Source organism: Wolbachia endosymbiont (group B) of Ablattaria laevigata (genome assembly GCF_964277395.1).
In the GTDB taxonomy this organism is placed as follows: Bacteria; Pseudomonadota; Alphaproteobacteria; order Rickettsiales; family Anaplasmataceae; genus Wolbachia.
Genome location: NZ_OZ195519.1, coordinates 288,358 through 346,028, shown reverse-complemented (window position 1 = coordinate 346,028; position 57,671 = coordinate 288,358). Strand labels below are relative to the sequence as shown.

45 protein-coding genes (2 of these 45 only partly in view) are annotated in these 57,671 nt (G+C 33.9%); 22 read left to right on the top strand and 23 right to left on the bottom strand.

The genetic code is table 11. The features are described 5' to 3' along the window. The 5 genes from ACICP1_RS01715 to ACICP1_RS01695 form a co-directional block, all read left to right on the top strand. Nucleotides 1-584, top strand: partial view of a hypothetical protein gene (locus tag ACICP1_RS01715; RefSeq protein WP_395460969.1) — the final stretch only. It extends 727 nt beyond the left edge of the window; only the last 584 of its 1,311 coding nucleotides appear in the window; its start codon lies off the left edge, out of view; the stop codon is at nt 582-584. A gap of 141 nt (nt 585-725) precedes the next feature. After that, nucleotides 726-923: a hypothetical protein gene (locus ACICP1_RS01710; protein ID WP_149168885.1), complete on the top strand. Its 198-nt coding sequence runs from the start codon at nt 726-728 to the stop codon at nt 921-923. A gap of 405 nt (nt 924-1,328) precedes the next feature. Continuing rightward, nucleotides 1,329-2,123 (top strand): 4-hydroxy-tetrahydrodipicolinate reductase, encoded by a 795-nt coding sequence (dapB, locus tag ACICP1_RS01705; RefSeq protein ID WP_395460968.1) that lies wholly within the window; start codon nt 1,329-1,331, stop codon nt 2,121-2,123. Then, entirely contained in the window at nt 2,120-2,878 is a 759-nt protein-coding gene (gene pstB / locus ACICP1_RS01700; protein WP_010401422.1) for a phosphate ABC transporter ATP-binding protein PstB, read from the top strand. The genes dapB and pstB overlap by 4 nt, the downstream gene beginning before the upstream one ends. Before the next feature lie 68 nt (nt 2,879-2,946). Then, a complete protein-coding gene (locus ACICP1_RS01695) occupies nt 2,947-3,801 on the top strand; it encodes an ankyrin repeat domain-containing protein (protein WP_395460967.1) in 855 nt (284 codons plus the stop codon). 298 nt (nt 3,802-4,099) lie between these two features. Here the strand turns inward: ACICP1_RS01695 and dxr are convergent, their stop codons facing one another. Both dxr and ACICP1_RS01685 read right to left on the bottom strand, forming a co-directional pair. Then, the gene (dxr, locus tag ACICP1_RS01690) at nt 4,100-5,275 is read right to left on the bottom strand and encodes a 1-deoxy-D-xylulose-5-phosphate reductoisomerase (protein WP_395460966.1); all 1,176 of its coding nucleotides are present in this window, start codon (nt 5,273-5,275) and stop codon (nt 4,100-4,102) included. 27 nt (nt 5,276-5,302) lie between these two features. Continuing rightward, the gene (locus tag ACICP1_RS01685; RefSeq protein WP_395460965.1) at nt 5,303-5,797 is read right to left on the bottom strand and encodes a hypothetical protein; all 495 of its coding nucleotides are present in this window, start codon (nt 5,795-5,797) and stop codon (nt 5,303-5,305) included. A gap of 319 nt (nt 5,798-6,116) precedes the next feature. On the opposite strand from ACICP1_RS01685, the gene ACICP1_RS01680 reads away from it, so the two are divergent. The 3 genes from ACICP1_RS01680 (at nt 6,117) to ACICP1_RS01670 (ending at nt 9,384) form a co-directional block, all read left to right on the top strand. Continuing rightward, nucleotides 6,117-7,679, top strand: coding sequence for a WH2 domain-containing protein (locus ACICP1_RS01680; protein ID WP_395460964.1), 1,563 nt, complete (start codon nt 6,117-6,119; stop codon nt 7,677-7,679). A 74-nt stretch (nt 7,680-7,753) separates the two neighbouring features. Further along, nucleotides 7,754-9,013, top strand: coding sequence for a proline--tRNA ligase (gene proS, locus ACICP1_RS01675; RefSeq protein ID WP_395460963.1), 1,260 nt, complete (start codon nt 7,754-7,756; stop codon nt 9,011-9,013). After that, entirely contained in the window at nt 9,010-9,384 is a 375-nt protein-coding gene (locus ACICP1_RS01670) for a holo-[acyl-carrier-protein] synthase (RefSeq protein ID WP_213863686.1), read from the top strand. Before proS ends, ACICP1_RS01670 begins: the two co-directional genes overlap by 4 nt. Nucleotides 9,385-9,436: 52 nt before the next feature. Here the strand turns inward: ACICP1_RS01670 and ACICP1_RS01665 are convergent, their stop codons facing one another. The 5 genes from ACICP1_RS01665 to ACICP1_RS01645 all read right to left on the bottom strand — a co-directional run bounded on the left by ACICP1_RS01665 (nt 9,437) and on the right by ACICP1_RS01645 (nt 12,363). Then, nucleotides 9,437-10,171: a hypothetical protein gene (locus ACICP1_RS01665; RefSeq protein WP_213863685.1), complete on the bottom strand. Its 735-nt coding sequence runs from the start codon at nt 10,169-10,171 to the stop codon at nt 9,437-9,439. Between the two features lie 58 nt (nt 10,172-10,229). Beyond that, entirely contained in the window at nt 10,230-10,619 is a 390-nt protein-coding gene (locus ACICP1_RS01660) for a phage tail tube protein (protein ID WP_007302803.1), read from the bottom strand. Further along, entirely contained in the window at nt 10,594-10,995 is a 402-nt protein-coding gene (locus ACICP1_RS01655; RefSeq protein WP_039833195.1) for a DUF3168 domain-containing protein, read from the bottom strand. The genes ACICP1_RS01660 and ACICP1_RS01655 overlap by 26 nt, the downstream gene beginning before the upstream one ends. A 456-nt stretch (nt 10,996-11,451) precedes the next feature. Then, nucleotides 11,452-11,982, bottom strand: coding sequence for a head-tail connector protein (locus ACICP1_RS01650; RefSeq protein ID WP_007302801.1), 531 nt, complete (start codon nt 11,980-11,982; stop codon nt 11,452-11,454). A gap of 102 nt (nt 11,983-12,084) precedes the next feature. Beyond that, nucleotides 12,085-12,363 carry a hypothetical protein gene (locus tag ACICP1_RS01645; RefSeq protein ID WP_017532302.1) on the bottom strand — a complete coding sequence of 93 codons (279 nt, stop codon included), beginning with the start codon at nt 12,361-12,363 and terminating at the stop codon, nt 12,085-12,087. A gap of 71 nt (nt 12,364-12,434) precedes the next feature. Here ACICP1_RS01645 and ACICP1_RS01640 point away from each other — a divergent pair, with 71 nt between their 5' ends. Both ACICP1_RS01640 and dut read left to right on the top strand, forming a co-directional pair. Next, nucleotides 12,435-12,659, top strand: coding sequence for a hypothetical protein (locus ACICP1_RS01640; protein WP_395460962.1), 225 nt, complete (start codon nt 12,435-12,437; stop codon nt 12,657-12,659). A gap of 345 nt (nt 12,660-13,004) precedes the next feature. Next, a complete protein-coding gene (gene dut / locus ACICP1_RS01635) occupies nt 13,005-13,466 on the top strand; it encodes a dUTP diphosphatase (RefSeq protein WP_265041617.1) in 462 nt (153 codons plus the stop codon). 226 nt (nt 13,467-13,692) lie between these two features. Here the strand turns inward: dut and nusB are convergent, their stop codons facing one another. From nusB to yidC, 3 genes are read right to left on the bottom strand one after another with little or no spacing between them, the layout of a single operon-like run. Beyond that, nucleotides 13,693-14,175, bottom strand: a complete 483-nt coding sequence (gene nusB, locus ACICP1_RS01630) for a transcription antitermination factor NusB (protein WP_006014794.1) — start codon at nt 14,173-14,175, stop codon at nt 13,693-13,695. Then, on the bottom strand, nt 14,175-14,603 hold the full coding sequence (locus ACICP1_RS01625; RefSeq protein ID WP_264682720.1) for a 6,7-dimethyl-8-ribityllumazine synthase: 429 nt from the start codon (nt 14,601-14,603) through the stop codon (nt 14,175-14,177). The genes nusB and ACICP1_RS01625 overlap by 1 nt, the downstream gene beginning before the upstream one ends. Further along, nucleotides 14,581-16,290 (bottom strand): membrane protein insertase YidC, encoded by a 1,710-nt coding sequence (yidC, locus tag ACICP1_RS01620; RefSeq protein WP_395460961.1) that lies wholly within the window; start codon nt 16,288-16,290, stop codon nt 14,581-14,583. Before yidC ends, ACICP1_RS01625 begins: the two co-directional genes overlap by 23 nt. Before the next feature lie 113 nt (nt 16,291-16,403). Between yidC and ACICP1_RS01615 the strand changes: the two genes are divergently transcribed. Further along, a complete protein-coding gene (locus ACICP1_RS01615; protein ID WP_010401102.1) occupies nt 16,404-16,928 on the top strand; it encodes a TIGR02281 family clan AA aspartic protease in 525 nt (174 codons plus the stop codon). Nucleotides 16,929-16,933: 5 nt separating this feature from the next. On the opposite strand, the gene secF is transcribed toward ACICP1_RS01615, so the two are convergent. Next, nucleotides 16,934-17,809 (bottom strand): protein translocase subunit SecF, encoded by an 876-nt coding sequence (gene secF, locus ACICP1_RS01610; RefSeq protein WP_395460960.1) that lies wholly within the window; start codon nt 17,807-17,809, stop codon nt 16,934-16,936. 157 nt (nt 17,810-17,966) lie between these two features. After that, a complete protein-coding gene (gene dnaA / locus ACICP1_RS01605) occupies nt 17,967-19,349 on the bottom strand; it encodes a chromosomal replication initiator protein DnaA (RefSeq protein WP_012481713.1) in 1,383 nt (460 codons plus the stop codon). Nucleotides 19,350-19,675: 326 nt separating this feature from the next. On the opposite strand from dnaA, the gene ACICP1_RS01600 reads away from it, so the two are divergent. Continuing rightward, nucleotides 19,676-20,413 (top strand): glutamine synthetase, encoded by a 738-nt coding sequence (locus tag ACICP1_RS01600; protein ID WP_395460959.1) that lies wholly within the window; start codon nt 19,676-19,678, stop codon nt 20,411-20,413. A gap of 3 nt (nt 20,414-20,416) precedes the next feature. On the opposite strand, the gene ACICP1_RS01595 is transcribed toward ACICP1_RS01600, so the two are convergent. Further along, a complete protein-coding gene (locus tag ACICP1_RS01595; RefSeq protein WP_395460958.1) occupies nt 20,417-21,067 on the bottom strand; it encodes a hypothetical protein in 651 nt (216 codons plus the stop codon). 161 nt (nt 21,068-21,228) lie between these two features. Here ACICP1_RS01595 and ACICP1_RS01590 point away from each other — a divergent pair, with 161 nt between their 5' ends. From ACICP1_RS01590 to ubiA, 5 genes are all read left to right on the top strand, one after another. After that, a complete protein-coding gene (locus ACICP1_RS01590; protein ID WP_395460957.1) occupies nt 21,229-24,303 on the top strand; it encodes an efflux RND transporter permease subunit in 3,075 nt (1,024 codons plus the stop codon). Between the two features lie 87 nt (nt 24,304-24,390). Further along, nucleotides 24,391-25,944 carry a transcription termination factor NusA gene (nusA, locus tag ACICP1_RS01585; RefSeq protein ID WP_395460956.1) on the top strand — a complete coding sequence of 518 codons (1,554 nt, stop codon included), beginning with the start codon at nt 24,391-24,393 and terminating at the stop codon, nt 25,942-25,944. Nucleotides 25,945-25,951: 7 nt separating this feature from the next. Continuing rightward, nucleotides 25,952-28,273, top strand: a complete 2,322-nt coding sequence (gene infB, locus ACICP1_RS01580; RefSeq protein WP_395460955.1) for a translation initiation factor IF-2 — start codon at nt 25,952-25,954, stop codon at nt 28,271-28,273. A 9-nt stretch (nt 28,274-28,282) separates the two neighbouring features. After that, complete coding sequence (locus ACICP1_RS01575) at nt 28,283-28,633, top strand: ribosome-binding factor A (protein WP_264374680.1); 351 nt, start codon at nt 28,283-28,285, stop codon at nt 28,631-28,633. Between the two features lie 3 nt (nt 28,634-28,636). After that, a complete protein-coding gene (gene ubiA / locus ACICP1_RS01570; protein WP_395460954.1) occupies nt 28,637-29,524 on the top strand; it encodes a 4-hydroxybenzoate octaprenyltransferase in 888 nt (295 codons plus the stop codon). A 498-nt stretch (nt 29,525-30,022) separates the two neighbouring features. Here the strand turns inward: ubiA and ACICP1_RS01565 are convergent, their stop codons facing one another. The 5 genes from ACICP1_RS01565 to mgtE form a co-directional block, all read right to left on the bottom strand. Then, nucleotides 30,023-31,516, bottom strand: coding sequence for an ankyrin repeat domain-containing protein (locus ACICP1_RS01565; protein WP_264719450.1), 1,494 nt, complete (start codon nt 31,514-31,516; stop codon nt 30,023-30,025). Nucleotides 31,517-32,051: 535 nt separating this feature from the next. Then, nucleotides 32,052-32,459, bottom strand: coding sequence for a reverse transcriptase N-terminal domain-containing protein (locus ACICP1_RS01560; RefSeq protein ID WP_395460953.1), 408 nt, complete (start codon nt 32,457-32,459; stop codon nt 32,052-32,054). 651 nt (nt 32,460-33,110) lie between these two features. After that, nucleotides 33,111-34,838: a hypothetical protein gene (locus ACICP1_RS01555; protein WP_395460952.1), complete on the bottom strand. Its 1,728-nt coding sequence runs from the start codon at nt 34,836-34,838 to the stop codon at nt 33,111-33,113. A gap of 405 nt (nt 34,839-35,243) precedes the next feature. Continuing rightward, on the bottom strand, nt 35,244-38,468 hold the full coding sequence (locus ACICP1_RS01550; protein ID WP_395460951.1) for an ankyrin repeat domain-containing protein: 3,225 nt from the start codon (nt 38,466-38,468) through the stop codon (nt 35,244-35,246). Between the two features lie 489 nt (nt 38,469-38,957). Beyond that, entirely contained in the window at nt 38,958-40,328 is a 1,371-nt protein-coding gene (gene mgtE / locus ACICP1_RS01545) for a magnesium transporter (RefSeq protein ID WP_395460950.1), read from the bottom strand. 155 nt (nt 40,329-40,483) lie between these two features. Here mgtE and prfB point away from each other — a divergent pair. Continuing rightward, a protein-coding gene (gene prfB / locus ACICP1_RS01540) for a peptide chain release factor 2 (protein WP_395460949.1) occupies nt 40,484-41,585 on the top strand; the annotation gives its coding sequence in 2 pieces (ribosomal slippage) (nt 40,484-40,549 and nt 40,551-41,585; 1,101 coding nt in all). A 174-nt stretch (nt 41,586-41,759) separates the two neighbouring features. Here prfB and ACICP1_RS01535 read toward each other — a convergent pair. Then, nucleotides 41,760-43,046 carry a Na+/H+ antiporter NhaC family protein gene (locus ACICP1_RS01535; protein WP_211908158.1) on the bottom strand — a complete coding sequence of 429 codons (1,287 nt, stop codon included), beginning with the start codon at nt 43,044-43,046 and terminating at the stop codon, nt 41,760-41,762. A 173-nt stretch (nt 43,047-43,219) separates the two neighbouring features. On the opposite strand from ACICP1_RS01535, the gene ACICP1_RS01530 reads away from it, so the two are divergent. Further along, entirely contained in the window at nt 43,220-45,583 is a 2,364-nt protein-coding gene (locus ACICP1_RS01530; RefSeq protein WP_395460948.1) for an ankyrin repeat domain-containing protein, read from the top strand. A 108-nt stretch (nt 45,584-45,691) separates the two neighbouring features. Beyond that, nucleotides 45,692-46,615, top strand: a complete 924-nt coding sequence (locus ACICP1_RS01525) for an RluA family pseudouridine synthase (RefSeq protein WP_064085499.1) — start codon at nt 45,692-45,694, stop codon at nt 46,613-46,615. Between the two features lie 7 nt (nt 46,616-46,622). On the opposite strand, the gene ACICP1_RS01520 is transcribed toward ACICP1_RS01525, so the two are convergent. Together ACICP1_RS01520 and aspS are read right to left on the bottom strand one after the other, a co-directional pair. Further along, on the bottom strand, nt 46,623-47,885 hold the full coding sequence (locus ACICP1_RS01520; RefSeq protein ID WP_395460947.1) for an MFS transporter: 1,263 nt from the start codon (nt 47,883-47,885) through the stop codon (nt 46,623-46,625). 35 nt (nt 47,886-47,920) lie between these two features. After that, nucleotides 47,921-49,723, bottom strand: coding sequence for an aspartate--tRNA ligase (gene aspS, locus ACICP1_RS01515; protein WP_395460946.1), 1,803 nt, complete (start codon nt 49,721-49,723; stop codon nt 47,921-47,923). Nucleotides 49,724-49,856: 133 nt separating this feature from the next. Here aspS and ACICP1_RS01510 point away from each other — a divergent pair, with 133 nt between their 5' ends. Next, nucleotides 49,857-51,233, top strand: a complete 1,377-nt coding sequence (locus ACICP1_RS01510) for an ankyrin repeat domain-containing protein (protein WP_395460945.1) — start codon at nt 49,857-49,859, stop codon at nt 51,231-51,233. Nucleotides 51,234-51,294: 61 nt separating this feature from the next. Here the strand turns inward: ACICP1_RS01510 and mutS are convergent, their stop codons facing one another. After that, entirely contained in the window at nt 51,295-53,805 is a 2,511-nt protein-coding gene (mutS, locus tag ACICP1_RS01505) for a DNA mismatch repair protein MutS (protein ID WP_395460944.1), read from the bottom strand. A gap of 251 nt (nt 53,806-54,056) precedes the next feature. On the opposite strand from mutS, the gene ACICP1_RS01500 reads away from it, so the two are divergent. Then, nucleotides 54,057-56,450 (top strand): ankyrin repeat domain-containing protein, encoded by a 2,394-nt coding sequence (locus tag ACICP1_RS01500; protein ID WP_395461301.1) that lies wholly within the window; start codon nt 54,057-54,059, stop codon nt 56,448-56,450. Nucleotides 56,451-56,500: 50 nt separating this feature from the next. Here the strand turns inward: ACICP1_RS01500 and ACICP1_RS01495 are convergent, their stop codons facing one another. Continuing rightward, nucleotides 56,501-57,671 carry the 3' portion of a heme lyase CcmF/NrfE family subunit gene (locus ACICP1_RS01495; RefSeq protein WP_395460943.1) on the bottom strand. 911 nt of this gene lie beyond the right edge of the window, so 1,171 of the gene's 2,082 nt are visible here — the last part of the coding sequence; the start codon falls outside the window, past its right edge — the gene reads right to left on this strand; the stop codon is at nt 56,501-56,503.

Genomic DNA, 57,671 nt, shown 5'->3' with positions numbered 1-57,671 from the left:
ATGATTCTGAAACAACAACCACTGATCAGCAAAGGGCATTGAGCCAAGAAGTTGTTGCTAATGAGCCTAAAGGAGTAGGTTATATTGAACTTGATGAAGATAATTACTTATTTTTAAATTTGGAAGAGAGTATAAAAGTTCAGGATTATCAAGGTAGTCAAAACGAGGTAGAACCCCTTTTTAATCTTCTTATATATCTAAGATGTGATAAAGAAGAATATCGCATTACTGGTGTTGGTGATTCTATCTATTATTGTTATGGTATATCTGTAAAATCAATAATAAAGAAGAATAGAGATGGTAATTATATCGATGACGATAAAATATTAGTTCAAGACAATATTGAGCATGTGAAAGAAATGTTAGGATTGAAAGATGATGTAACAGAGATTAAAGTAGATAGTATATCTAATGAACCATTTGGAGTGAAAATACCTACTACTACGTCACAACAAATGGTTAACAATAAGGAAGTGACTACTGAATCAGAGGAGTTTTATGATGAAGAAGTTACACAACCAAGTCCAACAATTGGAGTACCATCAACAAAGAGACATTATGTCACTAATCCAAGTGTAGATTGAAACGGTTATTGTTAAAACAAACCCTTCACAAAAGAGCACCTCCTTTGGTGCTCTTTTTTTCTTTATACGTTCTCTATAGAAAAAGTTGACAGATTATGCTTTGTATATAATAATATAAATTATTAATTTAAGGAGTAAAATATGTTTAAAAAAATAAAAAACTTTTTTAAGTGGATTGCTGATCACATAGGAATTTCATGGATTGCAAGAAAAATTTCATCAGGCTGTAAGCGGCTGTTTGGTGGTAAAAAAAGTGAAACAAGTGTTGCGAAACAAAGCATATCACAGCAAGGACAATCTTCAGGTAAAACTACTATTGAAGAAAAAAACAAGAGTTAATAAATGCTTTTACTGCATCTCTTTCTAAGTTTAGAGAAGATTTATCTGATCTTACTCTGAGGAAGTGACTACTGAATCAGAGGAGTTTTATGATGCAGAAGTTACATAACCAAGTTCAACAACTCGAGCACTAGCAACAGAAAGACATTGTGTCTCTAATCCGAGCAAAGTAGGAAGCGGTTATTATTAAACCAAATCCTTCACAAAAGAGCACCAAAGTTGGTGCTCTTTTTTTCTTTATAAGTTTTCTCCATAGGAGAAAATTGACTAATTACAATTTTTCGTATCAATTTTCAATAGATTCATCGATGTATAGCTATAGTTTTATCAGTGTAAGGCTAAATATGCTAAGCTTATAAAGATGACAAAGCTTCAAAAAAAGCCTAACATAGTGGAAAAAGCTTTATGAAAATCAAAGTTGGAGTAATAGGCTGCTTAGGCAGAATGGGTAAGAAAATACTCAATGAATTAATTACGAATACCAAAGTGGAAATAGCAGGTGCTGTTGCTCGCTTGGGCAGTGAGTATATAGGCTTAGATATTGGGCCTATTGTAGGCAATAATTGCAATTTAGGAATCAAAATTACAAGTTCTATTAGTGAGGTATTTGAATCGTCCGATGTTGTAATAGATTTTACAACTAAAGAATGTATGCTAGAATGCCTTAAGGCGGCCGTGAAATTTAAAAAACCGCTAGTTAGTGGCACAACTGGAATAGAAGGTCTAAATTTAAAAGAATATGCTGCTAAAGTTCCAATATTATGGTCAGCAAATATGAGTGTTGGAGTTAATGTGTTGCTGAAATTGGTAAAAGAAGCTGCCAAGCTTTTAGGTAATGAGTATGACGTTGAAATTTGGGAAATGCATCACAATTTAAAAAAGGATTCACCATCTGGAACAGCTATAGAGTTTGGTAAAGCAGTTGCTAACGCTGCAAAAGTGGATTTTGAGCTCAATCAATATTCACATAATAATTCAAATATAAGAGGGAAAGGAGGAATAGGCTTTGCAGTATCTCGTGGAGGTGGAGTAATAGGAGATCACAGTGTCATGTTTGTCAATTCCGATGAACGAGTAGAATTAAATCACAAGGCAATTGACCGCACAACGTTTGCTAGAGGGGCGGTTCAAGCAGCAATATGGTTGTGCGATAATAAACAGGAAATACCAGGACTTTATTCAATGCAGGATTTAGTATGAGCGATAAATACGCTTTCGTTAAAAATTTAAATCTTTGGTATGGCTCTAAACAAGTTTTATTCGATATAAATTTGAATATTTGCAAAAAGAAAGTCACAACTTTTATCGGACCTTCTGGGTGCGGTAAATCGACATTTTTGCGTTGTTTCAATCGTATGAATGATTACGTACCTGGATGTAGAGCGACTGGTGAACTGGTAATCGATGGGCTGGGTAATATATATTCACGTGATATGGATGTTGTATTGCTCAGAGCAAAAGTTGGTATGGTATTTCAAAAACCCAATCCTTTTCCAAAGTCAATATATGATAATGTTGCTTATGGGCCTAAATTGCATGGCATGGTGAAAAATAAGCAAAAATTAGATGAAATAGTAGAAAGTAGTTTAACTAAGGTTGGTTTATGGGAAGAGTTGAAAGATAGATTGCAAGATAGTGCACTAAATTTATCTGGTGGCCAGCAACAAAGATTATGCATTGCTCGTGCAATTGCAGTAAAGCCAACTATTTTATTAATGGATGAACCATGCTCTGCTCTTGATCCAATGGCAACCAATGCAATCGAAAATCTTATACAAGAATTGAAATTGAGGTTCACCATAATTATGGTAACTCATTCGATGAAGCAAGCTAAAAAATTATCTGACAGCATAGTTTTCTTTTGCAATGGCAAGATTGTTGAATTCGGAAGTACTCAAGAAATCTTTGAAAATGCTCAGTCTCCTTTAACGAAGGAGTATATTCTGGATCATTAGCTTAATAGTTGATATTTTAATTTTTTCTATGTATAATTTTATCAAGTTTGTTGTGATAGGGGGTTAAAATGTTTAGTACAAGTGAAGCAACAAAAAAGTTGTTTAAAGCTATTGAATTTCAAAATGCTAGTGGTGAAAGAATAACACCTGAGGAAGCTTGGAATCATTTTCAACAAGCATTGAAAGAAGGAGCGAATGTTAACGCTTTTGAGGATGGGATGACACCTTTGATGTGCATTATTTCAGCTTTTGTTACTAGTAATAACGAGGAACATCAATATTTAGAGCTTATGGCTAAGTTGCTTGTAGAACATAAAAAAATCGATTTAAATATAAAAAGCAAGCAAGCTGTTATTGAGAGAAAACCAAAGAAACATGATGGTTATCCAGTGTACGAATTTGAGGGGAGAGAAGTAGTAGATCAGGGTAGAGGGGGTTGTGTATACCTTAACAATTCACAACCTGTTAATGAAGGATTTATACCTCAAAATTATGCTCGTGCAGAGGAGGAAATTAAGACCGGCAAGAAGGAAAAAAATACAGCTCTACACATTGCTTGCAAGTTGGGAAATGTAGACATGATAAAAATATTACTTACACATCCAAATATCAAACCTAATATTCAAAACTATGAAAACAAAAGTCCAAGAGATTGTATTGCAGGACATGTCAAGAAAGCAATAGAACCAGAATTCCTAAAGATAGAAGCAGTCGCTCAAAAAAGGAAACAAACTAATTATGCTTGTGCTTTTTTGTTATCTGGAGTACTTGCTGCTGGTATATGTTTCGCAGTTGATAACCCAACTCCGCTTGTTGCAACTTCGTTGCTTTTTCTTGCAATAGGATGCGGTTATCTGTATAGAGCAAATACAGTTCTTAACGATGTAAATTTCTCTCAGGTTGATTTCGAACATGCTAAGTGATTTATCTGTTCAGGTAAGGTGTCATTCCAGCACTTGATGCTGGAATCCAGCTAATTTGGTAAATACCTTACAATGTTTGATGACTAAAAGACTGGATCCCAGACTGGGATGACACCCATTTCTTTCTAGTCTTGTCATTCGAGTAGCTGAAACTAGCTGCTTTTCTGTATTCCAGTGTCAGCTACTGGAATGACATTATGGAATACAGCTTTTTGATCGAAAATGTTGTCTTATCTGCAATGAATTTTGCTGGATAGCTACACCCATTTAGTTGTCTTTTCTCGTCTACCTTATTTTATCACTCTGCTGAACAGATACCTTTACTTTTTATGATTTCATTGGCAAGAATACGGCTTTCAAAATCGATACTTGTTATGTCGGATAGTGAGTTAATATCAGAGTACTTGTCAAAGTTTTCTATTGTTGATTTTACTACCTCTACTACTTCTAAAAAGCCGATTCGTGACTTCAAAAATTCGTTAACAGCTATCTCATTTGCAGCGTTCAAAACAATACTATTTGTATGTGGAGAAGAGGAATTGAACACTTCCATGCTTAGCTTTAGTGCAGGAAAACGTTTATGACCTGGTTCTTGAAAGGTCAATTTTCCTTGCTTTGTTAAATCTAATTTATGATTTAAAGTTGATCTTTCTGGCCAAGACAAAGCATATGCAATGGGAATTTCCATATCAGTTTCTGCAAGCACAGCAAAGCTGAATCCATCGTGATAAACGACAATTCCATGTACTATCGATTCAGGGTGCACTACTGCTTCAATTCTATTTGGACTAATATTAAACAAATGATGTGCTTCTATTATTTCTAGTGCTTTATTCATCATTGTTGCACTATCAACTGAGATTTTCTTTCCCATTTTCCAAGTAGGGTGACTTAGTGCCTGATTTACTGTGATATTTCTTAATTGTTCAAGGCTATAATTTAAAAATGGTCCACCAGAGGCAGTGAGTATAATCTTTTCTACACATTTATCATCATTTTGCAAAACTTGAAAAATTGCGTTGTGTTCAGAGTCGATGGGAATTATTTGTACGCTCCTTTCTTTAGCTTTTTCAAGCAGTAACTTGCCACCACAAACAATGCTTTCTTTATTTGCTAGGGCAATAACTTTAGTACCACTTTCTATAACCTTTATAACTGGCTCAAGGCCTGCGATGCCAACTATTGCAATAACTGAGAGATCAACAGGTAGAGAAGCAACATTTGCTAGACCTGGAGCACCAACTTCTACTTTGACGTTTGTACCAAGTAGATCTTCTTTTAAATCTTTGTAGAACCTTTCATCAGAAATGGCAGCATATTTTGCATTAAGTAGATTTGCCTGTTGTGCTAGCAGAGCAAAGTTAGAATTGGCACTTAGTGCTTCCACCTGATATTCTTCCTTTCTCTTTAAGAGCAAATCTACAGTCTTTTTTCCAATGCTTCCTGTTGATCCTAAAACTGAAACTTTTTTCACTAATTACAATAAAATCTTCTTAGTTATTTAGTAACCAAGCTCATGATCATCACCAACAGATGGTGAAGGACCAGGTGAAAAAGATTGGCCATGATGATCACCTGCATCATGCATATCATGCAAACCATCGGCACTTTGAGCTATTTCATTGTTAGAGTGGGGATAATCATCCGGATGATGCCCCTCATCACCGTAGTCCATACCCATTCCTTCTGATGGCATATCTTCTCCACCACCACCTGAAAAATATTCAGCAAGACTTTCAAAAAATTTTATGCCAAACATATTACCTGATTTCCCAAATAACGTTACTAGACTGCTACCACTGACCAAACCTTCAAACACATTATTATAAGCAGCAATTGCTCCTTCATGAAAGTTGAACATCCACTTCATTCCATCCACAATTGTTGCAACAGAGTCACTATGACCAAGACCGAAACCACTTTTCTCACTAGCGGCTTCCTGGTGTTGCTGCTGTGCCTGCCATTCTGCAATATTTGGACCTTGTGCTTCACTCATAAACTTTTATTCTAAGCCTTAAGCTATTATTTTACCAAAAACACTGTAAAATATCAATTGTTTAAGAGAGGTTATCATAAAAATAGCTAACACTAAGCTATTTTTATGATTCTGATTACTCTATACCAAAACATCGATGATGTGCTGTGGTAACAAAGTGATGACTTGAGGTTTAAGATAGCTTCTATTTCTTCTTAGAAGACTGCTCCTCTCTCTTTCCTTTTTATTTTATTATCTTAATACTAACTTACTCATAAATTATTGACAAGTACTAATAATTTAATCATCATTAATATAATATTAATGATGAGGAAGAAAAATGCTTACTAATAATAATAACACACCATCATCAGCTCCTCCACCACCCCCACCTCCACCACCTGCAGATTGGAGAAAAAATTGGAAGCCAGCGAAAAATAACGATAAAAATGAAAACACTCTTGGTAGTACTCCATCAAAAACCAGCAATAGCACTCAATTAAAAAAAGTTCAATCTAAGAGTCCTGTTCAACAATCACCTTTCAATTTTGAAGAGAGTTTAGTATTTAAGAAAATACAAGAAAAAAATAATGTGGATAGCGAAACTGCAGATGAAGGAAGCAAGAATAGTATTCATGTTAAGAATCCAGAAACCAGAAATAGCGCTCAGTCAAAAGAAGAAGATAATGCGAGTGACAAAACTAAAAATGACAGAAGCAATACTAAACAGGTTGTGCCGAAAAAACCTATGACTGGACAACATAATGGTGTACAGTCTGATAGTGAAAATCAAAAGTCATCTGTAGCAGAACAAAAAAAGGCAACTGCCTTAAAATATTCAATTGCTATTTTGTTATTGTGTACATCCGGTCCTGTAGCTGGAGTATGCACGTATTTCATCATTTCAGCGGTATTAAGTAGTGCTGCAGTGCCAGTGTCTTCTGCAGTTATTGCTTTTGTTTCTGCATCGGTTATGTTGAGCTTAGCTGCATATCTTATCAATTCACACCTTTCTGCAATAAACAGCGAGAAAGGAGTTGATCCTGGTAGAAAACAATCACAAGATTTACAGAAAGCAAAAGGACTTGAACACAGCAATACTCATACATCATCACTTTCAGTAACGCTTGGAACATCCAGTGCACCGCCACCACCACCTCCTCCATTGCCACAAAATGCTGCACCACTACCACCTCCTCCTACAGCTTCCAAGTGTACGGAGAAACCTAAGAATTGTGCACCAAAAAAGGCTAATGAATCTGAGCATGATCGTTCTGCTCTGCTTAAACAAATAAGAGAAGGTACGAAGTTAAAACCTATTAATGATGGTGCACCGGAGAAGGCTATTGATTCTAAACAAAACAAGTCATTACCTGCGGGTGACAAACAAGAAACAAAAGAAGAGTATTTTGCAAGAATTGAGAAGTTGCGAGAAGAGAATAAGCAACGTACAATGAGGAATGCTCAATGTCATGATTCTGAGATAGCTAATATCCTGAAGAGGAGACCAGCAATAGAATTTTCTAGTAGTGAAAGTGAAGTTTCTGACCACAGTGACAGTGATGATTGGAGCAATGATAAATCGAAAAAACCGAAAGAGAAAAAGCTGACAAAATCCAGGAAAAAACCTACGCCTTCAAACTCCCAACCAGAAGATGAAAGAGGAAGCAAGAGTCCTGACAGTGGTCATGAATCTGATGATAATGTAAAACCTAAATCCACAACTCCACCACGTTCTACACTAAAGGCAGAGAAGCCACCGATATCGCCTAAGCCTGTTAATTCAAAAACGAAATATGAAGCTTCTCCTGCAGCACAAGCAAATAATGTTGACTCAGTGAATAGTGAGGTGCAAAAACCATTTCAAGTTCAAAGTGTCGTAGATCGAGGTAAGAGAAAGTAGTACACTCTTCTTAAAATAAGTTTACCTACAGGCCTGATTGTATTAAGATTACTTAGTACAATCAGATTTATCAAATGCGTTTATCTCAATATTACCTGCCAACTTTAAAAGAAACCCCGGCTGGTGCTGAAATTATTTCTCATCAATATTTGTTACGTGCGGGCTTAATCAAGCAGACAGCATCTGGAATTTATTCTTGGCTGCCGCTTGGTCTTTTGGTACTTAAAAATATTGAAAATATTATCAGAGATGAAATTGGTGCAATTGAAGTGTTGATGCCTTGTGTGCAGCCAGCAAGTCTTTGGCGAGAGTCAGGACGTTACGATGATTACGGCAAAGAAATGCTACGTATTAAAGATAGGCATGAAAGCGATATGCTTTTTGGTCCAACACATGAGGAGGTGGTAACTGATTTGATTAGAAATACGGTAAAAAGTTACAAAGATTTACCACTTTGTTTATATCAAATTCAGTGGAAGTTTCGTGACGAAGTAAGACCTCGTTATGGCGTTATGAGAGGCAGGGAATTTCTGATGAAGGATGCATACAGTTTTGATGTAGATTACGAAGGTGCACTGAATTCATATAATTTGATGTATAAAACTTACATAAAAATCTTCAAACGAATGGGACTTACTCCAATTGGAGTGAGGGCAGATACAGGACCAATTGGAGGAAATTTAAGTCATGAATTTCATATATTGGCAAACACCGGTGAGAGCACTCTATATTATGACAATAAATTTTTTGAATTACTAGAAAGCGAAGATATTGAAAGCCTGAAGAGCATATATGCAGTTGCAGACGATATGCATGATCCTGAAAGTTGTCCTATACCGCAAGAACAGTTAAATGTTAGCAAGGGTATTGAAATAGGGCATATTTTTTATTTTGGTGATAAATATTCGAAACCTATGAAGGCAAGTGTTACTTCTCAAGATGGAAAAAATGTTAACATGCATATGGGTTCGTATGGTATTGGAGTTTCAAGGCTTGTTGGCGCAATAATAGAAGCTTTCCATGATGATAAAGGAATTATCTGGCCAGAGGCAGTAGCTCCTTTTAAAGTTGGTTTGATCAATTTACAAACAAAAGTAACGGAGGCTGCAGATAAAATATACAAAGCTTTGAAAAGCGATGAAGTGCTTTATGATGATACGGACGAAAGTGTAGGAGTGAAATTTGCCAGAATGGATCTGATAGGCTTGCCGTGTCAAATAATTATTGGAAAGAAAGCAGTAACTTCAAATATAGTTGAAGTAAAAAATAGGGAAACTGGAGAGGTAGAGGAAATACAAGTTGAAGAAGCAATAAATCGTTTTAGTGCAAAATGATATACGGTATTGGCACTGACATAGTATATATACCCAGAATATTGAGAATATCACAAAAATACGGGGAAAAATTTCTCAATAAAGTCTATACTAAGAAGGAGATAGAGATAAGCAAAAAATATAATAGCCAAGAAGTAAGAGCAAAATATTTTGCTAAACGCTTTGCTGCAAAGGAAGCTTTTGTTAAAGCGCTAGGCACTGGATTCAGCCAAGGAATTATAATGAAAGATATAGAAATATACAGTAATATCAGGGGAAAACCACATCTTGCTATCACAAAGGATTTCATCTCGAAAGACTACAAGATACACCTTTCTCTAAGTGATGATCAAGATTATGCTACTGCGTTTGTTGTAATTTCCGTTGAGTAGATATTGTTTAGTACATACGATTTCAAAAATTTTTTTGAAATTATACTTTGACCTACACAGATCGACCTTTCTGTGAATCCTGGTTTCTGCTTTCTTCAACTTGTTTTGCAAAAGACGTCTCTTGTGTATTCATATGTTGAAGTGGTTTAGCAATTTCGCGCACAACAGCAGCAACTGCAGTTAAAAACGCCTTGAATAATCCACCTAAAACTCCACCAACTGCTTCTCTACCGTACATAAGAGCTTGCTTTTCATTGTCATCAGCAGTTTCCCCTGCCCTCCTTCGTGGATCCATTCTATGAGCAATAACTGAAAACAACACCCCCCTAATTGAAGACTTCACTCGTGCTTTTGCCTTCTGAACATCCCCATCACTTGCTACTTCATGTTTTTCCCTACTATTCATTAGCTCCTTTTGTTGTTGAAAACTTAAGATCTCTTCCATCAGTTGTTTCTTTCTCTTTTCCAGAACTCTTTTCTTGGACTCTGATTTATCGCGAGTGTGTTTTGTGGTTTCAAGTTCTACATCAATATCCTCAGATGCTGCTTGGCTATATAAGGTTTCTATGAGCCTATCTATACTTCGCTTTACTTGCATAGTCCTTTCGTAACTATCTAAATTATCAACTCCTTCATCAATTTGACTTAAAATATCCTCGAAAGGTTTTAAATACTCTTTAAATTGCTCTTCGAGCTGATTTTCATTCTTCAAATTCCTTTCTCTTCTGTCATCGCTATTCTCTTCAACATTATCATCGCCTTCTTCGAAAAGATCCTCATCGTTCATAATTTTTTTTAATTTATTCCCACTTATTATTATTGTATATGAAAAAATTAAATTAACACTAATGAAAAGTGTTCACAACTTCAGCACTGGCTAAAACTACAGTGAAGCTGTCAAAAGTGGCAGGATCATAATATCTCTCATACAATTCAACCGAACACCTGAGTTTTATCTTCTCCTTAGCATTAAAACTAATCTCATAATCATTATTAGAGTTTAACATTGCAGAATTACGCAATAATTCATCAGCCAATACTGAATTTAAAATGCCATTAATTTTTATTGTAATCTTTCTACTTCCAGCACAATCAAGCACTTTTCTCCAGCCAAAAGAGGAAATATCTTTCATCTCCTCTTTGTTATTACGCAAAGTAAACCTTAAGTTTCGTATATTATTCAGCACAACAAAATTATTGTCATGACCTTTAATTTTCAGCTGTAATTTGCTCATCGCTACCTCCTTGTATTAAAATATCAAAATTAATTGTTGAATGTAAAACTTCATCATGCTGATTTATAGCACAATTACTTTCCAAAATGGTCTCACTACTAATGCTCTTTACCACCAAGCCAACATGCTTTATAGCAGCAAGCATGCTGCTTATATGATAAGTATATATGTCGCATGAAAATCTTACTTTTGTAGCAAAATTAGATAGCATATGCAGGTTAACATAATTTACTATGCGCAATCTCAGATAAGGAATAGTAACCTGCTTAGGCAGGTAATCATAGATGTTAGTAACATATTTCTTTAAATCAGAGTTTGCTTTTAATGCTGCATAAATACTATTATACAACTCATTTATAATTTGAATTTTTTCCATCTCACAGATACGGTTACGAAGATTGCAATTTGCAGGTACAATAGATGGTATCATCCTAGTGCTTACTGTACGAACATTATCTGTCAAGAAGATGTCATCCCATCCCCAGACACTGGTTCACTTTATAATGATGTCGTTCCAGTAGCTCTTTCTTGTCATCCCAGTACTGGGATCCAGCTTTACCTAACTATTTTTCTTGTTGGTCATTTTTTTGAAAATGTTTGCTCATTTAGAATCAATTTTCCTGGATCCCAGTACTGGGATGACACCTTCCCTTATGGAATTAAGTTACAATTTTTGTACAGTAAGCACTGGAATCCAGTTTTCTTAACCAAAAACACTTCATTCTATAATGCAAAACCCATACTCACAAAACCCAATTCATTACTCGCAATCTTGATCCAAGTACTGGTATGACACCATCTGTTGTATCTGCTATTGAATGACAAACAGGAACTACAAAACAACCTTTGGTTCGCGAAATGGAGAATACACCTTCTTTACCTCAGATAAATGGCTACTTACTTCTGATTCACGATTTTTATAGAGAGCAGAAACATGCTGTATAATACCTAGCTTTATTTGCTCAGGAACGCTGTCATAGCCAGCTTCGTATACAACATCAGCCCTTATTATGTTCAAATAATTGAAAAATTCAATATAGCTTCCTATATCACTAAAATAATAACTAAGTTTTCTATTCTTATCAGTAGCCAATATTATTTTATTCACAGGACCATAGCTTAAATAGATTCTACGAGGTATATAACCTTCATATGAAACTTGCCACGTTTGCTTTACTAGAGACTTTTCCATATGCCACTGAGCATAATCAGTTGCCATAAAAATAAAACTTGAAATCAACTTATCATCTTGATCATTTTCAATTCGTAAAAAAGATTTAACCTCTCCTAAAGTTACTGGAAAAGATTTAGGCTTAGACTTACGTTGTATATTTATGATTGGATACTTTAGTCTCGTTGACATAACAACCCTCCTTTTCTATATATAGCTAAAATAAGTAAGACTTATCTATAAAAAATCTTACTTATTTTAGTTATCACTTAATATTAAATTGCAGCAGCAACTCTATCGTACAAGTATATTGAGAAGAGAACGTATTAACGCTGTTTCTCCTTTTTTTAGGCCGGATTTTAGTAGATTGACATTCTGAGAATGAATGTTATTGAAAGTGAAGTTTAGCTCTTTAGCAAGTAGACTGCGAAATTTCTGCACACTTTCATATGCGATGTTTTCAAGTTCATGCGCAAACTTATCTTGAGCCGCAGCTGCTATGTCTTCTATTTCTTCATTGAACTCTTCTAGCTTTCTTTCTTTACCTTTAAAATTTTTTGCAAAAGTTTTCATATTAATTGGCCTCAACTATTCTTATAATTATAATGACAATAAAAAGACTACCGAAGTAAAAAATTCGTACTATGAAACTGCAAACAAAATCAGCACACCAAATCGGTTCGCTTTATAGCGTAAATCCTATCATCCTGATACTCTTTACTGTCATTCAAGTACCCCTTTTTTGTCATCCCAGTACTGGGATCCAAGTTGCTCACAAGCAAACTAGCATAGAAAGTGGTACAACGTTTTCGATGAGATTGCAGAAAGGCTGGATTCCAGCATCAAGTGCTGGAATGACATCTCTATAAGACTCCTAACTAATCCAAAATATTATTACTAATTGCAAAAAAGGCAAAAGAACCCACACGTAGTGAGTTTTAATAATTTAAGTTGGCGCTGTAATAATGTGCTAACAAGCGCGATTTGGCTGAATGTAGAAAAAATAAAAAAGACATGCAGCCACTATAATTTCGCCAATAAGTACCTTAAGTTTTTTACTGAGTTTTTGTCTGCAGGTCAAAAACAAGTTTTGAGTCATAAACACCCTTAATGTCATGATAAGGAAAGCTCGCAACATTTGTCAAGTAGTTTTCTTATCTTTTACAGGCATAATTTACATGCTACAATCAAATTTTCATAACTGGTGAACAAAAATGCAAAGAGATAAAATTAAAGTAGAAATAAAAAAGTTATCACATGGCGAAAGCCTGCCTCTTCCCTGTTATGCAACTATGCAGAGTGCTGGCATGGATCTTTATGCTGCATTGGACGACTCTGTTATTTTAAATCCACTTGAAAGGTTACTTATTCCAACTGGCATTGTAATTGCAATACCAAACGGTTTTGAAGGGCAAGTTCGCCCACGTTCTGGACTTGCTGCAAAACATGGAATCACTGTCTTAAATTCTCCGGGCACTATAGACTCCGATTATCGAGGTGAAGTTAAAGTTTGCCTAATCAATCTAAGTAATCAGCCATATGAAATAAAAAGAGGAGATAGAATTGCACAAATCCTTATTTCTCCTGTATCTCAGGTAATTTGGGATGACAGAGAAGAATTCTGCACAGAAGAAACCGGTCGCAATGCAGGGGGCTTTGGCTCAAGTGGCAGGTAACTTACGAAAAAGCTTGACTATGGTGTCATCCCAGTCTGGGATCCAGGAATTTTACTAAGTTGGTAAGCATAAAAGCAGCCATTTTATGTTAAAATACAACGTTTTGATGATTATGAAAAAGCTGGATTCCAGACTGGAATGACACCGCCTGCCACGCAAATTGCAATGTTCATACAGCTATGTGTCAGCTACTCGGATGACACCCTGTGTTTGCTGGCTATAATTGCTAAGGATTTTTATTTAGTCTGACTGCATCCTTTACCTTATCTAACAACCCATTAATAAAGCCAATTTTGTTTGGAGCATCAAGTAAATCAGATGCAATGTTAGTATATTCATTAATAACAATTGGTGCTGGTGTATCAAAATCAATTAACTCACATACTGCAATACGCAAAATAGATAAGCTTATAAGATTTAATCGTGAAAGTGACCAGCTTGGGTGTAAATAAGACTCTATTATTTTATCATATTCTTCACTGCTTTTTATAACCTTACATAACAAATTTTCTAAGAACTGATGTTCAAATTCTTCACATTCAAATATATCTTTCAACGTACTTATGTAGTCCTTAAGCTCACAATTTTCCAATTTAAAAGTGCTTTTGTTGTAACTTACAAAAATATTTGAATAAGCAATTTGTACAGCAAGAAATCTTGCCGTACTTCTTTTTATGCGCCACTTTTTATCTACTGGTTTTTCCTCCATTATTTTAATTTATTGTGTAGATCTATCATATGCAAAACAGTTGAGGCTGCATGGCCACCAACGTTCTTTTTATTTTTGTCAGCTCTAATTAGTGCTTTATCTTTGCTGTCAGCGGTAATTACGCCCATACCAAGGGGTATTGCATAATGCATAATAACTTCATTTAAGCCTTCGATTACTCCTTTACAAACGTATTTATAATGATCAGTTTCACCACGAATTACACATCCAAGAGCTAAATAACCATCATAATTAGTATTCTTGCCTTTGACCGCAAAGAGAATTGTAGCTGGTATCTCAAATGCACCGGGAACCTCAATTACATCGTAACTTGCGCTGCTGCCTTTTAATTTATCGGTTGCACCTTCAAGCAAAAGGTTTGCTATTTCAGTATAATAAACTGAATTAACTATTAGTATTTTCGACATTCATTCCTACTTTTCTTGTTAAAAGCAACTTTATTAATGATTGTTGAACCAGAGTTATAATATTACTAAATATCCAATATATTACCAGGCCGGCAGGAAAAGAAGAAAAAATAAAGACAGAAATGTAAGGTAAAAACTTCATAACATTTACTTGAATATCATCTTTACTGGTTTGATCGTTCTCACTTAGCTTCTGCTGAATTATCATGGTAGCGCCGAAAATTATAGGTAAAATGCCTATAGAAATAGGAAAGTTATAATTAAACAACCCAAATAATGTAAAAATGTTTGTTGGATCAGAAGCTGAAAGATCCTTAATCCATAAATAAAAAGGGGCGTGTCTCATCTCTATAGTAACAAATAATACTTTATACAGAGCAAAAAATACTGGTATTTGTATGAGCATAGGGAAAATGCTCGACATTGGATTTACATTGTTTCTCTTGAACAACGCAATTGTCTCTTTGTGCTGCTTTAAGCTGTCATTTTTGTACAACTCTTTTATACGAGTTAATTCAGGCTGCAGGCTTTTCACCTTGAACATCGAAATATATGATCTATTAGATAAGGGAAGCATCAAAAGTTTGATTACTAAAGTTAGCAATAATATTGCTAAGCCAAAATTTTTCAAAACAAAGTTAAAATATTCAAGCAGTAAAAACACTGGCTTGGTTATAAAATAAAGTACACCAAAATCTACAGCCTTATCAAATAAAGGTATATTAAGAGTGTCTTTATAAGAATCAAGTAAATTCAACTTCTTTGCCCCAGCAAAAAAGTAGTTCAGAGTAGAAACACTTGCACCAGGGAGTATGTGTTTGTAAGGTTTAACAAAATCTACTTGAAACTTATCAATGTTATTAACATTCGTATACTTAATACTTACATTTATTTGATCAGATTTTTCAGGTATGATAGCTGTAAACCAATATTTATCAGCAAAACCAAACCAACTTTTTTCACTTGTGCTGGCCTTTATTAAACGTTTCTTGGAAATATCCTTATATGTCCACTCCTCTAGTTTATTGTTAAATGCACCTAGTACTCCTTCATGTGATATCCAATAGGATTCGTTAATATTATCACGTTTACGATTGATTTTACCATAGGGAACCAAAACTACATTATCTTTTGTATTGTTTTCAATAATTTGCTCAACTTTAAACATGTAGTTATCGTCAAGGCTAATTTTCATTCTAAATAAAATGCCATTTTCATTATCCCAAAATAAATTGACCTCTTTTTGATTGAGTTTATCTGCTTGCCATACTGTTTTAGAATCTGGAACTTTAATCTTTTCATTCGGATCGAGCCACCCAAATTCTGCGAAATATACATCTTTTGATTCTGCAGGTGACAGTAACACCACTTGTGGAGAAGAAGAACTCGGTTCTAAGTGGTAGTTAGTTAAGATTAAGTCATCAAACCTTGCACCTTTCAGAGAAATTGATCCTTCAAGCATGTTATTGGTTAAATTAACTCTCTGTTCTCTAGTAGAATTAATAATTTCAGAACGATTTTGGTATATCATAGGAGCAAGGTCGTTAGAAGATTCGATATGTTCAATATTTTCAATCGATGGTTGGCTTTGGCTCGTGTTAAGAAAATTATCATAAATAATATGCCATAATACTATAATCAATATAGAAAGAATTGTTGCTAAAATTAAATTTTTTGCTTCTGACATGAAATTAAATCGAACATACCTCCTTAAAGTATATATTAAATATTGTACTAAAACAATAAAATTTACTTATTTTTAATAATAGCTTTTAACGCTAATCTTAAAAATTTACTCTTATGGCTTCAAATTTTAATAATATGAATGCAGCAAAAAATCTAGTTATTTGGCTACTGATAATAGTCATTACTGCAATGTTTATTGATTCACAAGGGGATAAACTAAGCAATAGGTTTCTGAGCACTTTTCTACCGTACAAAGGAAGGGTTCAAAATGGCGGAAGTATCGAATTTACAAAGTCATACGATGGACATTTTTATATTCAAGCTCAAGTCAATGATCGTAATATAACGTTTTTGCTTGATACCGGAGCAACTGATATTGTTCTATCGCAAAAAGATGCGTTACATGCTGGTATTAACTTACAAAACATTCAAGACTTTAAAATATATGAAACTGCAAAAGGTCAAATAAAAGCTGGAGTGGTTCAAATACCTCAAGTTAAAATAGGAAATTTTTTAATTAATGATGTGCACGCTAGTGTTAATACTCACTCTATGTCCCATTCATTACTTGGTATGAGCTTTTTGAGATATTTTCATTTCACTATTAGGGATAACAAGCTAATATTATATCGTAGTTAAACGTTCTATACTCTACTTATCAACGCTCTGCAGGTCAATATAGGAGCAGAGATAAATATTGCGGAACAGGTGCCGATTGCAATGCCAAAAGAAATGATTAAGCAGAAGTCTCTGACCACACCTGTACAAATCAGCACTAAAGGAAGAGCGGCAAGAAGAGTAGTACCTGAAGTTAACATAGTGCGAAATAGCGTCGAATTAATGCTGGCATCAACTACTTCACCTATTTTTGCATTTTTTCCACTTTTTTGATACTCTCGAATCCGATCATATATAACCACTGAGTTATTGATTGAGTAGCCAATTACGGTAAGGAGAGCTGCAACTGATGAAATATTAAACTCAATACTCGTTAAACTGATAAAGCCAAGAGTTAAAATCACATCATGGATCAGTGCCATTATTCCACCAAGTCCACACTGCCAGTTAAATCTAAGCCAAACATAAAAAAATATTCCAATAATTGCAATTAACATGGCTGATATCCCTTCAAATATCTGCGTTGAGCCTATTTGTGGACCAACATAATCTATTTTGCGATAAGTTACTAAACTACCTAATTTGCTCTCTAATATACTTTTAACCTTTTTAATTTTATCTTCATCTCCCTCATCTTTAAACCGCACAACTAAGTTATCACCAGCTTTTGAACTCTGTATCGTAAATCCACTCTCTTTTAATATACCGAGAATAGCATCATCCTTGCTTGAAGATTTTATCTCTATCAAAATTCCACCTGTAAAGTCTATACCCAAATTCATTCCTCGCAGCATAAAAGTAAGCATTGAAAAAATGATAAGAATAACGCTAACAAGTGCTGTCAAATTTCTATATTTACTAAATTTTATATCAAGATTATCTGGAATAAGTCTAATTGCCATATTTCCTACTTAAATTGTGATTTTATATACTTTTTAAGCAATCGACTAGCTATTTTCTCTTAGCTTATACTAATAATGATCTTTGATTTACTTAATCTACTTGAAAAAGATATTTGATCAAAAAAATGAAAACAGCCTGGTTGTCATTAATAAAGTGCTACTTAAACATCTTTTTTAATCGATTGATTTCATCAGCAAATTTTGGGTCAGTTCTTATGAAATTTTCCACTTGTTTGACTGCGTGTATAACAGTAGCATGATCTCTACCACCAAAATTTCTTCCAATATCTGGTAAACTTTTTTGCGTAAACTTCTTTGCGAAATACATAGCTATTTGTCTCGGCCTCGCAAGACTGCGGAGCCTTCTATTAGATTGCATATCTGCAATCTTTATATTGAAAAATTCAGCTATTTTTTTCTGTATTTCTTCTATTGTGATTGACCTATGATTTGACCTAAGAAGATCAATTAGGGTCTCACTAGCTGATTCTACTGTCATGCTTCTTCCAATTAAAGAGGTATGAGCAACCTTATTTAATGCTCCTTCTAGTTCTCTTATATTGGATTTTATATTCCTTGCCAAAAATTCTAGGACATCCTTGGGAACATACATATTCATTCGTTCCACTTTCGCCTGCAATATACCAAGTCTTAATTCAAAAGTTGTTTCATTAATATCTGCAACTAATCCCCAACCAAGTCGTGATTTTATTCTTTCTTCTACTCCATCAAGATCACTAGGAGACCTATCAGCTGATATAACCAATTGTTTATTTTGGTCTATCAATGCATTGAAAGTGTGAAAAAATTCTTCTTGTGTACTATCTTTACCACTGATAAATTGCACATCATCTACCATCAATACATCTACTGATCTAAATTGCTCTTTAAATAACATAATATCTTTGCTCCGCAGCGCCGTAATATATTGATACATAAATTTCTCTGCTGATAAATATACCACTTTTCTTTTTGCTGACGGAGAATTGACTATGTCCCAAGCTATAGCATGCATTAAATGTGTTTTACCAAGTCCCACTCCACCATATAGAAATAAAGGGTTGCTTCCTGATATTGGATCTATAGATTCCGCTACACGCTTTGCCGCTGTAAATGCTAACTCATTTGACTTTCCTACCACAAAATTATCAAAAGTGAATCTGGTATCTAGTGGTGAACCAAGATTATGATTATTTTCCTCTCTATTTTTTAGTATCGTATTAGAATTTGAATTTCTTTCTTCAATTAATTGAATATCAATAGAACATACACTTTGATCTTCGCTTTGCCATAATGACAATATTTTTTCCATGTAGTGAACTGTAATCCACTCCTTTATAAATCTTGTTGGTACAGACAACAAAACTTCTCCATTTCTGTTGCTGATAAATCTTAGTGAACTCAGCCAGCTGTTATATGTTGCTTCTCCATAGAGATTATGGAGATAATTTTGGATTTTTTCCCAAGTAACATTGTGGTCCGTTACTGTAATAATCTGATCAAAAAACATAGTAGAAACCTTAGGGTTAGTTAAGTTCATATACCACACCAAGAAAGAACAATAATCAGAAAGATGCAAGATAATCAATAGCTTACTGTAAGATAAAAAGCTAACACTACTTAATACATATCTAAAATTATGAGGATTTTTTGACGAGTTGTAAAGAGTATAAAAGCACTAAAATTGATCATTTTTTTGAAATAAAAACAATCAATTTGTAAATGTCGCTTGTACCGAGGATTAGAAGTATGTTATTAAAAAATAGTAATATATTATGTATAAATAAGATATTAAATTTACTGATAAATAAGTAAAGTACTTGTATAAATATAGCTGATTTAGTATAAATTTATTGAAGTAAATTTGTGATTATATTAAGTAATTTGAGTCATAATACTGTATTCGGTATTGAACTGGAGTTTTACACTGAGGGAATAAAAAAAGAATATTTATTTCTGAATAGCATCAAAAATAAAATAGCTTCTCTTGGATTTTTTTGTGAGAAAGAGAGTTCTTTAAACCAATATGAGATAAAAAGTGATTGTTATACGAGTCCTGATAATTTAATTATGCATTTTGAGTTAGTAAAAAAATTACTGATTGGAACAGCACAAGAGTTCGATGGTAATGTTTCTTTTAAAGCAAAACCTTATTTGGATAGAGCAGGCAGCGCACTAAATGTACATGTTAGCCTCATGGATTCAAATAATCATAACTTATTTTATGGCAATAAGCAAAAATATAGTGACCACCTGATTCACAGCATAGGTGGATTATGTGCAATGATGAAAAAACATATGCTATTTTTTGCTCCAAATGATGATTCATATTTAAGATTTCAGTACCCAGATATTCATACTCCAACTACGATTAGTTGGGGAGTGAATAACAGAACTGCTGCGATAAGAATTCCCTATTTTGGCAACGATTCCAAAAGATGCCGCCTAGAGCACCGTGTTCCTGGAGCAGATTGTAACCTTGAAAAAGTACTCACAGCAATAATTGAAGGTATAGTTTTTGGTATAGAGAACAAAATTGCTCCGCCAAATAGAGTGTATGGCATTGCATCTGATCCTCAATATAAGATGGAGAGTTTGATATAGCAACTACCTGTTAAACCCTAACCCATTAAACTCCTTTGAGGTAATTGGCCATTCTAGCACTTTCCTCACATCATTATTTACATTCCCATACTGTAATAGCAAGTCTGCAGCAGATAGTTTCTGCGTACTTTTAGATGATCCAAGCCCTATATTGGTAAGGTTGCTCGGTGGCTGCTCAGGAAGTGGATTACCAAGTGCATCCATGTGTTTAGGTAAAGGTTCCATAACAATATTTGTAGCACTAGAAACGAAATGACTATCTGTAGTATCAGCACTTTTAGAAAGTGAATTACCTTTGAAATCCATATGTTTAGGTAGTCCATTTTTCATTTCTTCTTCTGCTCTTTTATTTTTTAATTCTTCTTCTAGCTCAGTTTCAGTTCTTTTTGGTTCTTTTACGGTATCTTTTTCTTCACCTTCATCAACACTGCTATACCCTTCATCTTCTGACATATCATCAGTTTTAACAGACTTAGCTCCTGCTTTATTAAGCAATGAAAGTAATGCGTAAGTAACTGCAGCAGCAGTAACTATAATGGCTATCTTTGCAGCAATGTGAATCACTGTTAAAAATACTAAAGTTGATGAAACACCAACCAACCCAGATACGATCACTTTATTCTTGCCTTCTGTCACACTTAAAACTGATACCATAATAATCCCTCGAATACCATACTAAAGTCATATTATATAGAAATTTTCTTACGCTTGCAAAATTGTAAAAATTTTAATCATTTACATAAAGCTATATAAGGATTAATTAATATATAATTTATCTTAGCTATAATATGATGTAAATACGTATAATGTCCGGAATGAAAAGCTTAATTATAGAGAGGAATAGAACAGTAATATTATTGCTTATCGTGATTTTTACCTTCGGCTCATACACTTATATAAAAATGCCAAGAGAAAGCAATCCTGATATACAGATTCCTATAATTAGCGTATTTGTCGGGTTTCCTGGTATTTCTGTCGAGGATAGTGAAAAGCTATTAGTGCTTCCTATAGAAAATGAACTAAGATCTATCGAAGGTGTAAAAGAATTGAGAGCTTTTGCAACTAATGATGGTGCTCACATGATACTCGAATTTAGAACAGAGTATGATAATAAAGAAGTGCTCGATAATGTCCGTTCAAAGCTTTTAAACATAAAATCAAAATTACCTATTGAAGCAGAATCTCCAATAATCAATGAAATAAACTTGAGCTTATTTCCGATACTAAACGTTGGCTTGATTGGTAATTTGCCGGAAAGAACTTTAACTGAAATAGCACGCAAACTAAAGAAAGAAATAGAATCTCTGCCAAATGTTCTTAAAGTTGAAGTAGCAGGTATGCGTAAAGAAACAGTGGAAGTTATAATTGAGCCCACAGTTCTAACAAAATATAACATTCAATCAAATGAGATATTTCAAGCTATATCAAACAACAACAGATTGGTAGGAGCCGGATCACTAGAAAATGATACCGGTAAATATTCGATTAAAATATCAGGGTTATTAAAAGACATAGAAGATATTATGAATATTCCTATTAGATCTCAAAGTGATGCAGTTTTGAGAATCAAAGATATAGCAAAAGTATACCTTGGGTTTGAGGATCACCAAGGATTTGCTCGTATTAATGGACTACCTAGCATTGTACTAGAAATTTCAAAACGTAATGGAAAAAACATAATAGACACGGTAAATCAAGTAAAATACTTAATGGACAAAGCAAAAGATCAATTACCTGAAAATTTAAAAGTAGTTTATTTGAATGACCAGTCAAAAAATGTACGTGATGTGCTTGACGACTTGGAAAATGGTATAATATTTGCCGTATTACTAATATTAACCATAATAATGCTCTTTATGGGAACAAGGGCTGCTATTCTTGTTGCACTATCAATACCTGGCTCCTTTCTAATAGGAATAATGGCTCTTTACCTCATGGGTATTACTCTAAATATAGTTGTGCTCTTCAGTTTAATTATGGCAGTTGGCATGCTGGTTGATGATGCAATTGTAATCAGCGAATATGCTGATAGAAAGATGATTTGTGGCATGGATAAAGTAGAAGCCTTTTGCACCTCAGTTCATGATATGTTCTATCCAGTTTTATCATCAACATTGACTAAATTAGCAGTGTTTTTCCCTCTGTTACTCTGGCCCGATACAGTCGGTAAATTTATGCAGTACATACCAATTACAATAATTCTAACTTTAACTGGATCGCTAATTATGGCTTTGGTTTTTATACCAACACTTGGTGCAATATTTGGTAAACCTTCCATAACTTCAAAAAAAGAAATAATAAGAATGAGTGCTATAGAAAGTGGTGAGATAAAAAATACTGGGCTTATAATAAGAACTTATGTACGTATGTTAGAGAAAGTCTTAGATCACCCCAAAAAATTTGTATGTGTTGTTGTGTTTGTTTTATTTTTGTCTAGTATATTATATTTTACTTTTGGTCCTGGATTAAAGTTCTTTCCGAATGTAGATTCAGATAACATTTTAATCAGCGTTAAAGTAAAAGAAAGCTTATCAGCAAAAGAACGAGATTTGATACTTAAGAAAGTAGAAGAACGTATTTTGGGTGTTGAAAAGGAAATTTATGTTTTTTATGCTCGATCAGGAAAATTTTCAGACAACGTTATTGCCAAAATTCAATTGGAACTTGTAGATTGGCGCTGCAGGCGCAAAGCTACGCAAATACTAAATGATATAAGGAGTAGTGTACAAAACATAAAAGGAGTAATAATTGATGTACAGGAACAAAAGTCAGGACCATCAGCTGACAAGCCAATACAAATTAACTTAAGCGGAAGTGCATCCAACTTGAATTCAGTAGCAGAGAAAATCCTAAAAATTATGGACCAACCTTCATCTGGATTTATAAATATTCAAGATAGTAGATCAGCACCTGAAATAGAGTGGAATATGAGTATTGATAAGAGTAAGGCTACAAGCTCTGGAGTAAGTGTTGCAACCATCGGTGATTTTATAAAGATGGTTACAAATGGAGTATTAATTGGAAAATATAGACCAAATAACGCAGATGAAGAAATTGATATTGTACTACGCTTTCCCAGAAAGAATCGCAACATGAAAACTATAGATAACCTTTTTATTAATACAGCAAATGGACCATATTCTATGAGTAGCATAGTGAAATACGTTCCCGAAAAAAAGGCAAATAAACTAAGTAGGATTGATGGATCACGCACAGTAACAATCTCTGCTGACGTTGATACTGGCTATCTTGTTGATGAAAGAGTTAAGTTCATTCAAAATTCGATTACTCAAGACTGTAGTAAAGGAGTAAAGATTGATTTCAAAGGTGATAAGGAAGATCAACAAAAATCAGGAGCATTTTTATTAAAGGCTTTTATATTAGCAATTACATTGATGATATTGGTGCTAGTGGCACAGTTTAACAACATATACTATACATTTATCGTAATGACAGCAGTGTTTTTATCAACGACATGTGTATTTTTCATTTTCTTTCTTATTCAGAAAGTTTTTGTAGTTGTCATGTGTGGAGTGGGGATAATTGCTTTAGCAGGAATTATAGTGAATAATAATATACTATTGCTTGATGCCTTTCATCAGCAAATTAAGGTGCGCAAAAATAACATTAAGCAATGTATAATAAACGCTTCAATTTCTCGCATCAGGCCAATACTACTTACCGTTGCAACTACAGTTCTTGGTTTAATACCGATGATTACTAGGTTAAATATCAGTTTTTTTACGCTACAAATCACATATGATGCTCCATCAAGCCAGTGGTGGGTTGATATTTCAGCAACCATAGCAAGTGGAATATTGGCTGCAACGGTCTTAACTTTACTCTTTACTCCGGCATTGCTTATCATACAAAGACATGAAAAAACTTGACTTAAATTAGCAATCATTTAACATTTAAGATAGCGTTCTTTACCTGTTGAAGCTATAATTATAACTAATTAAATTGGATTTATTTATATGATTGCTAATCGTAAAAGCAGTGTTAAGCAGAAAAGCAACAAGAATAACATAGTTGGAAGCCTTGATGTAATAAAAACAGCGGGAGAGCTCTCACTTCAAAAAGGTTTGGATTTTAATATTATAATAAATGCACTTAAAAGTGCTATCGAAGCAGTAGCTCAACAAAAGTATGGTAGCAAAAGTAAAATTGTAGTTAATATAGATAGAAACACAGGCAAAGTTACCTCATATAGACAACTAAAAGTCATTAATGATGAATCAAATGAAAATGAGTGTGACTTAATTAAGTTGACACAAGCTAAGTTAATAAAAGAAGATGCAAAAGTTGGAGATACTATTAGTGAGTTGATTTCTCTTAACACTGATCTTGTTTCAGCAAGAATTGCCCAGCAAAAGATTTCTGAAATAATCAAAAATGAAGAGTTAAAAAAGCAATATGAGGAATTTAAAGATAAGGTAGGAGAAATGAGGTATGGCATCGTTAAACAAGTAGAATATTCAGATCTTATTATAGACATAAACGGAATTGGAGCATACCTCCCTTTACGAAACTTAATTGGTGGTGAGTCATTTCGTGAAGGCGATAAGGTTAAAGCTTACATACAGGCTGTTAAGCGCTCTGACGATGGACGTCAAATCATTCTTTCTAGGACTCATGAAGGCTTTTTAGAGGCATTGTTGAATCAAGAAGTACCAGAAGTTGCTGACGGATTGATAACAATTAAAGGTATAGCTAGAGACGCTGGTTCAAGATCTAAAGTTGCTGTTTTTTCATCTGATAAGAATATCGATCCAGTAGGTGCTTGCGTTGGAGTTAAAGGAGATAGAATAAAAACTATTATATACGAATTAAACGGTGAAAAAATCGACGTCATACATTACTCATCAGATTTGGGTCAATTTGTTATTAAAGCCATTACTCCTGCAGAAGTATCAAAGGTCATTATTGACGAAAATGAAAATTGTATAGAGTTAATAGTTGCTGAAGATCAATTGAGTTTAGCTATAGGAAAAAAGGGTCAGAATGTAAGATTAGCTTCAGAGCTTGTTGGATGGAAAATTGAGATATTAAGCACTCAGCAAGAATCAGAAAGAAGAAACAAAGAATTTAGTCAATGTTCAGTTTTATTTGCTGAAGCTTTAAACTTAGAAGAGATTATGGGCCAATTATTGGTAACAGAAGGTTTTTCAAGTGTAGAAGATATATCTAACACTTCAATTAAGGAACTTGCTTCAATAGAGGGCTTCAATGAAGATATTGCAAATGAACTTCATAATAGAGCAAATAATTACCTGAAAGCAGAGAATGATAGAAAAATAGAAGAGCTAAAAAATTTAGGTATGGAAGACGATGTAATCAACTTAGCCTTATCAATAGATAATAAAATTGCTCTTAGTAAACATAATATTAAAACTTTAGAGGACATAGCAGATTTATCAAATTATGAGTTTTGTAGCATACTCTCTTCCTCAACTAATAATAAAGACAATCTAAAAGATACAGCAGATTTAATAATCATAGAAGCACGTAAAAAGCTTGGATTAATATAAAAACAATATGAATAATGAAGATATCAGTAATAAAAAATTAACCCTACAAGGCTTAAGCAAGCTTAAATTAGACATTAATTTAAACTCTTTAGATAGTCAAAGTACTGGTACTACAATAGTAAAAAAAAGAAGAAAAATTCATTCTGCAGAAGAATATAGTTTATTTGACGAGAGTAAATTAGGCTCTTTAACTGAAAAAGAACAAATTTCCCGCATTAATGCTGTACAGAATGCTACTTTGCTGAAAGAAAGGAATCAGAGAGAACAAGAAGAGAAAATAAAAAAAGAAGAAAGCAATCAAGAAGCTGAAGATAAAAATGAATCACACTCTGTACCTAAAGAAATAAATAAGGAAGTTTTAAGTAATACTAACTCAGTTGAACAAAAAGAAGATAGTATTGAATATGAGAAAAATGATAAAAAGTCTTTTAAAGCTAGCAAAGATATATACTCTAAGCATTCTAAGCTAGTAATTACACAGGCAATAGATGAAAGAAATGAACACCTCCCTGTATTTAAGCAAAAATTTGGTATAAGAAGTAAACAATCAAAGTTTACTAAGGGTAAAAATATAGCAAGAGAAGTTATTATACCAGACAAAATAACTATCAGGGAGTTATCTATTCGTATGGCAGAAGATAGCAAGAGTGTGCTAAAAATGCTCAAAGAAGAAGTTGGGGAGAGCTATAGAGTAGATGATCTAGTAGATCCAGATATAGCATGCGAAATAGCAAAAAAATTTAATCATACGGCTAAACGAGTAAGTGATGCTGATAAAGAAAAGAATTTACTCTTCATAAGCAACAGAGAAAACTTACCTAAAAGACCAAAACCACCTATCGTTACTTTTATGGGACATGTGGATCATGGTAAAACATCATTGCTTGATGCATTTCGTGAATCCAATGTTGCAGAAAGAGAGTCAGGTGGCATCACTCAACATATAGGTGCTTATCAATTAACGACAAAAAATAAGCAAAAAATTACTTTCATTGATACACCAGGGCATGAGGCGTTTACTGCAATGCGTGCACGTGGTGCCAATATTACTAATATAGTTGTGATAGTAGTTGCAGCTGATGATGGAATCATGAAACAAACAGTTGAAGCAATAAACCATGCAAAAGCAGCAAATGTCTCTATTATAGTTGCCATTAATAAAATTGATAAATCACAACCTGGCGATGTAGAAAGAATAATTAATAGTTTGCCTCAGTATGACCTCATCCCCGAAGAACTTGGTGGTGATGTTATAATTGTGCCAGTATCAGCAAAAAAGAAAATCAACTTAGATAAACTAGAAGAGGCAATTTTATTAATTGCTGAATTAATGACGCTAGAAGGAATAGAGGATTGTCGAGCACTTGGATGGGTAATAGAGTCCAAAATAGATAAAGCTAAAGGAATATCAGCTACATTAATAGTTGAAGAAGGGACATTAAAGATTGGTGACATATTGGTAGTTGGTACAACATACAGCAAAGTACGCAGTATGGTTAATCACCTTGGTCAAAGAGAAAAAGCGTCACTACCTTCTACTCCAGTTGAAGTTACTGGTTTAAATGGTGTACCAAATGCTGGAGATAAATTTGTTGTTGTAAACTCTGAAAGGCAGGCTCGTGAAATTGTTGAATACAGGTTAGAATTAATCAAGAAAAAGCAAGAAGATTTAGACGACAGTAATTTAGATATATTCAGTCGTAATGATAGTGAAACAGAAGAACTATCTGTAGTTTTAAAGTGCGATGTCACTGGTTCTATTGAAGCAATATCAAGCTCAATTGATAAGCTTGGGAAAGAGCAAGTGAAATTAAATATTCTACACAAAGCAGTAGGAGGAGTAACAGATTCAGATGTGCTGCTTGCAGAAGCATCAAGCGCAGTAATTTTAGCTTTTAATGTAAAAGTGGATTCAAAAATAAGAGAATTAGCAAAACAAAAAGGTATAGAAATACATACTTACAATATAATATATGAGCTTATTGAAGACATGAGGATGTATCTAACTAAAATGTTAAAGCCTGTTACACGAGAGGTTCGTGTTGGTTCTGCATCTGTAAGGCAAATATTTAATGCATCCAAAGCCGGTAATATAATCGGATGTTATGTCACTGATGGAGTTATAAAAAAAGATTCTTTAATTAAGGTAGTACGTGGCAGCAAATTGGTGCATGAAGGAAAGTTAAAAGCACTACGTAGATTTAAAGATGATGTTAAAGAAGTGGGTGTAAATTTTGAATGCGGAATATCGCTAGAGGGTAATATCGATATTAAAGTTGGAGACATTTTGGAAGCTTATCAATTAGTGCAAGAAGAAAGGAAATTATAGTAGCTGGATATGAAAAAGGAAATTAGAAACCTAAAAGTAGCATCGGTATTACATAGGGCAATATCAAAAGTCTTAATGGAAAGTAATGTTCTTAATGAAAAAGTAGTAGTATCTGATGTAAAGCTAAGCAAAGATTTGAAGAAAGCAGATGTATATATTGTGTTATCTTCATTGAACATCCAAAATGATAATGATGATATCAGCACTGTTGTTAATGAAATGAACCAATCTGCATGGTCAATACGTAAATCTATATTGTGTTATGTTGATTTGCGATTTATACCTGAGTTAGTTTTTAAGCCTGATTTAGCATTCGATAATTTTGTCAATGTAAGCAAAATATTACATAATCACACTTAATTAATGTATTTCAACCATTATTTCTCATTAATGAGAATACACAGTTTAACAGGTTTATGGCTTGTGCTATTTTCTAGCTTAAGCGGCATTCTTTTAGCCTCAACTTCTCTATCGTATCAGGCTCTTTTTCTCCTTGTTTTGTTTACTATAGGTGCATTTTTAATGAGACCCGCAGGGTGCATAATCAATGATATCTTCGATAGAGAAATAGATGCGCACGTTGAACGAACAAAATATAGGCCACTTGCAAGTGGTGCATTAAACATAAAGCAGGCTTTGGCTTTACTTTCACTGTTACTGTCTATTGCCCTGATAATCTTATTATTAACCAATAAAACTACTCTTATACTTGGAATAATTTCAATGTGCATGATAGTTATCTATCCCTTGCTAAAGCGTTACGTTTGGTGGCCACAATTATTTTTAGGGTTTACTTTCAACATGGGATCACTCATGGGTTCAGCAGCAATAACAAACCAGATTAGCATAGAATCCTTGCTATTTTATATAGGATGCGTCTTTTGGACGCTTAGTTATGATACTATATACGCTCATCAAGATAAAAAAGATGATGAGAAATTAGGAATGAAATCTACTGCATTATATTTTGGCAATACAACAAAATCTTGGTTGAAAAGATTTTATTTAATATCCTTAATGGCATGGTTGTACGCTGGTATACTATCATCATTAAATAACATCTTTTATATTGCTTTACTTGCCATAGGATTCATATTTCACCACCAACACAAAAATTTCAATCCAGACGATTCTAATCAATGCATGTCCATATTTAAAAATAATTCCCAGATAGGACTCTTGCTCTTTTTCGGTATCCTTTTAGATAGAATTGTAAATTCTACTTTTGTATCCGTTCAGATGCATGGCTAATGTGTAAATATCGAAGCAAAAATGTTGTCATTCCAGTGTCAAGTACTGGGATGACAGAGAAAGCATCATATTGGAATGACACCATTTATTTCTATGGCTGTCTTTTCTACCTTATTTTGTCACCCTGCTGAACGGATTCTACTTTTTAGAACATATCTTGAAAGGAAATCAGGAAGATAATATGATAGGATCAGTAAAAAATATATCCAGGTGATGTAAGTGACAAAGAATGGAAATTTCTTGAGCCAAGAGTTGCACAAGGTGTGGCCAAGAAAGCACAAAATAAGCAATTATTAATGTTATACAATACATAATGAAAGGTATTTGCCAGTAGAGCAAAAGATTTTCCTCTATGGAAGACAGTGTATGATTATTTTTTTAGGTGGCGTAATAGTCACACATTGCTTGAATGCATACAAAACAAAGGCTGGTGTGCCCATTGATGTTATAAGATCAAATTACCAACCTTTTACTAGATGAAATCAAAAAGCTAAGGAATTAAGCCTTACCTTGATTTATTAAACCTCTATCCTGAATTAAATGACCTTGAACAGAAGTATTACTTAAATAACTTTGAGGCTCTAAGTTTATTTGCTGTTCTTCAACTTCTAATGTACTATCTCTATTGTGTAATATCTGCTCTATTGATTGATTTACTATTAAATCTAGTTCCTTATTAAATATAACCATAAATTTGTTAAACTTCTTTGGACTTAACTTACCTGCTTCTCTATCGTGGCATGCTTGCTCTACATATGAGTTTAAAACTCCTGAAATGTCATTAAACTTACCACCCGTGATTTTTGCAGTAACCTCTTTCTGCATTTCTACACAATCAATATTTAACCGATGCATTGATATCCCAATTTTTAATGCAGCTTGCTCTACTACTTTCTCAAATTCCTCTATAATATTTAATGCATAGCCCTGCGCTTCTAATGGTGATATAGACTGAACTACTGTGGAAATATACTTCTGACCTGTGATTTTCCTTATAAATACATCTAATAAAAGAAGTATACCGTTGTTATCAATACCTTGAACTGTAATAGCTTTAGAAGGTTCCATACTTATAGCTGCCTTAAAAGGAGAAGAAACAAACTGAAAAATACCTTTAATAGTATCTACCGTAGTGTAAGCAAAAATATTGATAAATGAAGATGGCTTACTTGTTCCGCTTGTAACTCCTATTTTATCAGGACCTATCTTATCATTTTGCAACGAATTTTCATCTTCTTGTGCAATACTGAGGCGATTATGGACACGTGTTGATAGGGAGCTGCTTTCTTCTTGCAAGTTAAGATGTTGGGTGATTTCTTCATTTCTTCTTATTCTTTCTTCTAGAAGGTTTCGTATTTCTAAGCTGTTTTCTTCATTAAGCGTATTTGCTACGGCTAAAGCTCCTCTAGCATCAACATAATCACTTTTATCAAGAATGAGCTTAACTACACCCAAATTGCCACGAGCAGCTGCAGTATGCAAAGGTGTCCAACCATTCTCATCTTTAGCGTTAACATTAGCACGCTTATTTATAAAAAGACCAGCTACTTGTAAATTATCATGAAGAGCAGCCCAGTGCAGAGGAGTAGCGCCATCATTGTTCTTAGCATTAACATTGGCTCCTTTCTCTATAAGCTTTTCTGCTGTACCTAAGCAACCATTAAAAAAAGCAGCATAGTGCAGAGGGACATTGTCATATTTATTCTTCTCATTAACATTAGCCCCTTTCTCTATAAGCTTTTCTACTATACTGACATTCTGATTAAGAGCAGCCCAGTGCAGAGGAGTAGCGCCATGATTATTCTTAGCATTAATATCAGCTCCTCTCTCTATAAGCTTTTCTACTACCTGTAATTTATCTGCAAGAACAGCTAAATGTAGAGGAGTATTGCCTCTATTGTCCCTGGCATTAACATCATCCCCTTTATTGATAAGATCCGCAACTTGATTAGCATCTCCACTACGTACAGCAGCAAATAATTCATTAATCATTTAACCCTCGATAAAAACCACTCAATTTCAAAGTAAGAAAAAAATCTTTTTCTGAATAAAACAGCTACCTCATAATATAAAGAAAAATATTTTCACTATCATATTTATTATACATAAAAAATTAATAGCTCAATATACTTTTCATAAAATACTCCATCTCTAAAACTTGTCAATCCCTATTTAGAAGTTTTTTTGATAATCTTTAATGAAAGTTCTTAACGAATTAATACTGACTTAATAGTATATATTACTAATAACTTAGACAACACAATCACTTCCGCAACCAAAACCAGCTAGTGAGTTATCTAAGTGGAGAAAGTCACCTCTCCCCACTCGACTTCAAAACCGGACTTCCCATCATCCGGCTTCTCTCTAATTTGGTATACATACTTCCATGTAATTGATCGTGGCAGTGCTTATGAAGCAAGGATAGATTTTTCATGTTATTATTGCAATCTTGATGATGTACATGTGTTAAACCTAAACCAAAGATAACAATAATTACATTTACCTTGCTGTAACTTCAGTAATTTTATTACTCGTGATCTGGTAATTTACTTAAACGATTTCCCCAATATGGCCAATCTCCATCATACGGAGATCTATTTCCATTTACTTTGATATGTCGTTTAATAGCATGATCCCTATGTCTAATAAGATATAACTTGTTATTTACCATATATCTTATATTTAAGGAATTTGCTAATAGCAATCTTTCCTTTTTATTAAGATTAGACTTTCCATCAATGCCTGAAGTCTTTTTCCCTTTGTTATCCTGAGTTACCCTTCTAACAGCGAGCATTCTTGCACTTGTTGACTTTAGTAATAACCTCTGAAGATTATGCATCTTCATATCATTACATTGTGAAGCTCGGTAAATTCGTTTTTGTAGCTTAAATGAAGATTTCTCAAGCTTGCGCCAAATTCCATTCATACTTAACATTTTGTTGGCTCATAACATATTCACTACTATTCACAACTTTACCTTCCAAATTACAGTGTTTACGTCTGCATATCCCAAATATTACTTTAGGCATTAGCTTCTTAAACAATCCCTCCACATAGAAGCATTTAGTGGGCCACCTTCTTAGTTATCCTTTTTAAACAAAGGATAATAAGAGCTTCCATGTGGTTACTCCGTTCCATGAAATCTTTTCACGTTAGACTTAGGTTCTTACTATTTGCCGGGAGGTTGAAAACATCTTAATTAGACCTTCTCATTCTAATTATTCATCTCTCCGTACCTTTTGGTTTATGCGTCTCAACTTTATTTCGCATATCACAAATAACGACAATTCAGACATAAGTTCCTTTCGTAACCATATCTAACTTTCTTAGGGGGGTTTATTATAAAGTTTAATATTACCCCTTTTTAATCCATGCTTGCACCTTAGAAAATCGCCACTTTTCTAAAGTGTGGATTATGCTCTCAACCCGATGTTAAGGCGGATGGAATTTAACCATCACGATTTCATGACTTTCGGGTCGCACGTGAAGTGTTTGTTTTGGATGTGTTGGTATATTAAATGTTCTACACAAACTTTTCTTTATATTAATTTATTTTTTGATTTGACACACTTTTTTGAATGTTTTCTCAACATTTCATTACCTTCTCTCTTTCTCCATTTCCTGGCTCAATATTTACACATGACATTTTTCTTTGAGGATGCCTTGATAGTGGTTTATACCCAGAAGGTCCTGGCTGTGATTTTGATAAATCTTCTATTGCCTCAAATTTTCGCTTTTTCACTTGATAGGATTCATCTACTTTTTGACGGGTACTATAAGGAAAAAGGTTTGACTGCACTGTATCAAGCATTTCCTTACCACTATAGTTTGTCACAGTTTCAAGACACACCCTTTTGAACTCCTCAGAAGAATATGCATGGCTTTCAATTATATGGGAAGAAAGCATTTTATGATTATAAGCTGCTAACATTGCATATTGTTCTTTTGGTGATCCTGCTTTATCTAATAGAAATTCTAACACTTCAATATCAACTTCAGCAGCAGCTTCTCTAAATGCTTCATAATTATTGGCCGCCAACATTGCATGTCGTTTTTCTGGCGATCCTACTTTATCTAATAGAAATTCTAATACTTTAATGTCAACATGAACAGTATTTACCCTAAACGCTTCATAATTATTAGCCGCCAACATTGCATGTCGTTTTTCTGGAGATCCTGCTTTATCCAATAGTAGCTCCAACACTTCAATATTACCTTCACTGGCAGCTATTCTGAGTGCTTGACAAGCATTAGCCACCAACATTGCATATTGTTCTTCTGGCAATCCTGCTCTATCCAATAAAAACTCCAATGCTTTAATATTACTTTCAGCAGCAGCTTCTCTAAATGCTTCATAATTATTAGCCACCAACATTGTATGTCGTTCTTCTGGCAATTCTACTCTATCCAGCAGTAGTTTCAACACTTCAATATTACCATTACCGGTAGCAGCTACTCTAAATACTTCATAATTATTAGCTGCCAATATTTTACTCTGTACATCTAGTAATTTCGCTTTATCCAATAGAAACTCCAACGTTTTAATATTACCACTGTCAGCAGCTGCCCTAAATGCTTCATAATTCTCCACTGCTAACATTGCATGTTGTTCTTCTAGTGATCCTGCTCTATCCAGGAGCAACTTCGACACTTTAATATTACCTTCACTGATAGCTTCCCAAAACGCTTCGTAATTATTAGCCGCCAACATTTCACACTGTAAATCTAGTAGTTTCGCTCTGTCCAATAGAAACTCCAACGTTTCAATATCACCACCATCATTTGCAGCTTCTCTAAACGCTTCATAATCATTAGCCACCAACATTTCACGCTGTACATCTGATGATTCTGTTCTATTCAATAAAAGTTCCAGTACTTCAGTGTGCCCCGCATAAGCAGCTTTTCTAAATGCTTCATAATTATTAGCTGCCAACATTTTATACTGTACATCTAGTAATTTTGCTCTGTCCAATAGAAACTCCAATACTTTAATATTACTTTCAACAGCAGCTTCTCTAAATGCTTCATAATTCTTCACTGCTAACATTGCATGTAGTTCTTCTGGTAATTCTACTCTATTCAGCAGCAGCTCTAATACTTCAGCATTATCATTACTGGCAGCTTCTCTAAATACTTCATAATCATTAACTGCCAACATTTTATACTGCACATCTAGTAATTTTGCTCTGTCCAATAGAAATTTCAACATTTCAATATTACCTTCAGCAGCAGCTTCCCTAAATGCTTTATAATTATCAGCCGCTCTTAACATTTTATATTGAATATTTTTCTGTGATTGTTGTGTTTCGTTCATAAATTACCTCTAACCTATAGATACATTATGCAGCATAAATACTTAATAGTTTTTAACATTACTGTACTTACATTTTTGAGTACTATAAATGCTTATATTTTTTTTGTATACTTCTGCGATTTTTGCTTTCTTTAGGAAAATTTCTATTGCACTTTTATTATAAGATAAGCATAAACTTTTCTTACCATAATTCTTCTTTTCCATTTTTTAATGAATTAGTATTACATATTGCTAAAAATTTAAACAATATAACCATTTCCAGCAAACAACATTAGCTAGTGAGAGAAGAATTTGTTTTGGGATCTTGGTCTACCACTTGTTCTACGCGAATTTATATCAATTTATTACTTTATTTCTCTGTTTTTTTGAAATTCCCCTCATAAAATTAAATAGCTTACTGTAAAATTATAGTCTTAAGTCCTTGTTTGCAGGTTGTACAGAGACGCTGTTAAATGAAGATATAGGTGACCTATTAGTTAAGTTAACTGTGCTTTTATCTTCAAATTGCAATGCTTCACTTATATTTTCTAATTTTCTTTTTTTAGGTAGTGTATGTTCATCAAATGTCTCTAGGTTTCTTTTATGTGATTGTGTTTTTAAGTCTGGAGCTAAGTGCATATCTTCAAGATAATAAATAATTTCTTCTGAGTTAGAATATACAATAACATAGTCCAAAAGACTCATATTTTTTTCATCTTGTCTATCTATACTAGCTCCTTTCTCTATAAGGTATTCAACAATATCTAACTGACCATGCATAACAGCAAAGTGCAAAGGACTCTCACCTTCTTTGCTACGTAGATTTATATTAGCTCTTTTCTCTACAAGATATTTCACAATATCCAATCTACCATATATAACAGCAAAGTGCAAAGGACGCATGTTATTTTTATCCTTTATATTTATACTAGCTCCTTCCTCTACAAGGTATTTAATAATATCTAAGTGACCATATATAGCAGCAAAGTGCAAAGGACACATACTATCTTTGTTTAATGATTTTATTATAGCCCCTTGCGCTACAAGGTATTTAGCAATATCTAAGTGACCATATACGGCAGCAAAGTGCAAAGGATTCATACCTTTTGTGTTATTTAGATTTACATCACCCCCTTTCCTTACAAGATGCTGAACAGTACCTAAGTGACCATGTATGATAGCATAATCTAAAGAAGTAAAATTCTTTTCATCAATAGCATTAATAACTTTACTTAATTTATCAGGATATATTTTCTCTAATATCAGCTTAATAACCTTTTCATTACCATCTTTGGCTAGCAAATGTAAGATAGTACCTCCATCATAAATAGAATCAATAAATTCATTAACTAATCTACTATATTTACTTGCATGACTCCAAACAGACTTAACGTGATTTGGATTCGTAAGGCAAAATGATGTCATCATTTCTCTTAAATTTTCTTCTTCTATTCCTGTTCGTTCTTTCTCTACTCTTACTGTTTTTTGTATCCCTTTATGAACTCTTGCTATTGACTCCTCTAGCTCAATCACTGAAAACTTATTGAGTAGATTAAGAGCATCCAAAACTTGTTGCTTACCTTTTTCTGATTTCTTCTGGAGGAAAATTTCTTCTATATCAATTTGATTGGGATCCAAGTAAGCCATATATGATACAATATCATGCGATTGCTGCCCAACATTTTTTTCTCTTCTTATTTTATTAAGGTTAAGCGTCAAAGTTATAAATAATTTTTTGGTGAGACCTAGCGCCTCGAGACAATCAGGATTAGGTTTTTTCATTTCTTCATTATAGAGTTTTAGATATTCACTAACATTAATCTTTTCTTGTTTAATATATGCTGTTGCTTGTGTCAAAGCTAATGGAAGATAGCCCAATGTTTGTGCTAACTCTACTAGATAGTAATCCTGTAACCTATCTTTTACTTCTAAGGTTCTTTCAATAAATGTTATAGCTTCTCCTAGAGAAAATCCATCATTCAACTGTGTCTTTTCTATTTCTTTTTCCCAATTCTTGCTACGAGAAGTAATTAAAACGTAAGGCTTTTCTCCATGAAAAAACAAATTAGGAAAATAGGATGGTAAAAATTTTTCGATCTCCTTATACTTACTGGTGTTATCAAAGATGAAAAGACTTTTTACGTCTCGAAAATACTGGTATACATCCTGGACAATAGATTCTATTTCTCTATCTCGAACAACATTAAAATCCATATCATTATCATTTTCTGTAGGAATTTCTAATTCTTTAGCTAAATTACGAAATGAATTGAAAAGAGTGTCATATGTTTTAGCATTTATCCATATAACTTTTGTCCAAATATTACTCTCCTTACTATATGCGTAGCTTCTAGCTAATTCACTTTTTCCTGTTCCATATTCTCCATTAATCAAGACCATTCGTGACAGTTCTACTTCTTGATTTTTACTATCTAACTTCTTTTTTAATTCGTCTAACATCACTTCTCTTTTTATAAAGAATTTTGGTAAATAGCCCAAATTAAAGGAAAATGTATTTTTACCTTCTTTTTCATGGAGTATTCGTAAATTTCTGATTTCTTCACGCAGTTCTTGTATATCCTTTTTTTTTGCTGAATCGTTTTCATTGATCTCTTTTAATATACTACTAGCCAATCCTTTCTTTTTTTCCTCATCTAAAATACGCACATACTCTCTTTTTTTAGATGTTGCACTAAGTACATATTTTTGTTCTAACTCTTCCCAATTTTCTAATTCCCACGTAAAGGGAAGCCGATAGCCGTATTTTTCAGCAAAGTCATGCTCCTTCAATTGATAATACTTAATAATCTCACCCTCTGCTTTCTCTATTCCCACCTTTTCATATAACTCTGAAGTCATCAACATTTCACCACTTTGTTTATCTTTTACTTGATGTCCAGTACGTGTAGTAAACGGGTACTTTCTTTTTGATTTACCTAAAATAACACCTTTAGTTATGTGAAGATTGGGAAATTCTCCTTTCTCGTTGCAAGATGTAGTGTAATTTATTACTCTGGATACAGTATCCATTGCCAACTTCTCAATCCCCCTATTACAAGACAACTGATTAGTATCCACAATTTTAGTGAATTGCTTCTCAAAACTTTGAAAAATTTCCAAGCCAGCTTCTATTAAAATCTTTCTTAAGTTACCTTCTGAAGGCGCAACTATTGTAGAAAATATTTTTGCTTTTTTCCTATGTTGGTTTGTAGAAACAAAACTCACACACTCCATAACTTGAGAAGTACCTACTTTCTCCACACTTGGTGGAATATAATTACCCACAGTTGATACAACCTTAGCTACTACTTTACCTGTTTTACGTACTTTTGAACCTGGTTTTGCTTCTTTAGAACATTCAGATAGTTTTTCCTCGAATTCTTTAACAAAAGTCTTAACAAAAAAAGTTGCTTTTTTCACTATTTCATCACTTGTAATGCTTATAAAGCTAAACATTTCTTCATCATCAGTCGATGTACTACTGCTGCCTATAGATGAAGATATTGTTACTCTAGGGCTCTCCTGACTTCGTCCACACTGAAGTTCTTCACTAGATAATATATTTTCATAATCAACTATTGCTGATCCAGCATTCACATAATCCATTTGATTATCTGCTACTTGTTCTCCTATATTTTCTTTACCTAACATAAAGCCGCCTATATTTTAATATTCATATTTTGATTGTTTTGTCGTAAACCTCTTTTCTGAAGATTGATTTCAACATTTGATTCTTATGCAGCTGTACCAAACCAATTTGCTGTAGAAACCTTACGGTAATCCTAAGTAACTTTAATTGCTGAGTAACAGTGTGCTTTTCTTTTGACTTCTGACTAAAATAGATATATTCTTAAAAAATCGAGAATTGCTTTCTGAGTGATATACATAATACAATGCATCTAACTCACACCCCATGTTTTCATTACGTTAGACTGCATTGTAGCTAAAAAGATCTAGCAAAGCAAGAATTTTTTTGCATACTTTAGCATCTTATTTTAGTTTTTATTTTAAAACTAAAGCAGCTCAGTTTCATGTACTTTTATTTCTTTATCGACTGTTATTTTTCTTCTTCAATACATCTATGAGTAATGATAACGTGGACGGTAAAGCTTGTAAAGCAATTTTTTTATATAGCAAGATTCAGCTATTTAATAAAAAGATCGTGGCTAGACCAAAAAATATAAGAGCTGAGAGAATATCAGTTGTTGCTGATGTTAAAATTGAAGACGAAACAGCAGGATCGGATCTTAAACGATGAAGCATTATAGGAATGAAAGTTCCGATGAACGTTGCAATAATTGACATCATAATCATGGAGACCACAAAAATCATCTCCACTTTGACATTGTGAAACCTTATTGCTAACACTACTAATGAAATAGTAGATAAGATCACCCCGTTTATAAGACCTATTAAAAATTCTTTCATCAGTATTCTTTTTGCATTTTGCTCAGTTAGATATTTTGTTGCGATTGCCCGGATAGTTAGTGTTACTGTTTGGGATCCTGCATTTCCGCTCATCGATGCAATGATTGGCATAATTATTGGCAGTACTATAAAACTTTGTATTACGTTATCGAAAAAGCCAACTACTATAGAACATATTGTTGCAGCTAAGAGGTTAAACAGTAACCAAGGTAGTCTTTTAATTATAGTTTTATGTATAGGGGCATTTATATCAGATTTAGAAGATACACCGCTTATTTTAAGCACATCCTCTTCTGCTTCTTGTTGAACAATTTTGATTACATCTTCAATAAGGATTACACCTATAATTTTACCATTCTTATTTACTACTGGAGCTGATAATAGAGCGTAATCTTTAAATATTCTTGCTACTTCTTCTTGGTCCATTCCAGTTTTAATTATTTTTATATCTTGACTCATTATCTCTTTTATTATTGTTTCTCCTGAGTGAGATATTACCTTATTTAAGTTGAAAATGCCTATGGGTTCTAATTTTGAGTTAATGATGAAAATTTGATAAAATGTTTCTGGTATTTTTTTATAGTTGCGCAAGAATTCCATTAGCTGATTTATCGTCCAATAATATGGAGCTATAACCATATTTTTATGTATCAACCTTCCTGCACTTTCTTCTGGGTATGATAACAATTCCTCTACTAATTTTTGAGTTGCATTGGGTAAGTAGTTAAGTATATTTTCTATAGACTTTCTATCTAAATCTTTCACTATAGCTACTATGTCTTCTATATCAAGAAGCATTAGTAACTTTGCTGTATTTTCTATTCCCAATATTTCTATGATCTCTACTTGTAAATCTGGTACTACATGTACTAAGGCATCACTTAACAAATGTTGATCGAGGATATTAACTAATTTCTCCCTGTGATCATTGATCGAAGTAGATAAAAAATAAGCTAACTGAACGCTATCTATCGTTTTTACAATACTACGAACATTCTCTAATTCTTGATTATCGAGAGACTCTATTAAATCATCAATAGCCTTTTTGTCTAAACCATAATGAGAACTTGTTTTAATATTCATTACTTTACCTTATTTTTTTAATAAATATACACACTTGATTTTATTGAACATTCAAGTATAATAAAATTATTTTGAATTAACTATTATATGGTTAAATTTCTATTTTGTTTGCTGTTATTGTTAGTGATAATAAATATATTAAAGTCTAAAGTGTAATGAAAACCCATCCAGAAATCCTTGAATACTTTCAAGGCTTAAATAAAAGTATTTCTCTTATCAGGAGGTGTCTTTGACATAGAAAAATTGAAGTTGCGTCTTGAAGAGCTGGATTCTCAAGCGTCGAATGATAATCTGTGGCAAGACAATCAAAAAGCACAAGAGATTTTAAAAGAACGCTCTAAAATTAAGCATGAAATAGAATCGTTTTCAAAGCTAGAAAGCGATTACAACGATTCTATCAGCTTGATGAAATCTGCTATTGATGAGAATGATGAAGAATTTTTTTCTGAAGTTAAAGGTGAGTTAGTAAAGCTAGAGAAATTAATCAAACTTAAAGAGACAGAATCCTTATTTACTGGTGAAGCAGATAACAATAACTGCTTTTTAGAAATCCACTCAGGAGCCGGTGGAACAGAGAGCAATGATTGGACTGAGATGCTCATGCGCATGTATACAAGATGGGCAGAAGTTTATCACAATTTTAAAGTTGAAGTTGTAGAAAAATTAGATGGTGATGCAGTTGGTATAAAATCTACAACAATAAAGATCATCGGAGAAAAAGCTTACGGGTGGGCAAAAAGTGAAAGTGGAGTTCATAGATTGGTTAGAATATCACCATTTGATGCAAATGGTAAACGTCATACCAGTTTTGCAAGTGTAGGAGTAACTCCAGTGATTGAAGATTCAATAGATATTGTTGTGGATGAAAAGGATTTAAAGATCGACACTTACCGTGCTTCTGGAGCAGGTGGTCAGCATGTAAATAAGACTGAAAGCGCGGTACGTATTACGCATATTCCAACAGGCGTTGTAGCTCAATGCCAAAATGGTCGTTCTCAACATAAAAATAAAGATGAAGCACTTAAACTACTTAAAGGACGTTTATATCAAATTGAATTGGAAAAAAAAGAACAAAAAATGGCCGAAGAATATGGCAAGAAATGCGATATAGGTTGGGGCAGTCAGATCAGATCGTATGTTATGCATCCGTATCAAATGGTAAAGGATTTAAGGACTGGACATGAAGTTGGCAATATAAATTCCGTTTTTGATGGCAATATAGATTGTTTCATAGTTAGTGTATTGGAGTTAAAATGAGATTTATTAAAAAGCTAAGTTTTATGCTCTGCTAATAAGGGGAAAAGAAAACCAAAATCTATTGAGAAAAATGGAACAATTTTGTGAATATATCTATTATCCAAGTAGCTGATGAAAATGGCAACTCGTTTCTTATGGGCACAAAAATGTAATATGAAGAGAAATCTTCGTACATTAAGTTGTAGCCGCGCAACGTCTGCCATTGATGATTATTTCACCTACTGTAACTGCTGCTAAAATAAAGCAGTAATAAACTTGTGTTAACAAAGAAATAGGTGAGACAGAAGCAATGCTACCTGCTAGCAGCAGCTGGGAACCATAAGGCAAAATGCCTTTTGTAACGCAAGCAAAAATGTCTAACAAGTATGCACTACGGTATGACGGAATATTATGCTTTTGCGCGAGCCTTTTTGCAATATCGCCACTTAATAAAATAGCAATGGTATTATTAGCAACTAAAACAGTAAACATAGATGCTATGCCCGCTATTACAAATTCAGCTTTAGTTTTTGTGATATTGCTTTCATCGATAAGTTTGTGTAATGCCTTTTGACCCTGCTTGTACATTATATGACTCAATCCGCCAATAAATAGAGCAAATATCACTATCTCGTTTACTTTTTTGAAACCGTCATATATGTCATGAGAGAGTTGAATGATAGTATAGTCAAAAAAAGTCATCCCTAATACACTAGCAACAATTATATTTATAGTTATTGTTACTAAAGTAGTAACTTCAAATAACCCCATGATTATTAAAGAAATATAAGGAATAATCTTTATTACTGATAAATAATCTAAATTTGATGTAGGAATAATTTTTGTACTATCTGCCATAATTGCCAGATAGACAAGCGTTATAATGCTGGCAACAAATGCTACTTTAGAATTCACTTTAAGTTTATCCTTTATCGTGGCCCCCTGTGAAGAAACAGATGCAATAGTAGTGTCAGATATCATTGAAAGATTATCACCAAATACGGCACCTCCAACTACAGTTGCAGTTCCTATTTCAAGACCAAAAGCCCCACTTTTTGCTAAGTTAACAGCTATTGGTACCATTAATACAACAACTCCCATAGACGTACCAATTGCAGTTGATATAAAAGCGGAAGCCAAAAATACTCCAGGCAGTAGTAATCTTGCTGGAAGGAAATTGAGAATTAAATCAGCAACAGTATCTGCACTACCAATTGATTGAGTCACCACAGAAAATGCTCCAGAAAATAGAAAAGTTAAACACATAGTAAGGGTGTTTTTATCGCCCATACCCTCGATGACAGTATCGATGTTACGTTGAATTTTACCTGCACTGCATGCAACAGCAAAAAATAGCGCCGGTAGTAGGCAAATTACCGGTGAAACTTGGCGAAGCGGATTATCAATTCCAATAAAGGAAAAATAGACACCACTTCCAAGGTATAAGATTAAAAAAATAACCAAAGGAAAAAAAGCTGTCATTTTACTGCCTTAAAACCTATGATTATAATCAATTAAGTGGTTTCAGGCAAGCTTGGTTTTCTGTAAGTTAATAACAGTCCTTTTAGACTCTCAAGTTACGCTATGGAAAATGCGTTGACTATTCTACCATAATATATAGCATCAAAAAATACTCTATAGTATGAGGTAAAGCTATGGTAATGACATATGAACAGTGGAACATAATATTAGGTGTAATTGATCAAGAGGTAAATTTAAGTAAAGACAATGTAATTGAAAGAATAAAAGAGCTATTAAAGGAAGTAAAGATACTAGGGCAAGCAGAAACATCAAGAATGTTAGAAGAGATATCGCATGGATTAGAAGTATCAAGCAAGATTCCAAGAGTAAAAGAGACACAAGAGCCATTAAAAAAGAGACTAAAGGTGGTAAATGTACCGCAGACAAAAGAAGAAGCAAAAAAGATACTAAAGGAGTCAAGGGTATCAAATGCGCAACAGATGGTAAAAAGAATGCTAAAAAGGTTAGGTGTACAAGAGACATCAGAAAAATCAAAAGCAGTGACGACAGAAGATGTACTGAATGTGCGAAAAACATCAGAGAAAATGCCAGTGATGTTAGATACACAAAAGATACTAGAGGCAATAGAGAAGCTAAAGAAAGCAAGTAAAGATGTGTATCACGAGTGGAAGAAAGCTAGATTTAATGTAAATTATTGGTTTACATTAAATTACGATATACATAGTGGGTATGATCAATACGCATTATTGTGTTTAGCTATGGATTTTAACTTGATGAATGTATTCAATGCTCTGTGTAAAGCAAAAGGAATCAATATTAACGCAAAAGGGCCATTTTTTCAATGGAATGTTTTACATTGGGCTGCTGAAAATAGCAATGTAAAAATGGTATCAGAGCTAATAAAAAATGGAGCAAATGTTAATAGTATGGATTCATCTCAACGGACTACTTTATATCAGCCAGCTGCAAATGGCGATATAGAAATAATAAAAATCTTAGTAACGAAGAAGGTAAATCCTAATGTGGAAGATCTGATGAACTTGACTGCTTTATATGAAGCTGCCAGGAATGGCCATAAAGAAGTAGTAAGGTTCTTAATGAATAATGGAGCAGATGTTAAGAAGAATGGGGCGCTTAAACTTACTCCTTTACATATTGCTGTTGCAAATGTTGATAGAGCAATGGTGGATTGTATAATAAAAAACGACAAGAATATCGACAAAAATATTGAGATAGTAGATGTATTTGGATGGACTCCTCTATATTGGGCTGTTACAAAGAACGATATTTCAATATTAGAAGACCTATTAAAGTGCATATCAGAACATGGAGCAGATGTTAATCTAGAGGATAATTTAATTGGACGATCTCCCTTACATATTGCTGCTACGAATGGTAATGTGGGAGCAGTAGAGCTCTTAATAAAATATGGAGCAAATGTTAACCATAAGGATGCATGGGGATGGACTCCTTTTAATTGTGCTGCTACAAAAGGCAATAGAAAAGTAATGTATTATCTAATAGCCCATGGAGCAAGTATTGAGACGAATGATTCACAGAAAATATTACTTTCTATTTGTCCATATAATTATCTAGAAGCAGTAACTACTATGATACAACTTGGAATATGGAAGGATGTGATGAAATTGATGGGAGCTGAGTTTTTACGTTGTGCTGCCAGACATGGTGATACACTAATGGTACATGCTCTATTAGAAGCTGGAGTAAATGCTAATGCAGATGATGATTTAGGATCAACTGCTTTACATAAAGCTGCCAAGTATAACCATCCGGAAGTAGTGAGGATCTTAATTTTATATGGAGTAGATGTTAATGCACAGGATAGCTCTGGGCAATCTCCTTTAGCTTATGCTGTCGAACGTAGACACTGGATAGTAGTAATGACCTTACTATGTTATCGCGCAAATACTTCATTGCCTGATCACTGTGGTGAAACTGTAAGAGATTTAGCTGAACGTCAAGGTATAAGTAATCTTCTAGTGGAAGCAGAACAAAGAGCAATAGCTATACTTACACAGCTTGACTTAGAATCAAGTATACTCAGAAACAAAAAATTAATGACAGTGCAACACATAGAATCACATATGTTGAGAGAAATAGAATCACATAATCTATCTATCAGCTTTGAACGTATGATAAGAGATCAAGCTAATCAAATTGAACAATTACAGTATAACGCTAAACTTAATGGAAAAGGAGTAGCACTTATAACTGACCGCATTAAATGTGTGCAGTTAGGGACTAACACTAAAGCGTGTCCAGATGAAATGGATGGAGTAAAAGAACAAATATTACATAGTCCTTACAGGTGGTCATATCGCACTAAAAATGTTAATGTAGGAAGAGTAACATCTTTAGCTAACGGCATTGAGTGTATGAAGTCAGGGCCTAACACTGAAGCGTGTCCAGGCCCTAGTACTAAAGAGCCTAATACTCACCTCTCTATGATCGAGAAACTATCATTGTTACCACTTTACTCAGCTGTAGGAAAATATGAAGCTGTTATAAAGAGTTAAATAATCCTCTAAATTCCAGCACGTAGCACTCGATGCAAGTAGCTGAAACTGAGGAGTACATTAGCTATGTTAGATTTTAGTTTACACAATAAAATTTTTATAAGTAAGATGTCAGAAGGTATCAAAACTATATTAGTAGAAGACAATAACGTTAGGCTCGATAGGTACATCAGAAGAATTTTTCCCAATTTGAAACAATCTGCAATTGAGAAGTCTTTAAGGAAAGGATTAATCAAGGTTGATAATTGCACGGCAAAATCCAGCGATAGAGTGAATTCTGGGCAAACTATAACGATAAGATACTTAGATTATATTGAAAACACTAATTCTGATCGTAAATATAATGAAAAATTAGTAAATTTACTGAGAGACAACATACTATATGAAGACGAGTATATATTAGCTATAAACAAGTCAGCAGGAATAATCGTTCAAGGCGGTATAAAGGTAAAAATTAGCATTAGTGACTTGCTTGACCAAATAAGAGAAGGGGAAGTATTTAAAATTGTCCATAGACTTGATAGAGATACAAGCGGAGTAATAATATTCGCGCGCAATGCCAGTGTTGCAAGATACCTTATGGAAGAATTTAAAGGACGGAGGATAAAAAAAACTTACCTAGCATTAACTTCTGGTATACCGAGCAAAGATAATGGAATAATAGACTACCCGTTGGTGAAAAAATATATTTCAGGGCAAGAAAAAGTAGTTATTGATGAAGACTCACCTCAAAATGCCACTACGCATTTTTCAATTATATCAAGATTAAAACATAATGTTGCTTATTTAAAATTACAACCAATTACCGGCAGGACACATCAGTTGCGTGCACATTTAGCTCATATAAATTGCCCTATTCTTGGTGACGGTAAATATGGTGGTAAAAAAGCTTTTATCGATGGGGTAGTAAATCAGATCCACCTTCATTCGCATTCTTTATCTTTAAAATTACCAAGCAATAAAGAAATCACTATTACTGCACCTATCCCTAGGCACATCGAAAAATCTATTGAAGTGCTATCTTTCAACTGAAACGATTTCACCAATCAACTTTTCTATCTTTGGCTTTAATTTGAAGTACAGATATTAGGCTAATTAATGCACAGATAGTAAGATAAATGCCTGCTGCAAGTTTTGTTTCAGTTTTTTCTATAAGCCACATGCATATCGATGGAGAAAGGCCGCCAAAAATACCTGCTGATATGTTATGAGCTAAACTGAAACCGGTACACCTAACTTTTGTTGGAAATAACTCGCAGGCAAGAGAATTGTATATTCCAAAAGATGCACCTATCGGTACGCTTATCAATAGAAAAGTGAGCGTTACAATATAGTGGTTATCATATGATAATAGTGAAAGTGCCGGCAAACCGGCGCAAGCTAGAGCTACTAATGTAGGAATCATTACATTTTTTCTTCCAACTTTATCAGACAGTATTGCAAACAGCACTGCAGACGTCCCAAATGTAATTTCAACCATAATCCTTACTACATTTTTAATATCAATATCTGAAAGAATAAGCTCTTTTACAGATATGTTGTAAAACATGATTACTGAATAAACAATTGCGTTTTGAGCAATGCCAAGTCCAATTGCTATCACAAATGCTCTTTTATAATTCTTGATTAATTCTAAAAAGGGAGAATTAGATAAGCTTTTATTTTGGTCATGAGTTTTATATGCTAGACTCTCTTCCATTATGTACCTTATTAAAAAGCCTATTACACCCATAACAGAGCAGAAATAGAAGAGCAACCTCCAGCCCCAAATTTCATAATTTTCACCTGTAAACTTTTTGCAAACAGCTATCATTACAAAGCATGTAATAGAACCAAGAGCACCACTAAAAGCTTTCATGCTACCTAAAAAGCCTAGATTTTTTTTATCGCTTGAATGCTCTATTAAAAAAGCTGAATTGATACTTGTTTCTCCACCTGCTGCCATTCCTTGTATTATTCTACAAAGCAGAAGTAATATAGGAGAAAATATTCCTATTTCTTTAAAGCCTGGTATGACCGCAATTGCGGTGGATGATATCGAAGCTAATGTTACGGAAGTCAGCAAAATTTTCCTCCTACCGTACTTATCTCCAATGTAACCAAAAATAAACGCACCAAGCGGTCTAAATCCAAATCCAATTGCAAAACTGGCAAGAAATTTGATTGTGCTTAAATAATCACTTTCTGAAGGAAAAAAAACGTTGCTTATTATATGCATTAAAACTCCAAACAGAGTTACTTCATACCATATAATCATATTGCAGATTATGCTTGATAGTATTGCTTTTTGAATATCGTTCATGACTTCCAGCTTACCACACTCCGCTATAAAAATTTTTATTCAATAACATTTAAAGACAACTCACGTAAATGTTTATTGTCCACTTTAGAAGGAGCACCCATTAGAACATCTTCTCCTTGCTGATTCATAGGAAAACAGATTACTTCACGAATGTTTGGTTCATCGGCAAGTAGCATAACCATTCTATCAACCCCCGGTGCTATTCCACCATGAGGAGGAACACCGAATCTGAATGCACGCACAAGTGCACCGAATTTTGTATCAACTTCCTCTTTACTGTAGCCTGCAATGGCAAAAGCTCTGTACATAATATCTAGTTTGTTATTACGAATTGCTCCACTTGACAGCTCTATTCCATTGCAAACAAGATCATATTGGTAAGCAAGGATATCCAGTGGATTCTTTTCTTCTAAATCTTTCAAGCCACCATGTGGCATAGAAAATGGATTATGAAAGAAATCAATTTTTTTACTTTTATCGTCATACGCAAAGTAAGGAAAATCAATCACCCAACAGAATTTGAAGATATTGTCATCTATAAGACCTAGTTCTGATCCCAAAAGAATACGCACTTTCCCTGCAATTATTGCTGCTTCATTTTCCTTATCAGAAGCAAAAAATACACTATCTCCAGGTTCTATATTTGTTATTTCTTTTATGGAATTTAACCTATTGTCATCAAGGAATTTAGCAATTGGTCCTTTTGCAATTCCATCTTTATCGAACGTTATATATCCAAGACCTTTAGCACCGAATTCTTTTTGTGCATGTTCTATTTTTTTATCAAAAAAGCTACGAGGTTCTTCTGCTGTTTTAGGAGCAGGAATGGCTCTCACTACCATACCACGCTCGATATTGTTTTTGAAAATATTGAACTCTGAATCACGGAAAATTTCCGTAACATCGCTGATTAATAACGGATTACGCAAATCTGGCTTATCAGAGCCATATTTGAGCATTGCATCTTTGTATGTAATGCGTGGAAAATCTTTATCGACAGACTTGCGAGAAAATTTGGCAAATACTTTGTATAAGCTAGACTCAATAACCTGAAATATATCTTCTTGAGTCACAAAAGACATTTCAAGGTCGAGCTGATAAAACTCCCCAGGAGAACGGTCAGCCCTTGCGTCCTCATCACGAAAACAAGGTGCAATTTGAAAATATTTATCAAACCCCGAAACCATAAGCAACTGCTTAAAAATCTGCGGAGCTTGTGGTAATGCATAGAATTTACCAGGATTTAGTCTGCTTGGCACTAAGTAGTCACGTGCACCTTCAGGAGAAGAGGCAGTAAGTATTGGAGTTTGAATTTCCAAAAATCCTTGCTCTATCATGAGCCTCCTGAGCTCTGAAATGATCTGTGAACGCAGAATAATGTTGTTACGGGCTTTTTCACGTCTTAAGTCAAGAAAACGATATTTAAATCTCATGTTTTCTGGGTATTCTTGCTCACCGGCGATACTTGCTAATATACTCCTTTCTTCTTTTGCTATTTCTTCATCACAGTGGAACTCAACTTCCGATTCAACTTGTAATTTACTAACTATAACTTCAATTTCTCCTGTGGAAATAGAGCTATTTACCGTGTCTTCAGTTCTAGCTTTGACTGTTCCTGTGACAGTAATCACACTTTCTGATTTTAAATTTGAAATTTCATCAAAAAAGTCTTTGTCATTATTGAATACCAGTTGAGTAATTCCATAAAAATCTCTTAAATCAACAAAGATTAGGTTACCATGGTCACGTTTACGGTACAGCCACCCAGAGAGAGTAACTTCCTTTTCTACATCATTCTTCCTTAATTCATTACACGCGTGAGTTTTATAGCAGTTCATTTAATTGAAATTTCTAGAATACAGAAAGATTATAAAATAAATTAACCTTTGGGCAAGCTAATATCTAAAAATCCTTTACAAACAATTCTGATTTGGATATAATTTTTTTGATTGTGTGTGTTGAGGTATACTTATGAATTCTGAAGAATTAGAGGAAATGTTGGCTAAAAAAAAGAGGGTGGATGCTGTAATAAAAGATCTTGTTGATACTGTTACCAAAAATGATTCAGAAAAAGTAAAGTCAATTTTTGAGAAAAATAGTTCCATTATTCGAGATGTTGTTACTGACGTTAATTCCCAAAGCGGTACAAATTTATTAGGTGATGCTGTTGATGAAGAAATAGCTAAGTATTTAATAGAGCAAGGTGTAAGTTTCAGCGCTGCAGTCAAAAAGGCGATTATGAAAAGAAATTTAGGGTTAGTAAAATCAATCTGTGAGATAAATAAATCAATAGCTAAACATGAGTTACAGCAAAATCCTGAGCCACTACAATCTGCAACTTATGATCACAAATTTAATGATAAAATTGCAAGGTATTTGATTGAACAAGGTGCAAATCCTAATGCAACTGATCATCTTGGTCGTTACTTACTTCATCTGCAAATTGCAAAAAGCAATTTCAAAGGAGCTAAGGCTTTAATAGAAAACGGTGCGGATGTTAATTTAATAAATCAAGAGGTAAAAAGCTATCGGAGATTAATTATGGGTGGTAGTGAGTTGAAGGGTGAAACTGCGTTGAGTTTTGCAATTAGAAAATATTACGAATATAAAGGCATAGACGATCAAAAATCTGATGAAACCTTAAAATTTATAAGTTATTTAATAGAACAAAAAGCAAACTTAAATATTAAAGATTGTAATGAGATGGTCCCTTTAGATATTGCTATATTTCATAATTCTCCAAAGATAGTAGAATTATTGATAAAAGCTGGTGCTAATCTTAATGTTGGAAGGGAAAAAGCAGAAGGTGTTTTAAAGTATGCAATTACTGAAGGGCATATAGATATAGGGAAAGCTACAATTCGATATATTTTGGAACATGACTCACACTGGTTAACAACTTCAAATAAACCAGATCTTCTCAATGACCAACAAGAGTTATCAGTCTACTGGGACGAATATAAAGCTCAAGTTAAAGAACTTCATGATATAGTGGAAGATAGAATTGACTTGACTGGTGACGGCTCTACCCGTCCTATAATGAGAACAGTGAGTGGCTTTTTAGATCATGAAAGTAGAAAAAATCTAGTAAAATCATCATTCATATCTAGTGCTGAGGCACCAGAAAATTTTTGTCCGAGAAAGCTGGCTGTTATAAGTGTAGCTGCAATAACTTGCGCTTTAGCATTATATTTTCTTGCTCCATTAATCATTGGGTCTTCTGCTGGAATTGGTACTCAACTAGCATTAGGAGCTGTAGGTGCAGTTGTAGGTGGTGGAATTGGAATCTTGACCAATGTGGCAATAGATCAATGCTACGTTAATTCAGCTACTCAGAAAGCTGACTAAAATTAAAGCGCCATAGATTGCTAAAACTCCATAATTGTGGAGTAATATAATGTTACTTTCCTCAAGCCTTTAGCTCCTCAAATACTTCTCTTGCTCTGTTTAAAACAGAATCAGGAAAACCAGCAAGTTTTGCTACATGTATTCCATATGACTCATCTGCAATGCCTTCAATTACTTCATGTAAAAAGATGACTTCTCCTTTCCATTCTTTTATTTTCATACAAAAACATTTCACATTTTCTAAGTATTCACCTACTTTAGTCAATTCATGATAATGAGTTGCAAAAATGGCGCGGCACTTATTTACATTGTGAATATGTTCAATCACCGCCTGTGCAATAGATAATCCATCATACACCCCTGTGCCCCTACCAATTTCATCAAGTATCACCAAGGAACGGTCCGTTGCCTGATTTACTATCGTTGCTGTTTCGATCATCTCTACCATGAAGGTAGAATAACCAGCTGTTATATTATCCGTTGCGCCAACCCTGCTGAATATCTTGTCAATCACTCCAATATGCGCACTCTCTGCTGGCACAAATGACCCCATGTGAGCTAAAACTGCAATGAGAGCGTTTTGCCTCAAGAAAGTGCTTTTTCCAGCCATATTAGGACCAGTAATTAGATGTATACCAGCTAAATTGATGCTATTTGCAATGAATTTATCGTTAACTTCAACCACTGGATGTCTTCCACTACAGATATTGAACTCTTTGCTGTCATCAATGATGGGTTTTACGTAATTATTTTGCACTGCAAGCTCTGCAAACGCGGTTCTAATATCAAGTTTTGCCAAAGCATTTGCAGCAAGAGCAATTTTTTCAGATTCTTTAGCGACTTCACTACACAGTTCACTAAAAATTTTCATTTCTAAGCCGATTGCAGCATCACGTGCCGTAAGAATTTTATTTTCTAGTTCTTTCAACTCATTAGTAGTGTAGCGCATGCTATTTGCTAAGCTTTGTCTATGAATAAATATATCCGAAGTTATTTTGTGATTTGCCGACACTTCAACGTAATAACCGAGTATGTTGTTATGTAATATTTTAAGTGCGGCAATACCAGTTAGGTCGCGATAAGATTCACGGAGTTTGGTTATTAGTTTATTACTATTATTTAATATGTAGGATAACTCAGATAATTCTGAGTTGTATTTTGAGTGAATAAATCCTCCTTCTTTCACGGAACTGAGGTTATTATCAAGTATAGCACTATTTAACAGTTCAAATAGGTCTTTATGATTGCCAAGGCTTTTATGTATTGTGCTTAGTTCACTTTCGTCACTACTTATCACCTGAGTAGTAGACACTGATTCCTTTTCTCTGGTCAAGCACTGGAATGACATCTGAGAGTTAATTTCTGATTTTTCACTTAAACAATAATTATGCAAGGTAGACAGAAACTCAGACAACTCTAAAGTTTTTCCTAGGCCTATTTTTAATAGGTTCATATCCTTTGGTGAACCACGCCCTAGTATTAAGCGCGATAAAGACCTCTCAATATCTGGAATGTTAGATAATATCTCTCGTATTTTTCTGCGTGGCTCATGATTATTTACAAAAAATTGAGCGGTGCTGAGCCTCAAATTAATTGCCTTAGAGCAAGCAAGGGGTGAAGCGAGCATTTGTTTGAGCAGGCGTCCACCAGAGGCTGTTACTGTGTGATCAATAACTGAAATTAGTGAACCTTTCTTTTCACCAAATTGAGTTGAAAACAACTCAAGGTTTCTCCTTGCTGAAGCATCAATAAGCATGAAATTTTGTTGCTTATAGGTTTTTGGGAATTCAAGCCTTGGAATGGAGCCCCTTTGTGTTACTCTGACATATTCAAGCAGTGCACCACACGCCATGATTTCTACTTTGCTGAAATTTCCTATACTCCCAAGTTCCCTGATTTTATAAAACTCGCATAACGTTCTGTGAGATTTACTATACTCAAAAAAGCTCTGTGCGTGTTGCGTAATTGATATTTTATAATTTTTTAAAATCGATCTAATTTTTTCGTCCTCAGTGAATTTTTCAGAAATTAATAATTCTCTTGGTGATATACGCAATAAATCACTATCTAGAGCTTTCAAACTCGTTAAAATGTGAAAAAATTTTCCCGTCGATAATTCAAGCCAACTAATAGCATATTCGTCATTTTGTTCAACTATGGATGCGAGATAATTATTGCTTTTATCCTCCAGTAGTGAATCTTCTATAATTGTACCTGGAGTTACAACTCGCACTACATCACGTTTTACTATGGATTTATAGCCCCTCTTTTTTGCTTCATCAACAGTTTCTAATTGGTCACAGATTGCTACTTTGAATCCTAAATCTATTAGCTTGTGCAGGTAAGACTCACTACTGTGTGCTGGCACTCCACACATTGGTATTTCTTGCCCATTTGAATTGCCCCTCTTGGTTAGCACTATATTCAGCAATTTCGCAGCTTTAATAGCATCATCGAAAAACAATTCATAAAAATCGCCCAGTCTATAAAACAATAGATGATCCGTGTATTGAGCTTTCAAATTTAAATATTGCTCCATTACAGGGGTATTTTTTTCTCTTATTAAGTTCATAACATTTTTAAATATGTTAGCAGCAAACCACTTACTCTGGTGTTGGTTATTTTATTATGGATCAATAATTTTTTTTAGCTATAGTACAAAAACAAATAGTTTGAGGTAGAATTATGGAATATGAACGGTTGTTAAAAATATTAAGGACAATAAGTGACTTAAATGAGAACAATATAATCGAAAGGGTAAAAGAGGAATTGGAAAAAGAAGATCCAGACACGTATAAAAAGTAGCAAGATAATGGATTTAACATAAATTATACATTCGATGATCAAAGTACATTGTTACATATAGCTGCTAGAAATGATCTTGTAAAGATAGCAGAGCTTTTAATAAAAAAAGGGGGTAATGTTAATACAGCAGATCAAGATGGATGGAATCCTTTACACTTTGCTGCTGCAAGTGGTAGTATAGGAGTGGTAGAGATTCTCATAGCAAACGGGGCTAATGTTAATGCAGCAGATCAAGATGGGTGTACTCCTTTGCATTGTGCTGCTCACAATGGACATAAAGAGATAGTAGAACTCCTATTAGACACGGGGGCTAATGTTGATGCAGTAGATAAAGTTAAGATAACTCCTTTACACGCTGCTGTTCGCTTTGGTTATACAGAGATAATAAAAGTTCTCATAGCAAACGGGGCTAATGTTAATACAGCAGATCAAAATGGGTGTACTCCTTTGCATTGTGCTGCTCACAATGCAAATAAAGAGATAGTAGAACTCCTATTAGACACGGGAGCTAATGTTGATGCAGTAAGTCAGGCTGAGAGTACTGCATTACATCATGCTGTTTCTGCTGAAAATTGCCAAGTGGAAATAGTAAAAGCTATCATAGAAAAGGAAGCTGCTGTTGACATAGCGGATAAATACGGGCGTACTCCGTTATGCTGGGCTATTAGAAATGGCTATTCAGAAATAGCAAGAATTCTACTTGAAAACAAAGCAGATCCTTTATTGGGACATAAAAGTTTTAACACATTAAAGCTCTTGATTGAATTAATAAAAAATGATTTTAAGCACTCTAAGAAAGCAGAAGAAACACAGCAACAAGAGGATGATGAATATGAATTGATTAAATACTCACTGGTACTTCGCAATGACTGTTCTTTAACTGATATTGCTGAAAGAGGTGCATTTGGTAAGCTGATATCTACGTGGCTTGTTGACATGTCCAACTTAACAGAGAGTCAGAAGGAGTTGAATAAAAAATTCTTAAGTACTTTTAAAGACTTTCCACATGTTACTTATAAGGATTATAAGAACGATGTTGAAAAAATTAAAAAATTTTTACTGGATCATAAAAGTAATCAAGATCTAAAAACCATCCTCAACCTTAAAAGAGGAGAATCTAAACTGACAATACTGCATATTCTATCAAGTATGGAATGTAGCAATGCGGGAGAATTCATAGATTTACTGTTGAATTCAGGTGCTGATCCTAATGAAAAGGATGACACAGGAAGAACACCTTTACATTATGCTACTCGTTCTGGTCATTGTGATACAATTATCAAATTGCTTCTAAGGAAAGGAGCTAATCTTGATATAAAGGATAAAAAAGGTAAAACCCCAATAGAATTTGCAGTTAATAATCCCAACCTTAATATTAAAGAGTACTTTTTAACTGATGATGTTATTTATGGAACTTTTCGTAAAAAAACACAAGTTGACTATAATGGAAAAAAGTATTTGTGCAAAAGTGTAAATCTATGGGGGGAGGATTTTCTACTAGATGAGCAAGATCCAGATAAATATTCTGATAAATTAAATGAAGTTCAAGACATAAATCAGCTAGAACAGGTTGTAAATGAAGCTATAAAATCTAAGGTAAGGTTCAATCTTACTTGTGAGGGAAATATATATGAAAATACTTATGAGAGTAAGTATAATTTTACAGATTATGTAATAAGAAGAATTAGTGAATTAAAGATTTTTCAAGTTGAAAGGGACATAGAAGTTGCTAGTCGCATAGTATGTAATTTGGTAAAAAGAGGTGCAGTATTTGAAACTCTAAGTAGTATAATTGTAATTGATAAACTAGAGAAGTTTAAAGACCACAAAGCTAATCTGAAAGAAGCACGTAAAAGCTATATACATTATTCTCTAAGGTTTTTGGAAGCTGCAAAAAACGCAACTACTGGCAAGGTAAAAGAGGCAAAAATGGACAACTTCACTTTCTACTTGAAATACTCAAAGAATAGTATAGTCGAGGTTGCAAAAATCATAAATGGAACAGATGAAAGCACAGAATTTCGAAGAGACGTGATAGCAATCGGTGAAAGCGAGACAGAAATTTTAACGGAAGGTGGGGTAAGAAATTATACTGACCTTATAGGTAATATAGTACTGACTTTTCATACTGATTTGGGAAAAGTAGATGCTAGATTGTATTCTGATGTGCAAGATAAAGGAAAAATTATAGTAGAAGTGAGTAACAAGGAGGAAATATTGGAAAAGTTTAAAAATTATAAAGAAGAGTTAGGTGAGAACTGCTTGCTTGGTGGTTCTTCTGTCTACGACGCTATTAAGCAGGGATATTTTAAAAGGCCTGAGGAAGTAGATTCCATATATCATGTAAGTTCTTCATTAGAAAATATATCTTTATTTCCTATTGTACAACAGAACATAGAGAAAATTCGCTAGCAAGGTTAGTGTTGCTTAGCTTAAGTTTAAATTGCCAAAAAATGCAAACTTTATGATACTGAAGGAACTACTTTTTTGCTAGAAGGCAAAGCAGCAAGGAGCGAACCAAAAGCGATAAGAAAGGATCCTAGCCAGATTATAGACATTCCAGGTTTATAGTGCACTTTAGCTGCGATTTTGCTCTTACTCTTATCAATCTCTCCAATTACAACATAAATATCAGAAAATAAATTGTGGTAGATACTGCTTTCAACATTTTTCTGACCTTCCGCAAGGTAAAATCTATATTCAGGAGTTACTTCACCTAATATCTTATTATTCAGCAAATTCCTGATATCCATTGTACCCCTCACTGCATGGAAATTTTTTTCTTTTATTAGCTCAATATTTCGTAAAGTAACTTTAAATTTATTGACTGTTATGCTGTCTCCTATTCCCAAGTAGTTTTCTTTTTTCTCCTGCCAACCAACTGAATAAGATATACCAAGCACTAGAATTGCCACTCCAGCATGAGCAAGCATCATTGCATAGTAGGACTTAGAAACTCTTCTTGCTAATAAAATTGATTCACCAAATGCTACCTTAAATAAACAAATTCTTTTACTATATGCTTCTAAAACAAAGATTAATAATGCTATGGAGATGGTAATTGATAGCACAATCATTAGCTCCATGTGAAAGATAAACGGCAAAATAGCTGCAGCACTACAAAATGAAAATCTATATTCACGGAATATTGGCAATAGACTATTTCCCTGCCAACTGCAGTATTGCCCTATCATGGTGAGCACTAGAATAGCTAGTGCAATAGAGTTAAATAAAGAATTGTAATATGGTGCTCCAACTGAAATTAATTCACCGGTTAAATACTCAAGCACTGTAGGGTATAAAGTGCCAACGAACACGATGAAAAAGGCAGTGATGAATAATAAATTGTTCATCAGCATCATCGTAAGGCGTGAAAAGAATCTTCTACCTTCTGTCACTTGAGTAGCAGATTTCTTTTCAGATTCCAATATCGAATACTGGAAAGATGTGTGATTCTTTCTCGTAAACACTACAAATATTACTAAGCTACTGACTGTAATTACACCAAGTAGAGCTAATATATACAGTCCATATCTTGGGTCATCTGCAAACGTGTGCACTGAGGTAAGTATTCCTGAGCGGACTAGAAATGTTCCAGTCACACTCAATATAAAAGTTGTGAGCGTAAGTAAA

Excerpts from the sequence above, each read along its gene's own strand:
- dapB (WP_395460968.1), top strand. The coding sequence starts at position 1,329 with ATGAAAATCAAAGTTGGAGTAATAGGCTGCTTAGGCAGAATGGGTAAG.
- ACICP1_RS01685 (WP_395460965.1), bottom strand. The coding sequence starts at position 5,797 with ATGAGTGAAGCACAAGGTCCAAATATTGCAGAATGGCAGGCACAGCAG.
- ACICP1_RS01660 (WP_007302803.1), bottom strand. The coding sequence starts at position 10,619 with ATGAGCAAATTACAGCTGAAAATTAAAGGTCATGACAATAATTTTGTT.
- dut (WP_265041617.1), top strand. The coding sequence starts at position 13,005 with ATGCAAAGAGATAAAATTAAAGTAGAAATAAAAAAGTTATCACATGGC.
- ACICP1_RS01530 (WP_395460948.1), top strand. The coding sequence starts at position 43,220 with ATGGTAATGACATATGAACAGTGGAACATAATATTAGGTGTAATTGAT.
- ACICP1_RS01695 (WP_395460967.1), top strand. The coding sequence starts at position 2,947 with ATGTTTAGTACAAGTGAAGCAACAAAAAAGTTGTTTAAAGCTATTGAA.
- ACICP1_RS01655 (WP_039833195.1), bottom strand. The coding sequence starts at position 10,995 with ATGGAAAAAATTCAAATTATAAATGAGTTGTATAATAGTATTTATGCA.
- ACICP1_RS01625 (WP_264682720.1), bottom strand. The coding sequence starts at position 14,603 with ATGTCGAAAATACTAATAGTTAATTCAGTTTATTATACTGAAATAGCA.
- ACICP1_RS01670 (WP_213863686.1), top strand. The coding sequence starts at position 9,010 with ATGATATACGGTATTGGCACTGACATAGTATATATACCCAGAATATTG.
- ACICP1_RS01525 (WP_064085499.1), top strand. The coding sequence starts at position 45,692 with ATGTCAGAAGGTATCAAAACTATATTAGTAGAAGACAATAACGTTAGG.
- ACICP1_RS01645 (WP_017532302.1), bottom strand. The coding sequence starts at position 12,363 with ATGAAAACTTTTGCAAAAAATTTTAAAGGTAAAGAAAGAAAGCTAGAA.
- ACICP1_RS01650 (WP_007302801.1), bottom strand. The coding sequence starts at position 11,982 with ATGTCAACGAGACTAAAGTATCCAATCATAAATATACAACGTAAGTCT.
- pstB (WP_010401422.1), top strand. The coding sequence starts at position 2,120 with ATGAGCGATAAATACGCTTTCGTTAAAAATTTAAATCTTTGGTATGGC.
- nusA (WP_395460956.1), top strand. The coding sequence starts at position 24,391 with ATGATTGCTAATCGTAAAAGCAGTGTTAAGCAGAAAAGCAACAAGAAT.
- yidC (WP_395460961.1), bottom strand. The coding sequence starts at position 16,290 with ATGTCAGAAGCAAAAAATTTAATTTTAGCAACAATTCTTTCTATATTG.
- ACICP1_RS01590 (WP_395460957.1), top strand. The coding sequence starts at position 21,229 with ATGAAAAGCTTAATTATAGAGAGGAATAGAACAGTAATATTATTGCTT.
- ACICP1_RS01575 (WP_264374680.1), top strand. The coding sequence starts at position 28,283 with ATGAAAAAGGAAATTAGAAACCTAAAAGTAGCATCGGTATTACATAGG.
- mgtE (WP_395460950.1), bottom strand. The coding sequence starts at position 40,328 with ATGAATATTAAAACAAGTTCTCATTATGGTTTAGACAAAAAGGCTATT.
- ACICP1_RS01595 (WP_395460958.1), bottom strand. The coding sequence starts at position 21,067 with ATGGTATCAGTTTTAAGTGTGACAGAAGGCAAGAATAAAGTGATCGTA.
- mutS (WP_395460944.1), bottom strand. The coding sequence starts at position 53,805 with ATGAACTTAATAAGAGAAAAAAATACCCCTGTAATGGAGCAATATTTA.
- ACICP1_RS01520 (WP_395460947.1), bottom strand. The coding sequence starts at position 47,885 with ATGAACGATATTCAAAAAGCAATACTATCAAGCATAATCTGCAATATG.
- ACICP1_RS01550 (WP_395460951.1), bottom strand. The coding sequence starts at position 38,468 with ATGTTAGGTAAAGAAAATATAGGAGAACAAGTAGCAGATAATCAAATG.
- ACICP1_RS01510 (WP_395460945.1), top strand. The coding sequence starts at position 49,857 with ATGAATTCTGAAGAATTAGAGGAAATGTTGGCTAAAAAAAAGAGGGTG.
- ACICP1_RS01560 (WP_395460953.1), bottom strand. The coding sequence starts at position 32,459 with ATGTTAAGTATGAATGGAATTTGGCGCAAGCTTGAGAAATCTTCATTT.
- ACICP1_RS01680 (WP_395460964.1), top strand. The coding sequence starts at position 6,117 with ATGCTTACTAATAATAATAACACACCATCATCAGCTCCTCCACCACCC.
- nusB (WP_006014794.1), bottom strand. The coding sequence starts at position 14,175 with ATGGAGGAAAAACCAGTAGATAAAAAGTGGCGCATAAAAAGAAGTACG.
- ACICP1_RS01555 (WP_395460952.1), bottom strand. The coding sequence starts at position 34,838 with ATGAACGAAACACAACAATCACAGAAAAATATTCAATATAAAATGTTA.
- dnaA (WP_012481713.1), bottom strand. The coding sequence starts at position 19,349 with ATGAACTTAACTAACCCTAAGGTTTCTACTATGTTTTTTGATCAGATT.
- aspS (WP_395460946.1), bottom strand. The coding sequence starts at position 49,723 with ATGAACTGCTATAAAACTCACGCGTGTAATGAATTAAGGAAGAATGAT.
- ACICP1_RS01565 (WP_264719450.1), bottom strand. The coding sequence starts at position 31,516 with ATGATTAATGAATTATTTGCTGCTGTACGTAGTGGAGATGCTAATCAA.
- ACICP1_RS01535 (WP_211908158.1), bottom strand. The coding sequence starts at position 43,046 with ATGACAGCTTTTTTTCCTTTGGTTATTTTTTTAATCTTATACCTTGGA.
- secF (WP_395460960.1), bottom strand. The coding sequence starts at position 17,809 with ATGGCAATTAGACTTATTCCAGATAATCTTGATATAAAATTTAGTAAA.
- proS (WP_395460963.1), top strand. The coding sequence starts at position 7,754 with ATGCGTTTATCTCAATATTACCTGCCAACTTTAAAAGAAACCCCGGCT.
- ubiA (WP_395460954.1), top strand. The coding sequence starts at position 28,637 with ATGTATTTCAACCATTATTTCTCATTAATGAGAATACACAGTTTAACA.
- ACICP1_RS01640 (WP_395460962.1), top strand. The coding sequence starts at position 12,435 with ATGAAACTGCAAACAAAATCAGCACACCAAATCGGTTCGCTTTATAGC.
- ACICP1_RS01665 (WP_213863685.1), bottom strand. The coding sequence starts at position 10,171 with ATGAACGATGAGGATCTTTTCGAAGAAGGCGATGATAATGTTGAAGAG.
- ACICP1_RS01615 (WP_010401102.1), top strand. The coding sequence starts at position 16,404 with ATGGCTTCAAATTTTAATAATATGAATGCAGCAAAAAATCTAGTTATT.
- infB (WP_395460955.1), top strand. The coding sequence starts at position 25,952 with ATGAATAATGAAGATATCAGTAATAAAAAATTAACCCTACAAGGCTTA.
- ACICP1_RS01710 (WP_149168885.1), top strand. The coding sequence starts at position 726 with ATGTTTAAAAAAATAAAAAACTTTTTTAAGTGGATTGCTGATCACATA.